This is a genomic window from Rahnella victoriana, from assembly GCF_004330295.1.
GTDB classification, from domain to species: Bacteria; Pseudomonadota; Gammaproteobacteria; order Enterobacterales; family Enterobacteriaceae; genus Rahnella; species Rahnella victoriana.
Genome location: NZ_SJOJ01000009.1, coordinates 115,343 through 173,013 on the forward strand (window position 1 = coordinate 115,343; position 57,671 = coordinate 173,013).

At 50.9% G+C, this 57,671-nt stretch carries 45 protein-coding genes (2 of these 45 running past the window's edge); 31 read left to right on the plus strand and 14 right to left on the minus strand.

Annotated features, from left to right (window positions below):
- Positions 1-464: the end of a GGDEF domain-containing protein gene (locus EYY67_RS09670; protein WP_131693395.1), read on the plus strand. Its footprint begins 631 nt before the window's first position; only the last 464 of its 1,095 coding nucleotides appear in the window; its start codon lies beyond the left edge, outside the window; it ends in the stop codon at positions 462-464.
- 580 nt (positions 465-1,044) lie between these two features.
- Positions 1,045-2,079: an L-rhamnose/proton symporter RhaT gene (gene rhaT, locus EYY67_RS09675; RefSeq protein ID WP_095924557.1), complete on the plus strand. Its 1,035-nt coding sequence runs from the start codon at positions 1,045-1,047 to the stop codon at positions 2,077-2,079.
- A 36-nt stretch (positions 2,080-2,115) separates the two neighbouring features.
- Here rhaT and rhaR read toward each other — a convergent pair whose 3' ends face one another.
- Both rhaR and rhaS read right to left on the minus strand, forming a co-directional pair.
- Positions 2,116-2,997: an HTH-type transcriptional activator RhaR gene (rhaR, locus tag EYY67_RS09680; protein WP_131693396.1), complete on the minus strand. Its 882-nt coding sequence runs from the start codon at positions 2,995-2,997 to the stop codon at positions 2,116-2,118.
- 83 nt (positions 2,998-3,080) lie between these two features.
- Positions 3,081-3,908, minus strand: a complete 828-nt coding sequence (gene rhaS, locus EYY67_RS09685; RefSeq protein WP_095924555.1) for an HTH-type transcriptional activator RhaS — start codon at positions 3,906-3,908, stop codon at positions 3,081-3,083.
- Positions 3,909-4,248: 340 nt separating this feature from the next.
- On the opposite strand from rhaS, the gene rhaB reads away from it, so the two are divergent.
- The 5 genes from rhaB (at position 4,249) to rhaM (ending at position 9,642) form a co-directional block, all read left to right on the plus strand.
- Positions 4,249-5,733 carry a rhamnulokinase gene (gene rhaB / locus EYY67_RS09690; protein WP_131693397.1) on the plus strand — a complete coding sequence of 495 codons (1,485 nt, stop codon included), beginning with the start codon at positions 4,249-4,251 and terminating at the stop codon, positions 5,731-5,733.
- Positions 5,730-6,986 carry an L-rhamnose isomerase gene (locus EYY67_RS09695; protein WP_095924553.1) on the plus strand — a complete coding sequence of 419 codons (1,257 nt, stop codon included), beginning with the start codon at positions 5,730-5,732 and terminating at the stop codon, positions 6,984-6,986. Before rhaB ends, EYY67_RS09695 begins: the two co-directional genes overlap by 4 nt.
- Positions 6,987-7,038: 52 nt before the next feature.
- A complete protein-coding gene (rhaD, locus tag EYY67_RS09700; protein ID WP_095924552.1) occupies positions 7,039-7,863 on the plus strand; it encodes a rhamnulose-1-phosphate aldolase in 825 nt (274 codons plus the stop codon).
- A 136-nt stretch (positions 7,864-7,999) separates the two neighbouring features.
- Positions 8,000-9,148, plus strand: coding sequence for a lactaldehyde reductase (fucO, locus tag EYY67_RS09705; RefSeq protein ID WP_131693398.1), 1,149 nt, complete (start codon positions 8,000-8,002; stop codon positions 9,146-9,148).
- A 179-nt stretch (positions 9,149-9,327) separates the two neighbouring features.
- Positions 9,328-9,642: an L-rhamnose mutarotase gene (gene rhaM / locus EYY67_RS09710; RefSeq protein ID WP_095924550.1), complete on the plus strand. Its 315-nt coding sequence runs from the start codon at positions 9,328-9,330 to the stop codon at positions 9,640-9,642.
- Here rhaM and EYY67_RS09715 read toward each other — a convergent pair.
- A complete protein-coding gene (locus EYY67_RS09715; RefSeq protein WP_095924549.1) occupies positions 9,617-11,797 on the minus strand; it encodes a YgiQ family radical SAM protein in 2,181 nt (726 codons plus the stop codon). The two genes, rhaM and EYY67_RS09715, sit on opposite strands and share 26 nt — an antisense overlap.
- 259 nt (positions 11,798-12,056) lie before the next feature.
- On the opposite strand from EYY67_RS09715, the gene EYY67_RS09720 reads away from it, so the two are divergent.
- Complete coding sequence (locus tag EYY67_RS09720; RefSeq protein ID WP_131693399.1) at positions 12,057-12,788, plus strand: hypothetical protein; 732 nt, start codon at positions 12,057-12,059, stop codon at positions 12,786-12,788.
- A 65-nt stretch (positions 12,789-12,853) separates the two neighbouring features.
- Here the strand turns inward: EYY67_RS09720 and EYY67_RS09725 are convergent, their stop codons facing one another.
- From EYY67_RS09725 to EYY67_RS09735, 3 genes are all read right to left on the minus strand, one after another.
- On the minus strand, positions 12,854-14,506 hold the full coding sequence (locus tag EYY67_RS09725; RefSeq protein WP_131693400.1) for a dihydroxyacetone kinase subunit DhaK: 1,653 nt from the start codon (positions 14,504-14,506) through the stop codon (positions 12,854-12,856).
- A gap of 144 nt (positions 14,507-14,650) precedes the next feature.
- Positions 14,651-16,018 carry an L-serine ammonia-lyase gene (locus EYY67_RS09730; protein WP_095924546.1) on the minus strand — a complete coding sequence of 456 codons (1,368 nt, stop codon included), beginning with the start codon at positions 16,016-16,018 and terminating at the stop codon, positions 14,651-14,653.
- A gap of 103 nt (positions 16,019-16,121) precedes the next feature.
- Positions 16,122-17,405 (minus strand): HAAAP family serine/threonine permease, encoded by a 1,284-nt coding sequence (locus tag EYY67_RS09735; RefSeq protein WP_095924545.1) that lies wholly within the window; start codon positions 17,403-17,405, stop codon positions 16,122-16,124.
- Between the two features lie 582 nt (positions 17,406-17,987).
- Here EYY67_RS09735 and yfiR point away from each other — a divergent pair.
- Genes yfiR through yfiB form a run of 3 tightly spaced genes read left to right on the plus strand, consistent with a single transcriptional unit; the run spans position 17,988 to position 20,368 of the window.
- Positions 17,988-18,572: a regulatory sequestration protein YfiR gene (gene yfiR / locus EYY67_RS09740; protein WP_229920920.1), complete on the plus strand. Its 585-nt coding sequence runs from the start codon at positions 17,988-17,990 to the stop codon at positions 18,570-18,572.
- Positions 18,573-18,574: 2 nt separating this feature from the next.
- Entirely contained in the window at positions 18,575-19,855 is a 1,281-nt protein-coding gene (gene dgcN, locus EYY67_RS09745; protein ID WP_095924544.1) for a diguanylate cyclase DgcN/YfiN, read from the plus strand.
- Between the two features lie 15 nt (positions 19,856-19,870).
- Positions 19,871-20,368: an outer membrane lipoprotein YfiB gene (gene yfiB / locus EYY67_RS09750; protein WP_095925272.1), complete on the plus strand. Its 498-nt coding sequence runs from the start codon at positions 19,871-19,873 to the stop codon at positions 20,366-20,368.
- A gap of 1 nt (position 20,369) precedes the next feature.
- On the opposite strand, the gene EYY67_RS09755 is transcribed toward yfiB, so the two are convergent.
- Positions 20,370-21,242, minus strand: a complete 873-nt coding sequence (locus EYY67_RS09755; RefSeq protein ID WP_095924543.1) for a LysR family transcriptional regulator — start codon at positions 21,240-21,242, stop codon at positions 20,370-20,372.
- Between the two features lie 102 nt (positions 21,243-21,344).
- Between EYY67_RS09755 and budA the strand changes: the two genes are divergently transcribed.
- Positions 21,345-22,127 (plus strand): acetolactate decarboxylase, encoded by a 783-nt coding sequence (gene budA, locus EYY67_RS09760; protein WP_095924542.1) that lies wholly within the window; start codon positions 21,345-21,347, stop codon positions 22,125-22,127.
- A gap of 27 nt (positions 22,128-22,154) precedes the next feature.
- Positions 22,155-23,831, plus strand: coding sequence for an acetolactate synthase AlsS (alsS, locus tag EYY67_RS09765; protein ID WP_131693401.1), 1,677 nt, complete (start codon positions 22,155-22,157; stop codon positions 23,829-23,831).
- Between the two features lie 49 nt (positions 23,832-23,880).
- Here the strand turns inward: alsS and EYY67_RS09770 are convergent, their stop codons facing one another.
- Complete coding sequence (locus EYY67_RS09770; RefSeq protein WP_242675595.1) at positions 23,881-24,633, minus strand: HNH endonuclease; 753 nt, start codon at positions 24,631-24,633, stop codon at positions 23,881-23,883.
- Positions 24,634-25,139: 506 nt separating this feature from the next.
- Between EYY67_RS09770 and EYY67_RS09775 the strand changes: the two genes are divergently transcribed.
- A complete protein-coding gene (locus tag EYY67_RS09775) occupies positions 25,140-25,361 on the plus strand; it encodes a hypothetical protein (RefSeq protein ID WP_095924539.1) in 222 nt (73 codons plus the stop codon).
- A 66-nt stretch (positions 25,362-25,427) separates the two neighbouring features.
- Here EYY67_RS09775 and EYY67_RS09780 read toward each other — a convergent pair whose 3' ends face one another.
- Positions 25,428-26,564 carry a porin gene (locus EYY67_RS09780; RefSeq protein ID WP_095924538.1) on the minus strand — a complete coding sequence of 379 codons (1,137 nt, stop codon included), beginning with the start codon at positions 26,562-26,564 and terminating at the stop codon, positions 25,428-25,430.
- A 630-nt stretch (positions 26,565-27,194) separates the two neighbouring features.
- Here EYY67_RS09780 and EYY67_RS09785 point away from each other — a divergent pair.
- The 17 genes from EYY67_RS09785 (at position 27,195) to EYY67_RS09865 (ending at position 49,294) form a co-directional block, all read left to right on the plus strand.
- Positions 27,195-27,530: a hypothetical protein gene (locus EYY67_RS09785; protein ID WP_095924537.1), complete on the plus strand. Its 336-nt coding sequence runs from the start codon at positions 27,195-27,197 to the stop codon at positions 27,528-27,530.
- A 453-nt stretch (positions 27,531-27,983) separates the two neighbouring features.
- Positions 27,984-28,946 (plus strand): glycosyltransferase, encoded by a 963-nt coding sequence (locus EYY67_RS09790; RefSeq protein ID WP_242675596.1) that lies wholly within the window; start codon positions 27,984-27,986, stop codon positions 28,944-28,946.
- Between the two features lie 448 nt (positions 28,947-29,394).
- A complete protein-coding gene (locus EYY67_RS09795; RefSeq protein WP_131693402.1) occupies positions 29,395-31,902 on the plus strand; it encodes a DUF2345 domain-containing protein in 2,508 nt (835 codons plus the stop codon).
- On the plus strand, positions 31,903-34,101 hold the full coding sequence (locus EYY67_RS09800; RefSeq protein WP_131693403.1) for a T6SS effector phospholipase Tle3 domain-containing protein: 2,199 nt from the start codon (positions 31,903-31,905) through the stop codon (positions 34,099-34,101). It abuts the gene before it with no gap.
- 10 nt (positions 34,102-34,111) lie between these two features.
- Positions 34,112-34,777, plus strand: a complete 666-nt coding sequence (locus EYY67_RS09805) for a T6SS immunity protein Tli3 family protein (RefSeq protein WP_131693404.1) — start codon at positions 34,112-34,114, stop codon at positions 34,775-34,777.
- 325 nt (positions 34,778-35,102) lie between these two features.
- Positions 35,103-35,360, plus strand: coding sequence for a PAAR domain-containing protein (locus EYY67_RS09810; RefSeq protein ID WP_131693405.1), 258 nt, complete (start codon positions 35,103-35,105; stop codon positions 35,358-35,360).
- Positions 35,357-36,769, plus strand: coding sequence for a hypothetical protein (locus tag EYY67_RS09815; protein ID WP_131693406.1), 1,413 nt, complete (start codon positions 35,357-35,359; stop codon positions 36,767-36,769). Before EYY67_RS09810 ends, EYY67_RS09815 begins: the two co-directional genes overlap by 4 nt.
- On the plus strand, positions 36,762-40,130 hold the full coding sequence (locus tag EYY67_RS09820; protein WP_131693407.1) for an ImcF-related family protein: 3,369 nt from the start codon (positions 36,762-36,764) through the stop codon (positions 40,128-40,130). Before EYY67_RS09815 ends, EYY67_RS09820 begins: the two co-directional genes overlap by 8 nt.
- Entirely contained in the window at positions 40,117-40,650 is a 534-nt protein-coding gene (gene tssJ / locus EYY67_RS09825; protein WP_131693408.1) for a type VI secretion system lipoprotein TssJ, read from the plus strand. The genes EYY67_RS09820 and tssJ overlap by 14 nt, the downstream gene beginning before the upstream one ends.
- Positions 40,650-42,425 (plus strand): type VI secretion system baseplate subunit TssF, encoded by a 1,776-nt coding sequence (gene tssF, locus EYY67_RS09830; RefSeq protein ID WP_131693409.1) that lies wholly within the window; start codon positions 40,650-40,652, stop codon positions 42,423-42,425. The genes tssJ and tssF overlap by 1 nt, the downstream gene beginning before the upstream one ends.
- Positions 42,389-43,474, plus strand: coding sequence for a type VI secretion system baseplate subunit TssG (gene tssG, locus EYY67_RS09835; RefSeq protein WP_131693410.1), 1,086 nt, complete (start codon positions 42,389-42,391; stop codon positions 43,472-43,474). The genes tssF and tssG overlap by 37 nt, the downstream gene beginning before the upstream one ends.
- 670 nt (positions 43,475-44,144) lie before the next feature.
- On the plus strand, positions 44,145-44,978 hold the full coding sequence (locus EYY67_RS09840; RefSeq protein WP_131693411.1) for a TerY-P anti-phage system-associated VWA domain-containing protein: 834 nt from the start codon (positions 44,145-44,147) through the stop codon (positions 44,976-44,978).
- Between the two features lie 7 nt (positions 44,979-44,985).
- Positions 44,986-45,705: a TerY-P anti-phage system serine/threonine phosphatase gene (locus tag EYY67_RS09845; RefSeq protein ID WP_131693412.1), complete on the plus strand. Its 720-nt coding sequence runs from the start codon at positions 44,986-44,988 to the stop codon at positions 45,703-45,705.
- Positions 45,706-45,719: 14 nt separating this feature from the next.
- The gene (locus EYY67_RS09850; RefSeq protein WP_131693413.1) at positions 45,720-47,423 is read left to right on the plus strand and encodes a serine/threonine protein kinase; all 1,704 of its coding nucleotides are present in this window, start codon (positions 45,720-45,722) and stop codon (positions 47,421-47,423) included.
- A 66-nt stretch (positions 47,424-47,489) separates the two neighbouring features.
- On the plus strand, positions 47,490-48,032 hold the full coding sequence (locus EYY67_RS09855) for a hypothetical protein (protein ID WP_131693414.1): 543 nt from the start codon (positions 47,490-47,492) through the stop codon (positions 48,030-48,032).
- Positions 48,029-48,301: a hypothetical protein gene (locus tag EYY67_RS09860; protein WP_131693415.1), complete on the plus strand. Its 273-nt coding sequence runs from the start codon at positions 48,029-48,031 to the stop codon at positions 48,299-48,301. Before EYY67_RS09855 ends, EYY67_RS09860 begins: the two co-directional genes overlap by 4 nt.
- 27 nt (positions 48,302-48,328) lie before the next feature.
- A complete protein-coding gene (locus EYY67_RS09865) occupies positions 48,329-49,294 on the plus strand; it encodes a hypothetical protein (RefSeq protein WP_131693416.1) in 966 nt (321 codons plus the stop codon).
- Between the two features lie 209 nt (positions 49,295-49,503).
- Here EYY67_RS09865 and EYY67_RS09870 read toward each other — a convergent pair whose 3' ends face one another.
- From EYY67_RS09870 to EYY67_RS09890, 5 genes are all read right to left on the minus strand, one after another.
- Positions 49,504-50,754 (minus strand): GIY-YIG nuclease family protein, encoded by a 1,251-nt coding sequence (locus tag EYY67_RS09870; RefSeq protein WP_131693417.1) that lies wholly within the window; start codon positions 50,752-50,754, stop codon positions 49,504-49,506.
- Position 50,755: 1 nt separating this feature from the next.
- Positions 50,756-52,765, minus strand: coding sequence for a DEAD/DEAH box helicase (locus EYY67_RS09875; RefSeq protein ID WP_207391086.1), 2,010 nt, complete (start codon positions 52,763-52,765; stop codon positions 50,756-50,758).
- A 66-nt stretch (positions 52,766-52,831) separates the two neighbouring features.
- A complete protein-coding gene (locus EYY67_RS09880) occupies positions 52,832-55,504 on the minus strand; it encodes a DNA methyltransferase (protein WP_131693419.1) in 2,673 nt (890 codons plus the stop codon).
- A 196-nt stretch (positions 55,505-55,700) separates the two neighbouring features.
- Positions 55,701-57,638 (minus strand): ATP-binding protein, encoded by a 1,938-nt coding sequence (locus EYY67_RS09885; protein ID WP_131693420.1) that lies wholly within the window; start codon positions 57,636-57,638, stop codon positions 55,701-55,703.
- Positions 57,631-57,671, minus strand: partial view of a DUF262 domain-containing protein gene (locus EYY67_RS09890; protein ID WP_131693426.1) — the 3' end only. Its footprint extends 1,870 nt past the window's final position; 41 of the gene's 1,911 nt are visible here — the last part of the coding sequence; its start codon lies off the right edge, out of view — the gene reads right to left on this strand; the stop codon is at positions 57,631-57,633. Before EYY67_RS09890 ends, EYY67_RS09885 begins: the two co-directional genes overlap by 8 nt.

Consider the following 57,671-nt stretch of genomic DNA (forward strand, 5'->3'; position numbering starts at 1 on the left):
TGTTCAGTCAGGCATCTGGCCATTATGTCATGCTGCTCGATATCGACCATTTCAAAGCCTATAACGATAACTACGGCCACAGTATGGGCGATCAGGCGCTGGTGCGTGTCTCTGCGGCTATCCGCGATGCGGTACGTTCGCGGGATGTGGTGGTGCGCTACGGCGGGGAGGAGTTTCTGGTGCTGATGTCCAACGTCAAACAGGAACACGCTGTCCGTATGGCTGAACGTATCCAGAATAAAGTGCTGGGGCTGAATATCCCGCATTTATTTAATGCCGAAGTCTCCACACATGTCACAGTCAGCGCGGGGCTTGCCGCACTGGAAGAAGGCGATTTTATTCAGGCGTTAGGCAGTGCCGATGCTTCACTGTATAAAGCAAAGAACAGTGGCAGGAATAAAATATTCTATGCCTGGGAAGAACAGCGGGACAGGCAGGAAATCATCGAAGAAAAATTAGCCTGAGGGGAGTTTACCCGTAACATTAATAACACCACGTTTAATGTTATTCATTTTTCTGCTGGCGATGACTCATTGCAATGATATTCTTAACTGAAGCCCGCCATTCATTATTTCTGCATAACCATTCAACTTTCAGCCAGATTAATCAATCTGGCTGAAAGTAAACAGGCTTGTTTCCTTTATTAAATGTTACGCGAGCATGTTACTTCGCGCGTATTCTTCCTGCGTAAATAATCCATAACCCTGCCAAACCTTGCCGGAAATAATACCGGATAATAAAATTCCTAACCCCCTTCTCTGTCCGCGTCTGCGCCATCCATTTTGTGCGTCTCTCAGACCCTGTCCTCATGGGCTAGCTTCTTGTTTTTACGTGATTATCCCCTGCGTTACTGAATTTGTGAACTGACTCATGTATACCTTCCGGCGAGTGCCAGCACGCTTTTCACAGTGGCACTGACTGGAAGGCTGCCTGACTGGGCACTTCTTACACTACCGGCCACCCGCTGCCCCGATTTCTGAAGGATCAGTTAACCGCAGCGTATTTGCTTATCTCACCACCCTACAAATATAAAAGGCTTAGTGTATGAACAATTCGATAGTGTTAGGGATCATCTGGCATCTGATAGGAGCAGCCAGCGCAGCTTGCTTCTACGCGCCCTTTAAACAAGTCAAACACTGGTCATGGGAAACCATGTGGTCGCTCGGCGGCTTCTTTTCGTGGATCATTTTACCCTGGACCGTCAGCTACATTTTACTGCCTGATTTCTGGGCCTATTACGGCTCATTCAGCCTCGCGACCCTGCTGCCTGTATTTCTGTTTGGCGCCATGTGGGGCATCGGTAACATCAACTATGGCCTGACCATGCGCTATCTCGGCATGTCGATGGGGATTGGCATCGCGATCGGTATCACGCTGATTATCGGCACGCTGATGACACCGGTCCTGCAGGGCAAAATTGGCATGCTATTCGGCACTGCGGGCGGCCAGCTTACGCTGCTGGGGGTATTTGTTGCCGTTATCGGCGTGGCGATTGTCAGCTACGCGGGTTTCCTGAAAGAGAAAGCGCTGGGGATTAAAGCCGAAGAGTTCAACCTGCGCAAAGGGCTGGTTCTGGCCGTGATGTGCGGGATTTTCTCTGCCGGGATGTCGTTCGCCATGAGTGCTGCCGTGCCGATGCACGAAACCGCGCGTGAGCTGGGTATCGACCCGCTTTACGTCGCGTTGCCAAGTTATGTGATCATCATGGGCGGCGGCGCCATCGTTAACCTGGGTTTCTGTATCATCCGTCTGGCAACCCGTAAAACGATCTCGTTCCGCGCCGATATGTCGGTGGCAAAATCACTGCTGCTCACCAATGCGGTCTTTTCCATCATTGGCGGCGTCATGTGGTATCTGCAATTTTTCTTCTACGCCTGGGGACACGCCAGCATTCCGGCAGAATATGATTACATGAGCTGGATGCTGCACATGAGTTTCTACGTACTGTGCGGCGGTATCGTCGGACTGGTGCTCAAGGAATGGATTGGCGTGGGCAGGAAACCGGTGCGCGTTCTGTGTATCGGCGCGCTGGTGATTATTCTGGCGGCCAACATCGTGGGGATGGGCATGGCGCTGTAAGCGCAGCGTTAACCCCTTTTCACCTGACGGCAGAACTTATTCTGCCGTCATCACCGGTGAGTTCAGCGGCGACATCTTTCCTGACTGCCCCACGAAACGCTGGCGGTAGTCACGCGGTGAAACCCCGCAGGCGCGGCTGAACACCACAGAGAAATAATTACTGTCATCAAATCCGCATTCCGCCGCCACATCACTGATCGTCATGTTGCCGTAACGCAGCAAACTCATCGCCCGGCACAACCTCAGCTGACGCAAGTAATGCGTTACGCTCATGCCGGTATGCTGTTTGAACAACGCACGCAACGCACGCGGATTCAGCTGATGTTGCTGACAAAATGTCTCAAGATGGAAATTTTCGGCGACGTTAGCCCGCAATGCCATCAGCAATAAATCCAGCTGATGGGCATCCGGCAACGCGCCGCTGTCCGGCCGGTGACGAAAACGCAGCAACAACAACGCCAGTTGCATCAGCAGGGCTTCACTCAGCTGCACCGACAGCGGCTCAGACTTCATACACTCTTTCGCCAGCTCATCGACTTTATCGCGCAAAACCGACATCCCGAGCGTGCTCAGCCGCCAGTATCGCTGTTCCTGACTGGCATTCTCCTCCGGCAACAGTTGTGACCAGTCAGCCGCCAGCCCGAAACGCTCACGGCAGAACAGCACATTATCCAGCGCCAGCTCATTTACTGACTCATAGCTGTGCCGGTCCCGGGCGTTAATATAAAACAGATCACCGCAGGTGATGGGATAAGGGATATCGTTCCAGATATGCAGACCATTTCCGCGCCAGACGATGACCAGTTCATCGAAATCGTGGTCATGGCTGGGGAAATCCGCCTGGGGATGGCGTTCGGCCACCACGACCGAATTCATGCCGGTCAGGAAGAAGTCATTCTTACTCAGTCTCAATGACATAGCAGCAATCTCATACCCGTTTGACGACAAAATAAACGAGGCGATTTCGGTGTGTTATCCCGAAGACCGCAAGAGGGTGCCGCTTAACGTAGCTGATCACGCATGAGTTTTGGCGACACCGAAAACTCCCGACGGAATTGGGTCGAGAAATGGTTACTGTCACTGAACCCGCAGGCATACGCGATATCGGTAATGCTTTGATCACTATGATGTAAGCGACGGCGCGCTTCTAATAAACGCAGCCGGTTGAGATACCGCTGAGGCGTCATGCCCGTGTAATGCTTCATCTGCCGGTGCAAGGTTCGCAGCGCCAGTGAAAAACGTTCTGCGGCTTCAGTCCAGTTAACATCCTCACTGTAATGGGACTGGAGCCATTGCAAAAGTTGATTGACCTTGTTTTCCGATGTATCTCGCAATTGTGGCTGGAAACAGTCCTGATAAAGCAGGATCAGCAGCTGTAAAAACAGGCTTTCGCGCGTGGCGATATGTTCCATTTCCACGCTGGCAGGCAGCGCCTCCAGCTGCGTGATGCAGTTCAGGACCTGTTGCAACACACAAGGACTGAGTTGCCAGTGGATCTGCGACTGATAGTGGTGTTCCTGCGGCAAAAAATGGCCGACATCCTGAATGAAGCGAAAGGCTTTCGGTGAGCGAAACAACACATTGGTCAGACGAAGATTGTCCACATTCTCAAACAGATGATGATCGCTGGCGCGCACGAAACAGACCGTTCCGGCCGTCAGTGTGTAAGGGTTGTCATTAAAGATGTGCACACCTGATCCGCTTTCCACCAGCATAATCTCGTGGAAATCATGGTAGTGCTCCGGGAAGACATCTTGCGGAAGACGCCGCTCGACCGTCACGGTCAGCTCAGGTGCCGCAAAATAATCATCACCTCTCAGTAACGTCATTGTTTGCCTCCGGTTCAACATCATTATGCTTCGGGAAACAACCCTACCCTGCACGCGACATCCTTACCTTCAAACCACGGCGTTAAAAACGTCATAAGCGGTCATATTTCAAAGATTGCCCCTGTCGTGATGCGGATCTGCGGCAAAGATCACAATCGCCTCTCCGGCGTTACGCTGACGTTGCAACCCCCCGCATGAACCAGCTTTGGAGCGTTATGTGATCTGCCTCGCATCTACCTTTTTAATGCTGCCATCCCGCCAAAACCGGTGGCAATCACCGGAAGGTACCCCCGAAACGCCTCCCCTACACTGGCCGCATATTCAATAAGGAATGGCCGCTATGAGAACTCACCATCTTGCCGCTATTGACCTCGGCGCTTCCAGCGGCCGGGTGATGCTGGCGACGTTTACCCGTCAGGATCCCGATCCGGCAGCGACGCTGACATTGCAGGAAATCCATCGTTTTCCCAACAACCTGATCCGCGTTGACGGTCACGACACCTGGGATCTCGATGCGCTGGAAAAACACATCCTTGAGGGGCTGAATCGCCTCGATGCTTCCGGTGTTCCGCTTGACGGTATCGGCATTGATACCTGGGGTGTGGATTACGTATTGCTTGAGGAACAGGGTCAGCGTGTCGGTTTGCCGGTCGCTTACCGTGACAGCCGTACCGACGGCGTGATGGCACGGATGGCGCAGCAATGTAGCCGCGAGACGCTGTATCAGAAAACCGGCATTCAGTTCATGCCCTTCAACACCCTTTACCAGTTGCGTGCGCTGAGCGAACAGCAGCCCGACATCGTCAGCAAAGCCGCACACATGCTGATGATCCCGGATTATTTCCTCTATCGCCTCACCGGCAAAATGAACTGGGAATACACCAACGCCAGCACCACGCAGATGCTTAATCTCGCCACCGGCGACTGGGATGAGGATTTGCTGAAACTGGCAGGCGTTCCGCGTCACTGGCTGCAAAAACCAACGCTGCCCGGCAATTCGCCCGGACAGTGGAAAAGCCCGCGCGGACGCAGCGTGCCGGTATTCAGCGTCGCGACACACGACACCGCCAGCGCGGTGGTGGCCGCCCCGCTCACCAGCTCCCGCAGCGCCTATCTCAGCTCCGGCACCTGGTCCCTGATGGGCATCGAAAGCCCGAAAGCCTTCAACCATGCGCAGGCACTGCACGACAACATCACTAACGAAGGCGGCATTAACGGCAGCTATCGGGTATTGAGAAATATCATGGGGTTGTGGCTGTTCCAGCGGGTGTGCCGCGAACTGAATATTCAGGATCTGCCGTCACTGATCACGCTGGCGAAAAACGTCACGCCGTTCACCTATCTGATTAACCCGAACGAAGACCGCTTTATTAATCCGCCGTCGATGGTGGATGCCATTCGCGATGCCTGCCGTCAGGCGGGCGATCCGGTGCCGGAGTCTCAGGCTGAACTGGCACGCTGCATTTTCGACAGCCTCGCCATGTTGTATCGCAAAATCGCCTTACAACTGGCTGATTTACAAGGCATGCCGCTGGAAGACATTCACATCGTCGGCGGCGGCAGCCAGAACCAGTTCCTGAACCAGCTTTGTGCCGATGTCTGTCAGGTCAGCGTCAGCGCCGGTCCGGTTGAGGCTTCGACGCTGGGCAATATCGGTTGCCAGCTGATGGCGCTGAACGCCGTCAAAGATACCGCTGAATTTCGTCGCATCGTTGCCACGAATTTCGAGCAACGCCACTACATTCCCCGTAATCACACGGATTTTGCTATTCACTGGCGCCGTTTTCAGGCGCTGTGTCACGCCAATGAGGAGCTCGCAGTATGACTTCATCTATCGATCAAGCATGGACACTTGCCAAAGAACGCTTTGCACAGCTGGGCATTGATGCCGAAGCAGCAATCAAACAACTCGATACCCTGCCCGTATCCATTCATTGCTGGCAGGGGGATGATGTCGCGGGCTTCGAAAACCCTGAAGGCGGCCTGACCGGCGGTATTCAGGCGACCGGTAACTATCCCGGCAAAGCGCGAAATGCACAGCAACTGCGTGCCGATTTAGAACTGGCGATCTCCATGATACCCGGCCCTAACCGTCTGAACCTGCACGCGATTTATCTGGAATCCGATACGCCTGTTGCCCGTAATGAAATTGAACCTAAGCATTTCACCGGCTGGGTAGACTGGGCGAAGAAAAACAAACTGGGTCTGGATTTCAACCCGTCCTGCTTCTCACACCCGATGAGTGCCGACGGCTTCACGCTGTCTCACGCCAACCCGGAAATCCGTCAGTTCTGGATCGAACACTGCCAGGCAAGCCGTCGTGTTTCTGCCTCGTTTGGCCGCGCATTAGGCACACCGTCCGTCATGAATATCTGGGTACCAGATGGCATGAAAGACGTCACCGTGGATCGTCTGGCACCGCGTCAGCGTCTGCTGAGTGCACTGGATGAAGTGATTTCTGAAAAATTTGATCTCTCTGAACATATCGATGCCGTTGAAAGCAAACTGTTCGGTATCGGTTCCGAAAGCTACACCGTCGGCTCTAACGAATTCTATCTCGGCTATGCCGCCAGCCGTGGCACCGCGCTGTGCCTCGACGCCGGTCACTTCCACCCGACCGAAGTTATCTCCGACAAAATCTCCGCCGCGATGTTGTATGTACCGCGCCTGTTGCTTCACGTCAGCCGTCCGGTGCGCTGGGACAGCGATCACGTCGTGCTGCTGGACGACGAAACACAAGCCATCGCCAGCGAAATCGTTCGCCATGATCTGTTCAACCGCGTGCATATCGGTCTGGATTTCTTCGATGCTTCGATCAACCGCATCGCGGCCTGGGTTATCGGTACCCGCAACATGAAAAAAGCCCTGCTGAAAGCCCTGCTGGAACCGACTGATTTACTGAAAAAACTGGAAGCGGAAGGCGATTACACCGCACGTCTGGCGCTGCTGGAAGAACAAAAATCCCTGCCATGGCAGGCCGTGTGGGACATGTATTGCCAGCGCCACGATGTACCGGTGGGGGGGCAGTGGCTGGATACCGTCCGTCATTACGAAACCAGCGTGCTGGCAAAACGTTAATTGCCGCTGAACACCACAGAAACGCATTCACCTTATTCGCAGGAAAGAACCGATGAAAACATTATTTAGCTCGTGGTTTGTACAAGGCATGGTCAAAGCGACCACCGATATGTGGCTGAAAGGCTGGGATGAGCGCAACGGCGGCAACGTCAGCATGCGTTTGTTACCGGAAGACGTTGCCCCTTATAAGAACGATTTTTACGCCCAGCCGCGTCAGGTTGAACTGACACAGCATGCGCCTGATCTGGCCAACGAATACTTCATCGTGACCGGTTCCGGTAAGTTTTTCCGTAACGTGCAACTGGCTCCGTCTGAAGCGCTGACCGTTATCCAGCTCGATGACAAAGGCGCCAGCTATAAAATTCTGTGGGGCCTGACAGCGGGCGGCTTACCGACCTCAGAACTGGCCTCGCATCTGCAATCTCATGCCGTGCGTAAACGTGTTACAAACGGTCAGGATCGCGTGATCATGCACTGCCATGCCACCAACCTGATCGCACTGACGTATGTGCTGGAACTCGACAGCGCCAAAATCACCCGCAAGTTGTGGGAATGCAGCACCGAATGTCTGGTGGTCTTCCCGGACGGCGTGGGCATTGTGCCGTGGATGGTGCCGGGCACCGACGGCATTGGTGCCGCCACGTCCGACCGTATGCAACATCACAGCCTGGTGCTGTGGGCATTCCACGGTATCTTCGGCTGCGGCCCGACACTGGATGACGCCTTTGGCCTGATCGACACCGCTGAAAAATCGGCGGAAATTCTGGTGAAAGTGATCTCGATGGGTGGCATGAAACAAACCATTCAGACTGATGAACTGATTGCTCTCGGCAAACGTTTTGACGTCACGCCTTTCGAGGCCGCGTTGAAAGCCTGATCCGGCATTTAATGCTCCAGACCACATAAATCCTGCACGGGGAACAGGGGATGTTTCCCGTAGCAGGAAATGGCAAAGACCACGGAGCAGCGCACAACAGAACACCTATTTTACTTACTCTGTAGAGGGAATTTTTATGAGTTTCATGTTGGCACTACCTAAAATCAGCCTTCACGGCCAGGGCGCAATCGAAGATATGGTGGCGATGCTGGCGACCAAACGCCACGGCAAAGCCCTTATCGTCACCGACGGCCAGTTAATCGAACTGGGTCTGCTCGACAGTTTATTCTCCGCAATGAAACAAGCCGCACTGCCTTACGCCGTTTACGGTGGCGTCGTGCCGAACCCGACCTCCGCCCATGTGGATGAAGGCTTCCGTCTGTATCAGGAAAACCACTGCGATTATCTGATCGCCTTCGGTGGCGGCAGCCCGATTGATACGGCGAAAGGCATCAAAATTCTGACCGCCAATCCGGGTCCAGCCACACGGTATTCCGGTGTCGGCAAAGTCACTCAGCCGGGTGTCTTCCTGGTGGCGATTAACACCACCGCAGGCACCGCAGCAGAACTCACCAGTAATGCGGTTATCATCGACAGTCAGCGTCAGGTGAAAGAAGTGATCATCGACGCCAATCTGATCCCGGATATCGCCGTTGACGATCCGTCAATTATGCTCAAGATCCCGGCCAGCGTGACTGCGGCGACCGGCATGGATGCGCTGACCCACGCCATCGAAGCCTATGTTTCCGTCGGCGCACATCCGCTGACCGATCCGACGGCGCTCGCGGCGATTTCCACGATCACGCAATGGTTGCCGAAAGCCGTCGATCATGGCGACGATATCGAAGCCCGCGAGAAAATGGCGCAGGGGCAATATCTGGCAGGCATGGCATTTAACAGCGCCGGTTTGGGGCTGGTTCACGCACTGGCGCATCAGCCGGGCGCGACACACAACCTGCCGCACGGCGTCTGTAATGCGATTTTGCTGCCGGTTGTTGAAGAATTTAACCGCTCATCCGCACCTGCTCGTTTCGCCGATATCGCCCGCGCAATGGGCGTGCACACGCAAGGTATCAGTGAAACGCAGGCCAGCATGGCGGCCATCGACGCTATCCGCACCTTATCCACCCGCGTGGGAATTCCTTCCGGTTTCAAAGAACTGGGCATTTCAGAAGCGGATATCGAAGGCTGGCTGGACAAAGCGCTGGCTGACCCGTGTGCGCCTTGCAACCCGCGCACCGCAACCCGCGAAGAAGTGCGTGAGCTGTATCTGAAAGCAATGTAGTTTCTAGTGTCTGCCTCTGTGAAGGGGAAGAAAAAGGTGTAATTTCTTTACTCCTCCCCCTGCGAAGGGGGAGGTTGGGAGGGGGTTTAGCAGGCAACTTCAGATTCAACGCTGCCATTAATACCCCACCCCAGCCCTCCCCTTCGCAGGGGTGGGAGTAAATCTAACCGGAGAAAAACATGATCCGTAAATCCTTCGTGATGCAGGTCAACGCGAATGCACACGACGAATATCAGCGTCGTCATTCGCCAATCTGGCCGGAACTGGCGGAAACCCTGAAAGCCCACGGCGCACATCACTACAGCATTTTTCTGGATGAAAAACGCAATCTGCTGTTTGGCTATGTGGAAATTGAATCAGAAGAAAGATGGAATGCCGTGGCGAAAACGGAAGTCTGCCAGAAATGGTGGAAGCATATGGCAGACGTGATGCCTGCCAATGCCGATAACAGCCCGGTGAGTAACGATCTTAAACCGGTCTTTTACCTCGATTAACCCGCTGACCGGCGGGTTTTCCTTTTCCGCTTCCGGCTGTCGGATTTTGCGCTTTTGAAGCGGTAAAACGCGTGGCTGCCGGTTTCGCTTTGCCCGAACGAGACGGGGCAAACTTCGGATCAAAACCGTCCGGCGGCACCAGACAATCAGGCCGGATGCCAATCAGACGGCGCATGCCCATTGCGGTCAGCGCCTCGCGGATCACCGGCCAGTTGACCGGATCGTGATAGCGCAGCAGCGCCTTATGCAACCGGCGCTGGCGATCCCCTTTCGGCACCACCACGTCTTCGCTTTTGTAATCCACTTTGCCAAGCGGATTCTTGCCGCTGTAATACATCGTGGTGGCGCTGGCGAGCGGTGACGGATAGAAGTTTTGCACCTGATCCAGGCGGAAACGGTTTTTCTTCAGCCACAGCGCCAGATTGATCATATCTTCCGTTCGCGTCCCCGGATGCGCAGAAATGAAGTAAGGGATCAGATACTGCTCTTTTCCGGCCTGTTTGGAATAACTGTCAAACAGCTCTTTGAACCGGTAATAGCTACCCATCCCCGGCTTCATCATTTTCGACAGCGGTCCGGTTTCGGTATGTTCCGGTGCGATCTTCAGATAGCCGCCGACATGATGCTCCGCCAGCTCTTTGATATAACGCGGGTCTTCCACTGCCAGATCGTAACGCACTCCGGAGGCGATGAGGATTTTCTTGATGCCTTTCAGGCTGCGGGTGCGGCGGTACAGGTTGATCGTGGGTTCATGGTTTGTGTCCATGTGCGTGCAGATTTCAGGATACACACAGGACGCGCGGCGACAGCTTTGTTCCGCTTTCGGCGACTGACAGCGCAGCATGTACATGTTGGCGGTCGGGCCACCCAGATCGGAAATCACACCGGTGAATCCCGGCACGCTGTCGCGGATCTCTTCAATTTCGCGGACAATCGATGCTTCAGAGCGGCTCTGAATGATCCGCCCTTCATGTTCCGTGATCGAACAAAATGCACAGCCGCCGTAACAGCCACGCATGATATTGATCGAGAAACGGATCATGTCATACGCCGGGATCGTCGCTTTGCCGTAAGAAGGATGCGGTACGCGCTGGAACGGCAGACCAAACACTTCGTCCATTTCTTCCGTAGATAACGGGATCGCCGGAGGGTTGATCCACACATAGCGGTCGCCGTGTTTTTGCATCAGGGCACGCGCACAGCCGGGGTTGGTTTCATGATGCAGAATGCGCGAGGTATGGGCGTACAGCACTTTATCGCCCTTCACTTTCTCAAATGACGGCAACAGCACGTAGGTTTTCTCCCACGGTTTCGGCTTCGGCGCTCGTACCGTCACCGGCTGCGGCGCATCCGGCGCAGGCAATTCCCCTTCTGAACAGGGCAAATCTTCGCCATATGGGTTCATGATCGGCTCAATCCGCCCCGGTTTATCGAGCCGCGTGGAATCCACACCGCTCCAGCCGATCAGCGCCGTTTTGCGCATCACGGCGGTATTACGCACGTCATGAATATCAGTAATGGATTCACCGGCAGCCAGACGGTGCGCCACTTCCACCAGCGGGCGTTCGCCGTTGCCATAAATCAGCATGTCGGCTTTGGAATCCACCAGCACCGAGCGGCGCACGGTATCTGACCAGTAATCGTAATGGGCGATGCGCCGCAGGCTGGCTTCGATGCCGCCGAGCACCACCGGCACGTCGCTGAAAGCCTCTTTGCAGCGCTGGGTATACACCAGCGTGGCGCGATCCGGACGTTTACCGCCGACATTGCCCGGCGTGTAGGCATCGTCATGACGCAATTTCCGGTCAGCGGTATAGCGGTTGATCATCGAATCCATGTTACCGGCGGTGACGCCGTAAAACAGATTCGGCTTACCGAGGCGCATGAAATCGTCTTTGCTGGTCCAGTCCGGCTGCGCGATGATCCCGACGCGGAATCCCTGCGCTTCCAGCATGCGGCCAATGATCGCCATGCCGAAACTCGGATGATCGACATAAGCATCGCCGGTCACCACGATCACATCACAACTGTCCCAGCCAAGCTGATCCATTTCCTCCCGGGTCATCGGGAAAAACGGCGCAGTGCCGTAGCATTCGGCCCAGTAACGCGGGTAAGAAAACAGGGTGCGATCTGGTTGGATCAGGCTGACTGGCATAGTAGGGTCTTCGTTCGGCGGCAAATAATTGGCCGCAAATTATACGGGGATGGAAACCGCGGCGGGTGAGCAAATCGCTTAAAATTGTTTTAGATCAAATTATGTTTTCTGACTGAGCGCCGTGTTTTAACCGGGCTGCTCCGGCGCGGAAGGTCTCAGCAGATCCCGTATTTCTTAAGAAGTCATTTCCTTTATACCGGCAATAAAGAGTGCTCAAATACTCCACTACTGAAACAGGTTTTAAAGGAAAACTAGCGTTATGGATAATAAACGTTTCCAGAAATTACTCTTGCCCAAGCTTACCGAAGCCATGCTCTTTACGCGTTCACGATTGTCACTGAAATCCGCCAATAAGTTTTATCCGGATAAAAGAATGATTGATGGTCTGATGATGTCGGATCCTAAAAAATACCGGCTGCATTCACTGGGCGGCGACAGGGATCGGGGTGCCATGGTGCGGGGTCTGCGAAAGCTCAATCTTTCCGCCCAGCAGCTTTACCGGAAAGTTGAAGAAGATTATCGCAACGGGAAAGAAAATGCGGGCAACTGCGGCGAAAATGCCCGCGTCGCATTTTGCTACATCAGTGAAAACATTCAAAAATGGGAAAGACTCGCCGGTACGCCCCTGAAAGTGCTCAGTATTTTCATTACCAATCCGGTCGATCATTGCCTGGTGTTAGTCGGCACCCAGCCTGTACGTAACAACGGAAGGATCCTCGAGAACGCACTGATTTGCGATCCGTGGGCAAAGATCGTCTGCCCGCTGGCGCATTATTCTCTTGAGTGGAAGATGAAAATGAACAAATGGTCTAACCGTGGCCTGAAGGGGAAATATCCCGGCGGTGTTTACGACCATTTTGCTAACAGGGATTCCCGTGAAGCGATCCGTATCGGCAAGTTCGTTATTTATGAACAAACCCAGTACCGGATTTCGCAGCGGATCCATGATAAAAAGCTTTATTCGCTGATTGATCCCAATGCGATTACCTGACGTTTTTGTTGTCATAAAAATGGCCTGCCGGTTTCCCGCAGGCCATTTTTTTAGTGAAACTCAGATTATTTTTTCGCCAGCGCCTCAAACACTTTTTCAACGGCCACAGCGCCCGGATCTTTCACCCCTTTCAGGCTGTTGCTGCTGAGATAAGACGATCGCCCGGCATTGGCTTTCTTCATGCTGGCCGTGTCTTTTGCCCCTTTGGCGGCGGCTTTGGCGGCCCCCTTCAGTGCATCTTTTTTGCCTAAGGCTTCCAGCGCCGGTTGCAGCGCGTCGATCATGGTGCGATCACCAAGATCGGCACCGCCGTAATGTTTCATACGTTCAAGGCCCGACAGCAAGGCTTGCGGCAACTTCTCGCCTTCAGCGACCTTTTTACCGGCGGCGGTGAAGAAGATCGACATCAGCACACCGCTGGATCCGCCCATCACGGTTGCCAGACGATCGCCGACGACGCCCAGCAGATCCGCCACATTGTTCAGCGGCAGTTTTTTGCCTTTGTTCTGTTTCTGGATATCGCGTGCGCCAGTGGCAAATGTCGAACCGGTATCGCCGTCACCGACTTTGGCATCCAGCTTGTTCAGCTCATCTTCCAGATCAGAAAGGGTCTGGGTAATGGTTTCCACGATTTTGCCGACTTCCGCATTGGATGAGGCTTTTACGGTTTTCTTATCGCTGATTTTCTTGCCTTTTTTGGTCGCCAGTTTTTCCAACCTGACCAGCGGATGCCAGCCGGACGCTTCCACATCCGCCAGCAGGGCTTCTTCAATGCCGCCTTTGAGGGCAATCACAGAGAGCGAGAAGCCTTTCATGTCCAGCGCGCTGACCAGCGAGGCCGGGCCGATCAGATAACGGATCGAATTCCCAAGCGCTGAATGCACCACTTCTTTGGTGATCTGATTCATCTCCAGCGGCGATACGCCGCCGAGATTGTTAATCAGCACCGCCAGCTTGTCGCTTTTTTTCACATGCGCCGCAAGCTTGCTGACCAGCGTATCCACCACTTTTTGGCTGTTCTGGGTTTTCATGGTCGACACACCCGGCTCGCCGTGGATCCCTAAACCCAGCTCAACGTGGCCCGATTCGATACGCTGTTCTTCTTCATCTTCTCCGCCACCCGGCAGGCTGCAACCGGCTGCCGCCACACCGATACTGGCCGTGGCATCAATGGCCTGCTGGGCAATTTTGGTGACGTCTTTCAGGGATTTCCCCTGCTCTGCTGCGTAACCGGCAATTTTATGCACCAGCGCCGTTCCGGCGATGCCGCGCGGCTGTTTGTTATCCGGCAGGGAAATGTCGTCAGAGACCATCACCAGCTCGACGTCATAGCCCATGCCTTTGGCTTTCTCAGCCGCCAGACCGAAGTTCAGCCGGTCGCCGGTGTAGTTTTTGACAATCAGCAGACAGCCCGCTTTACCGGTAACCGCCATAATCGCGCTCAGCACCGCATCGACGCTCGGTGACGCAAACACTTCACCGCACACGGCGGCGGTCAGCATGCCTTTGCCGACAAACCCGACATGCGCGGGTTCATGGCCGGAGCCACCGCCGGAAATCAGGGCGACTTTTTTCTTATCCCAGTCACGGCGAACGACGACGCGGATTGCCGGATCGATGTCCAGTTTGGCCAGGTTTTTGTAGGGAGAGGTCAGGATCACCCCTTCGATAACATCGTTAATCAGAGTCTTGCGGTCATTCATAAAGAATTTAGACATGCCGGATCTTTCCTTTTAACTGTTTTCCAGGTGAAAAAAACGCTTCTACGCAGTATAGATAACCAAAAACATAACACAGGGAAAAGAACCGAAGGGGGCGAGAAAGGCGGTTTCCCGCCTTTTAGGAAATGATGTAGAAAGAAATCAATTGCATGCCAGGACTTTAATCGCGAGTCCGCCGGTTGAGGTTTCACGGTATTTTGAGTTCATGTCTTTGCCGGTTTCGTACATGGTTTCGATAACTTTATCGAGACAGACGCGCGGTTCGCTGGTGCGGCGCAGCGCCATGCGCGAGGCATTCACTGCTTTCACCGCTGAAATCGCGTTACGCTCGATGCACGGGACCTGTACCTGTCCGGCAAGCGGATCACAGGTCAGGCCGAGGTGATGTTCCATGGCAATTTCTGCGGCCATAAATACCTGCGCGGTGCTGCCGCCCAGCAGTTCCGTCAGACCGGCGGCGGCCATGGAACAGGCCACGCCGACTTCGCCCTGACAACCGACTTCTGCGCCGGAAATCGAGGCGTTCATTTTGAACAGAATGCCGACGGCGCCGGACGCCAGGAAGAAACGGCTGTAGGAATCAGGGCTGATCGGACGGATAAACTGATCGTAGTACGTCAGCACGGCCGGAATGATGCCGCACGCGCCATTGGTCGGCGCAGTGACCACACGGCCACCCGCCGCGTTTTCTTCGTTCACCGCCATCGCATACATGTTGATCCAGTCGACGACGCCCATCGGATCGACATTATTTTTATCCTGCGTTACCAGAATGCGACGCAATGCGGCGGCGCGGCGGTTGATTTTCATCGGCCCCGGCAGCAGACCTTCGGTGTGAATGCCGCGCGTGATCCCTTCACTCATCACGTTCCAGATGGCCGCAAAGTGGTCGCTGATTTCTGCCCGCGTATGGCCCGCCAGTTCGTTTTGCAGCATCAGGGCGGAAAGCGACAGACCGGTATCGGTGCAATGTTTTTGCAAATCACTGGCCGAACGGAACGGGTACGGGCGCACGACAGGATTTTCATCCTGCATGCCAAACTTGCTGGCTTCGACAATAAAGCCGCCGCCAATGGAATAGTAGGTTTGCGTGTACAGCAGTTCGTCGCCGTTGAACGCGCTGATTGTCATGCCGTTTTCGTGCAGAGGCAGATTAGTAAAATGGAAATTCATGCCGGACCCGGCCGGGAAATCCACTTCTCTGGCGCCCTTGCCTAACATCAGACGTCCGGTATTTTCCACATTGCGGATAAACGCCGGGATCGCATCGATATCCACGTCGTCCGGCATATTGCCCGCCAGCCCCATGATGATCGCCAGATCGGTATGGTGGCCTTTACCGGTCAGCGACAGTGATCCGTAAACATCGACCGCCACGCGGGTCGTTTGGGTAATATGGCCGGAAGAGATAAGTTCATCAGTGAATATTTTCCCGGCTTTCATCGGGCCGACAGTATGCGAACTGGATGGACCAATACCGATTTTGAAAATATCGAAGACGCTGATCATGGTGGGCACTCCATGTGAAGTAAATGACGGGCAGAATAAAGAACAAAACGGAGGAAAGCAGAGCGGGAATGACCCCGCTCATTTTATTAAATAATATTAATTATTAACCAATCAGACTAAATACAATCGCTGACATGGCAATCAGACCCATAATCACCACGAACACATTGCTGATATGGCCGCTGTATTTTTTCATCGCCGGCACTTTATGGATGGCATACATTGGCATCAGGAATAACAGCATCGCAATAATCGGGCCGCCCAGCGTTTCAATCATCCCCAGAATACTTGGATTCAGGGTTGCCACTAACCAGGTGGTTAATAACATAAAGATGCCGGTATAACGGTTCAGCGTGGGCAGGGCAATTTTCTTACCTTTGCTGCGCAGGGATTTAATCACCATACCGTTGAAACCTTCACGCGCACCGAGATAATGGCCGAGGAAAGATTTGGTAATGGCAATAAAGGCAATAAACGGCGCGATATATTCAATCACCGGATTGGAGAAGTGGTTCGCCAAATAAGACAGGATAGACACGTTCTGCGCTTTGGCTTCCATCAGGTCGGCCGGAGACAGGCTCAGGACACAGCTGAAAACAAAGAACATTACGGTGATCACCATCATGATGTGGCTGAATGCCAGAATGCGCGAACATTTTTTCTCTGCCTCATCGCCGTATTCTTTGCGTTTTGCCACCGCAAAAGAAGAGATGATTGGCGAGTGGTTAAACGAGAACACCATCACCGGGATCACCAGCCACAGCGTCATCAGCATACCGTGACCCACGCCGTTACCGGACAGGGAGACGTTTTCAAACACCGACGCATTCCAGTTAGGAATAAGGTACAGCGCCAGCGCCATCAGCACGGCCACAAACGGGAACACCAGAATACTCATCGCTTTAACGATCATATCCTGACCAAAATGCACCAGCGTCATTAAACCGAGGATCAGGATCAATGACAGCAAGGCACGCGGTGGCGCATTCATATGCATCTGGTGAGTAATAAAGCTTTCGACGGTATTGGTGATCGCCACGCTGTACACCAGCAGGATCGGATAAATCGCGAAGAAATAAAGCAGGGTAATTAATTTACCGGCTGAAATACCGAAATGCTCTTCCACCACTTCGGTAATATCTTCACCGGCATTTTTACCCGATAAAACAAAACGGGTTAATCCGCGGTGCGCGAAGAATGTCATCGGGAAGGCGAGAATGGCCATAATAATTAACGGTATTAACCCCCCGATACCGGCATTAATAGGAAGGAAGAGAACACCTGCACCAATTGCCGTTCCATATAAGCCTAACATCCACATGGTGTCAGTTTTGCGCCAGGAACTTACCGATTTTCCAGACAGCGTCCCGATTGTTGTATTATCCATGATTCCTCAGTACCTGATTATTAAAATAAGTCCGTTTCCCCAGAATGGTTGATGTTTTTTTACTGCACCCGTCATCGAAAAAACCATCCTGACGGCTAAAACATACCATTAATGCGGGCATGATACCTATCGGCAGCATAAAAATCTGGCTAACAGCGTGGCTTTGAGATCATGGTCACGAATATCCCTAAAATGTGGTCTGATATTCCTTTAAATTCCAATCCATTAACATTTCCTGCAATTTAAATTCATCAAATAGTGATTACGGTAACATTTATTTTTTGTCATATTTTGTTATCGCCGTGACTATTATTTTAATAACGGTTGAAATACCAGCAATGTGTATTATTTATCGTCGGCATGCTTAAAACAGTGCTGTTTAAAAAGCATTCAATTGTCATCCTGAATCCATTAGCGATCCTTCAGGATGCGCAGTTTTCCTGACTTGTGTAAAAAAATCGGCACAGCGCGGCAGAAGTAGCGGGGCAAAAAACTTTTTATTGACGCTTTCAGAAGTATTGCCGATAAAGTTATTCTTATTCCGGAGAAACACTTTCAACGGAAGAAACACAGAGCGACTCAATGGGAAAAGCCCGATCACCTTTTTGCCCGTCAGTAAAAAACCTTATCCGCCGTTTAGTGAAGGCAGCGTACGGTTTTGCGCTGCTGATGTTGCTGCTGGTCGCCCCGCTGACGCAGGGCATCGCGGAAACCGGTGATGCCCCGACCAACGCCGCTGTCGCGCAGACCGTTAACGGCATCCTCAGCTATTCACGCTGGCCGGGCGGTACCGCGTCCCAGGCGCTGACACTTTGTATTATCCCGCCGGTGAAATACGCCGCGCAGCTCACACCCGATGGCAGTGCCTTCACCGGCCGGCCGCTTAAAGTCCTGACGCTTCCTTTCGACAGCCCGCTGCTGACGCAGTGTGATGCCCTTTATTCCGGCAGCACGACGGCGGAACAGCAGAACGATTTGCATCAGCGTCTGGAAGGCCACGCCATTTTAACCATCGGTGAGCAGGATGATGCCTGTGCATTACTGAACGCTTTTTGTCTGGTGATCACACCCGTTCATACCGGATTCAAACTGAATCTGGACACGCTGTCACGCAGCGGGGTGCGGGTGAATCCTGCCGTATTACAACTTGCCAGGGAAAAGGAGTGACCATGGAAAATAAAATTCCTGTTCCTGACACAGAGCCGCCGCGCCAGCGCCCGACGCTGAGTGCCGCGCTGAACAGAATCCATGTGATTGTGATTTTGACCGCCATTGGTCTGGCCGGGTTTTTACTGACCCTGCTGGCGCTGATCGCCCTTCGCTCTCACGCGGAAAGTAATCTGCAACTGACGGCGCGCGCCATCAGTTACACCACCGAAGCCGCGCTGGTGTTTAACGACCCCGCCGCCGCCCATGATTCGCTGGAGTTCATCGCCAGAAGAGGGGATTTCACTCAGGCCAAAATTCTGACGCCTGCCGGTGCGACCTTTACGGAATGGTCGCGCCCGGTGAACAGCAACTGGGATAAGCTCGGCCAGTTCGTCGGACACCTTGCCTTCCCGGAGCCAATCACCCTGCCGGTGAACCATTCCGGATCGCTTATTGGCACCGTGTGGCTGGCGGGTAATGGCGGCAGCCTGATCGGCTTCCTGCTGGAAACCGTGCTCAGTCTGCTCGGCTGTCTGGTGCTGACCGCGCTGGTCGCGCTGTATTTTTCCCGCCGGATGCAAAAAGGCATTGTCGATGCCCTCGGCCACATTACCCGCGTCACGCACGACGTCAGCGCCAACCGTTCGTTTAATTTGCGCGTACCTTCCGCGCCGATTGTCGAACTGCACACGCTGAGTCAGGACTTCAACAGCCTGCTGACCGAGCTGGAAGCCTGGGAAAACCACATGCGTAATGAGAACGTCTCGCTGACTCAAAAAGCATTGCATGATGGATTGACCGGACTGCATAATCGCGCGTTTTTCATTGATACGCTCAATCAATGCTTCAACCCGATGCGCCCGGCACTTTCACTGGCGCTGCTGTTTATTGATGTCGATAACTTCAAAGAGATCAACGACTCGCTGGGTCATGCTGCCGGTGACCGCGTGCTGATGGTGATTGGCGAACGGCTGGCGAAAACGCTGCGCAAAGGCGATGTGCTGGCCCGTCTGGGTGGCGATGAGTTTGCGATCCTGCTTGAGCCGATGATTTCCACCGCCGAAGCGGTCGCCTTTGCCGAACGCATTGTTGAGATCATGAAAACACCCGTCATCCTGCTCAATAACAAGACGCTGGATGTGTCTCTCAGTATCGGTATCGCGCTCTCGCCTTCTCAGGCCAGCAACGCGAAAGAGTTACTGGATAAGGCCGATGAGGCCATGTACCGCTCGAAAAAAATTTCCGGCAGTTGCTGGCACGTCTCTTCAGGCATGCCGCTTCCTGTCGTGATGAAAGACTAAAAGGAATTAATGACCATGAATACCTGCAACACGTTCAAGACCTGGTGTCAGTTCGCCGCTATGGGGCTGTGCATTCTGCTGCTGGCCGCCTGTCAGACCAAACCGGCGGGATTAACCCCGGAGCAGATCGCGGTGCTGCAAAAAAACGGCTTCTCACAGACTGACGCAGGCTGGGAACTGGGGCTGGATGCCAAAGTGTTGTTTGGCAACAATCAGGCGACGTTGTCGGCAGAGAGTCAGCAGTCGGTGGAAAAACTGGCCGGTGAACTGCTGCATGTCGGCCTGAATAAAGTCAACCTCGACGGCCATACCGACAACTACGGCGACGCCGGTTACAACCGGGATCTGTCGCTGCGCCGCGCCGATACGGTCGCCGCCGCGTTTGCTGAGGCCGGCATGCCGCGCGCCAATATCCATACCCGTGGATTAGGTCAGAGCCAGCCGGTGGCCAGCAATAAAACCCAGGCCGGACGCGCCCAGAACCGCCGGGTGTCTGTGATTATTGTGGTGTAAGTTACAACAATCCCACCAGATGCAGCGCCGCCTTGCAGTTATCCGTTCTGCGCCAGGCCAGCGCGATTTGCGTCGTTAACGTCTGCCCCGCCAGGGGCAGACAACGCACATGGGTTTCATCGATTTTACTCAGCGACGCAGGCACCAGCGCGTAACCAAATCCTGTCGCCACCATACTCAGCGCCGAGGTAATTTGCGGGCATTGCTGCCCGTAGCGCGGGGAGAATCCGGCCTCCGCACAGGCTTGTGTCACGGCATCATAAAGCCCCGGCGATAAATCGCGGGGAAAGGTGATCAGCGTATCGTGGCGCAACGCCGCCAGCCGGACGTCTTTCCCCTGACTGAGCGGATGTTTCTTCGGCAACGCCACCATCATTTCTTCGATATCCAGCACCTTGTAACTGAACTCTTTACTGCGCTCACAAGGCAGACGGATAAACGCCGCGTCGAGCGCGCCCTCGCTCATTGCCGTCATCAGCCCCGCCATGTCCTTTTCCTGTGGCTCCAGCACCATGCCCGGATACTTGTCGCGAAAGCGGTGCAGCAACGCAAACACCTGCGGATTAAACGCCGTCGAGGTCGCAAAGCCGATACGCAGCGTGCCGTTCATGCCGCGGGCCACGGCACGCGTTCTTTCCAGGGCGGTATCGGTCAGTTTGATGATGGTTCGTGCGTCGTCGTACAGCACTTTTCCGGCTTCGGTCAGCTCAACGCCGCGCGTCAGACGTTTGAGTAAAGGGGTGCCGACTTCGTGTTCGAGCCGCTGGATTTGCTGACTCAGGGGAGGCTGGGAGATCCCCAGTTGTTCGGCAGCACGGGTGAAGTGGCCCGTCTCTGCTACCGCGACAAAATAGCGCAGATGACGAAGTTCCATATCAAAAACGTCTCAAAGTGAACACCTCCTCATATTGGAACTCCGGGCAGAATGGCGTCAACCTTTAGTTAGCAAAGTTAACTATTCGAACGGAGTTCCTGCATGAAAAGCCATTCTGAGTCCTGCTCCTGCGTCGCCGATATTGCCCGCACGGCGACCGCGTTTAAACATCAGCACCCTGACCGCGTGCTTTACCAGTCGTCACTGATGAGCGCCCTGCTGAGCGGCGTCTACGAAGGCGATACCACGATGGCGGACCTGCTGGAACACGGCGATTTTGGTCTCGGCACCTTTAACCATCTCGACGGCGAACTGATCGCCTTCAACAGCAATATCTTTCAGCTGCGCGGCGACGGCAGCGCCCGCCGTGCAACACCGGAACAAAAAACGCCGTTCGCCGTCATGACATTCTTTAACCCGACGAATGAATACGTGATTGACCGGCCGCACAGCCGCGGGCAAATCCACGAGGTGATCGACGCCGCCGTCGCCAGCCAGAACACCTTCTGCGCGCTGCGCATTGATGGCGAGTTCAGCCGCGTCGAGACCCGTACCGTGCCGGAACAGCACCGTCCGTATAAACCGATGCAGGAGGCCATTGAGGCGCAGCCGACCTTTCATATCGAACACAGCCACGGCGTGCTGATTGGTTTCCTGACCCCCGCGTATATGCAGGGCATCAATGTGGCGGGTTATCACGAACACTTTATCAATCAGCAACGCAGCAGCGGCGGCCATGTGCTGGATTATCAGGTTGAGCGCGGCGTGCTGACCTTCGGCACGGTCGAAAAGCTGTTGATCGACTTCCCGCAGGACAGTGATTTCCTGCACGCCAATTTAAGTCCTGATGATTTAAATGATGCGATTCAGTCAGTTGAAAGTTAACAGACCGCAGACAGAAGGATGAAAACCATGAAAAATTCAGACAGCCAACGTGAATGGACATGCGGTGCGGATCTGGTCGTCGCGCAGCTTGAAGCCCAGGGCGTCAGACATGTATTCGGCATTCCCGGCGCCAAAATAGACCGCGTGTTTGATTCGCTGGTCGATTCCCACATCAAAACGATTCCGGTGCGCCACGAAGCCAACGCCGCCTTTATGGCCGGTGCCGTGGGCCGCCTGACCGGCAAAGCAGGCGTCGCGTTGGTCACGTCCGGCCCCGGCTGTTCGAACCTGATCACCGGCGTCGCCACCGCGACATCCGAAGGCGATCCGCTGGTCGCGCTCGGCGGTGCAGTAAAACGCGCCGACCACGTAAAACAGGTGCACCAGACCATGGACACCGTCGCGATGTTCCGCCCGGTCACCAAGTATTCCGCCGAAGTCACCTCGCCTTCTGCGCTGGCCGAAGTGCTGGCGAACGGCTTTCGCGCCGCCGAGTTTGGCCGTCCCGGCGCGGCCTTTATCAGCCTGCCGATGGATATCGTCAACGAACCGGCCAGCGGCAAATTACTCACCTCGCCACCGCCGGTACTGGGCAGCGCGCCGCACGAGGCGATATTGCAGGTCGCCCAGTTACTGAAACAGGCCAAAAATCCGGTGCTGCTGCTCGGCCTGATGGCCAGCCAGCCGCGCAACGCCGAAGCCATCCGCCGCCTGCTGCATAAAAGCGATCTGCCGGTCACCAGCACCTATCAGGCGGCAGGCGTTATCGATCAGGCGTCTTTCCACCGCTTTGCCGGTCGCGTCGGTCTGTTCAATAATCAGGCCGGTGACCGCCTGCTGCGCAACGCGGATCTGGTGATCACCATCGGTTACAGCCCGGTCGAGTATGAACCGGCGCAATGGAGTAACGGCAGCGCCGAACTGGTGCACATCGACGTGATGCCCGCCGAGACCGACAGCGACTACCTGCCGGACGTCGAGCTGGTGGGCGACATTGCCGACACCCTGGATTTGCTGACGGAGCAGATCCCGCAGCGCATCGACCTGAGCGCCTCTGCCATCGCGATCCTCGAAGATCGCCGCCAGCAACGTGAACTGCTGGATCAGAAAGGCCGCAGCCTGCATCAGTTTGCGATCCACCCGCTGCGTCTGGTGCGCGCGATGCAGGACATCGTCAACAGCGACGTGACGCTGTGTGTCGATATGGGCAGTTTTCACATCTGGATCGCCCGTTACCTTTACAGCTTCCGCGCCCGTCAGGTACTGATTTCCAACGGTCAGCAAACCATGGGCGTCGCACTGCCGTGGGCGATCGGTGCCGCGCTGGTCGATCCCGGCCGCAAAGTGGTTTCGGTATCCGGCGACGGCGGTTTTATGCAATCAAGCATGGAACTGGAAACCGCCGTACGTCTGGGCGTCAACCTGCTGCACATCATCTGGGTCGATGAGGCCTACAATATGGTGGCAATCCAGGAACAGAAAAAATACCAGCGCACCTCCGGCATCCAGTTCGGCCCGATTGATTTCAAAGCCTACGCCGACGCCTTCGGTGCCAAAGGTTTTGCCGTCACCTCCGCCGAAACACTCGAAAGCACCCTCCGCGCCGCCATGGACGTACAAGGCCCCGCCGTCGTCGCCGTCCCGGTGGATTACAGCGATAACGCGTTATTGATGGGACAGCTGGAGATGGGGCGGATTTTTTAGGGGTGAATAATTTTACTGAGGCGCAGAAATGCGCCTCTTTATATTCACTCTATTGATTTTTAAGATGTGTTTTGAGTTCTTCAATCGACAAGGCTGGTTCTCGTCTATGCAACATGGCGTGGCAATTGGGACACACAGGCCGTAAATCTTTCACGGGGTCGACCTCATAAGCTTTTCTAATTTCACCCAATGGTTTGAGATGATGCACATGGATGAAATTTTTACCTAAAGCTCCGTAAACCTTCTCAAATTCAAATCCGCAAACTACACATACATATCCGTAATAGTCGATGCATTTCTGTCGAGCTTGAGGGTCACGTTCATAGGCATTGATCGTGATAGTTTTGACCGAACCTTCTATGAACTTCTCTGGCTCAGACACCTCTTCTGGTAGAGATGCTGGAACTTGTGCATTTGAAAATGACCACAACACTTCAACAGGTTGCGTCTCTTTAATGATCTTCGGTGTTCCTAACCCCACGAAAGTAAAAGGTTCTCTGTCATGCGAGCGATAGAACACAAAAACCTCGCTGCCAGTTGCAAGCAAGTTAATAATGGATTTTTGACCAAGGTGAGATTTTGATTTTCCATGCCACAATAAATCTTCATCGATAAAATGATTACCATGATCATCACCGGTTCGCCCCGCCCCCCCTACAGTACAAAAAATAAAATACCGTCCTTCATATACGCGATATCCGGTGAGCCATTCTCCTTTTTGCTTTTCTAAAGGCACTTCACAAATCCGATAAACATCAGCCCTTGTGTATTTCTCTCCTACTACGAAATCGTAACTCGGCATGCTCAATCCTTAGCGTCGGCTCGCTAGTAATAAAATATTTCCCCATAGGTTCTAGGAATTATTTTATCGATTGATCATTCTAATGAATATTAGAAAGATGAATTATATGATTCCATCCCATTTCATCCCTTTCCCAAGACACCTCGCAAAACTGAAAACTGCTTAAAAATTCCGCTTACTGTACAAATCCTCAAGTATTAGACTCTCTTAGCTGCGGCAAAATCCGCAGCCGGAATTGGCGTTCCGACATCCCAATGGTGCTTGAGCTCGCGTAAATAGCGTCTCTCATTTGGCACAGCGTCTGCTCACCTTTATTATGGTGACTCGGGCGAGGCAACCGTAAGGTTGGCCGGTAACATTGGGATCGGTACGCCAACTTCGCCCGAGCTACCACCAGGGTTTGGCGTCTCTGTTGGTGGCGTGAATTGCACCCAATGGAGTAACTAAAATGGAAAATGTCTTCGCAATTACATGCTGTTCAATCACCTCCGCACCGGAGGCCTACAATGCCTAACCTTTACGACAATACCCCGCTGGAACTGGAAGAGATCGTCGATCACTGCCGTGCGTTGTCTTATGCCATTGTGTCGCTGGATAATCCGCAGGCGAAAGATCTGCTGAGCTATATTCTGTGCGAACGGCTGGACGTGCTGTATCAGTCGCTGGAAATGCCATTCAGCGATGATGATGTCGTGGATATAGAAGTGGCGGAACCTCTGACGCACTAAGCGGATTTGCAGACATAAAAAAGCCAGCGCAGATGCGCTGGCCTGAGGATCCACGAGGCGTGTGAATTAGAAATCGTAGAAGACGGTCACCCAGGTGGCGTCTGCTTCGTCGTCGGTGGTATGCGCTAAGGTGCGTTCCACGTAAACGGACAGGCCGTAACCGATGGTGGTACCCGCGCCCAGATAAACGTGGTTCGCGTGGTATTCTTCGCCGCCTTTCAGTTGCAGGGAATCGGCTGCAACGTATGGCTGGATAGATTTCAGGAACGGTTTGTCGATATTAAAGGTATAACCGACGAACCCTTCCACACCGTAACCGCTGCCTGCGAAGTAGTGTTCGACAGGATTTTCACGGGTGCTTGGCACGAAATCTTTGTAATAGCTGCCGGTACCGACGATGTACCAGTTATTTGGCTGCCAGGTTAATGCTGTACCGGACAACTGCTGATGATAATCTTTTTCATTATATTGATTATCTTTAACAGTGGCGTCGGTCAGGCTGTAAGCCGCACTCCAGACTAAATCTTTGGTGAGTTTATAATCGAAGCCCAAACCACCACCGTTATTACGGCGATAATGCTGCCCTTCACCCGCCTGAATTTCATCTTCCGGCAACAGGTAGTTGGCGTATAACGTCACAGGACCAAAGTCATTGGTATATTTCAGGCTGCTTTTCGGCTTATTCGCGCCATCATAGCTGCCGTTAATACCAATACCGGTACCGCCCGCATGACCATCGTTATCCCAGACGTCACTTTTAATCCCGACGACGGAATAATAAATACCGTACTGGTGACCGTAGGTTAATGTCCCGTAGCGGTCGTCTTTAAAGCCCGCATATAACTGACGCTGCGTATCGCGCTGACCCCCTTCCGGATAATGATCATTCATACCCAGCAGGTTCGCCATGTCCACACCCAGCTCGTAGTAAGCGATGATGGAGGTGTCTTGCGTCAGTTTATAATCACCACGGAAGCGGAAACGGGTGCCGCCATCGTGACCATTTTTATAATAGCCAGGCTCCGGGCCGTTATTGAAAATCCACTCAGGACGAATACTCCCGCCTACCTGCAAACTCAGCGGTGCCAGCAAAGAATTACTCTGAGGATTTTTATCTAAAACAGTAATCTCGGCTTGCGCACTGGCTGATAACGCCGACAGCACGACGCCGCCAATTAACATTGACGCTTTTAAATTGCTCATTATTACCCTGTCTTTATTATTTATGTGATGTGTGTGCGGTCTTGCGCCGCGTATAAATAATTAACATAGGTATGTCGGGGGACAAAGTGAAAAATCAGAAAGTTCCCTATAAGAGAAAAATATATTTAGGATGATTATTAGACAAAGAGATTTTTAAATGTAACTCACGGAAACGAATTGTGTATTATTGCGCAAATAATTATCAACCTGACGGGTAATTAATCTATTGTCAATCATCGGGGCGTTCACATTGAAATATTTAATAACAATTGTCTCTGCAAAATAGCATCAATAAGTAAATCGTGCCAGCGTGATAATTACATAACGTGACAACCACTGCGTTTCATTAGTTATAATTTGAGTTAATTTTAATTCGTCAGAATAATATCTGGCAAACACTGTTATTAATTAACCAAATTCATTTTTTATCTCATGAATACCGTTCTGGTGGGTAATATCGCCGATCGTCAGTGAGAAATTTGCGAGACATCTTCCAGATCTGACAACAAACCACTGTAAATAAACACAGGCTATTTCTTTGATTCACGAACAGGCATAGAGTTTTCTCCGCAGCGGCAATCACCCCGCCAGTACCGGGGGCCTCGACTCACTGACAATGGAATGACTTGTATGACTGATTCAGATAACAACACCGCGTTTACCACCAACTCCATCACCGTCTTTCGCTCGCTTATGGCCGGGCTGGATTTCAGTCAATTAGAGGAGGCGCAGTTATACGATCTGAATGCGCTGGCTTCAGAGTCGGCCGATGGCTTGTGTCAGGGGTTGTTGTGCTTAAGCGAAGGGCTGGAGAACAGCGAGATAGTGCCCCCGGAAGGCATTGCGCAGGTGAGTGCTTACCTGAAAGCCTCCGCTCATCTGCTGCCTGTACTTTTTGAATTAAGCGAGCAGGCAAACTGCGGGCTAGCCAAAACCAAAAAGTTTACGGTGTATCCGATGAACTGACCAAAGTATCAGCCATCGCCGGAGATATCGCTGACATCGTATTCGCGATATCTCCGGCGCAACCCTTAATGACATTCTGGTCGCGGGATGAAGAAAGTCCCTCAGTTCGTCGATCGGTAATAACGATCAGTTCTTAGTTATTGATCTATCAAAACGATTATCTTTTACCCGCGTACTCTGGTTATCCTTGGCTTTCCTTGACGCGGGATAAGGTGCTTATATTACGTACGGCTGTTGATGCAGTCGGGGCTTATTTCGTCCTGAAAACAACATTTGCATAATGCCGTTCCTGAGAGATGACATATGAAAAGGTGTACCCGATGTAATAAGAAAAGACATTTCATCGAACGGCTATTTTCTCAGGATAAAGAACTTTGTGATGATTGCTTATATGACATTCAGATCGAAATACGAGAAAAAAGAGAAATCCCCGTCAAAAGGCATAACAATTAAATGACGCTCGTTCAGGAAAAACAATCTCAGATGATCGATGTCAGCATCATCATCCCTGTCTATAATGCGGCTGATACCCTCGCCGGATTAATCGCTAAGATCCTCAGTGAAACCCGTATCAATATTGAACTTATTATCGTCAATGACGGCTCCGTTGATGGAACCGGCAGCATTGTCCGGGATATCCGCGACAGCAGAATTATCCTTATTGAGCAGAACAATCAGGGGGTCTACGCGGCACGGAATACTGCATTAGATATTCATCGCGGCGAATGGGTAATATTTCTCGACGCTGACGACGATGTCGAAGACGGATTCATTTTTGAACGCTGGCAGGCCGCCGTAAAAACCCAGGCTGACGTGGCGATTTTCAATGCCTGGCGTACGGACTCAGGGTCATTCAGGGCACCGGTACATACCCGACAACCTTACGGACAAACCTCATCCGGCCATGACTGGATACGCCACTGCGTGACGCACCGCGAATGGCCGCATTACCTGTGGCTGCAGATCATCAGATCGTCCTATATCCGGCAGCACTCCTTATCCTTTCAGGCTGGCAAAAGCCACAAAGATATTCCTTGGACGATTCACCTTGCAGCGGCCAATGGTCGTTTCTGTTTATCCGACAGCAAAGATTACACTTATAAGGTGAATGCGGATTCCATTACGCATCGCAGCGATTATTTTGACGTCCGGGCACAAAGCTATATAGAAGTGATTGCGGAAATCATCCGGCTGGCCCGGCTGGAGGAAAACAAAGACATCAGCCTGTTTTTGTTTCGGCATGCTTTGGTCGAAGCGCGGCATTTTTTGGGACTTTACCGGAAAAGGGTTCAGAATACCTCTGGCATGAAAGCTAATTTCATATCTCAGATATCGCTGCACTGTTTATTCAAAGGAATAAGTAACATTAGTGATGCATTGTTCTTTATCAAGTTGATGAGAAAAATCTGGCTTTAGTGAAGGCGCGATCATTCAATTAATTAGCAAGCATCTAATCACTCAGACTTTTCGCCAAAGAAAAATCCGAGTGATTTGCGAGAATAGTCCTAATAAATCTCCACACCCTCCCTCATTAATAATTTCGTTACATTTTTCCGTGACCTAGTTTGCTTTAGTGCATCACTGACTTATGCTACTTTCTCATTTCGGGAACGGAAGATTTAAGACAATGGTGTGCTGTAAGTATTCTGTTAATGCAGAAAACTTAAACTCATTGATATATTCACACCATCAATGCTTTATTATTGGATTATGACCATCAATTATCATCGCCTTCCACTGCTGTACTATGGATTGATAAGCAGGAAGAGCTTTAGGTAGTCATTGCTGTTTACATAACGTGATTGCCCGTTATTTGGTTTCAGTTTTGGCATTCACGCCCATGAGCGTTAAAAGGACTTAAACGATGAGCATTCAGGATTACATTCTTGCAGGCAGTAAATTACCGATCCACAACCATTACCAATTAAGACTTAAACGGCTTGAATCTCAGCGGCCAGGCGTTGATATTTCTGTGCTCAAGTTCAGCGGCAGCGAGGCCATCAGCGATATTCTGCGCTATGAGATTGAGTTTACCAGCGCGGTGAAAGACATTCCCGCCCAGCACATCATCAACTATACCGCCCTGTTTCTGATGTACCCCGACGGCAAACCGTGGGAATCGGTTAAGCCACGCATTATCCCCGGTGTCATCACGCAGTTCCGTCAGTGCAGCACTTCTGCCGATGAGACCCGTTACGTCGCCACGCTGGAACACCGCGTCACAAGATTAAATCAGGGCAGCAATAACGCGATTTACCAGAATGACAGCGTCATCAGCATGACCGAGAACACCTTCCTGCGTTACAACATGGACCGGCTGGATTTTAGGTTTGCGCTCAATGATCAGTATCCGCTGAAAAAATTCATGATGCAGTTCGGCGAAAGCGAGTACGCGCACGTTGCACGACGTCTTGCCGACAGCGGTATCTCGTATTTCTTTGAATATGATGAAGAAAACAACTGCGACGTTATGGTGCTGGCCGACCATTCTTACGCCTGGCCGGAACCGGTCGCCATCCCGTTCCGTAACCCGGCGGGCATGTTCGACGGCGGCCTGGAATCAGTCTGGGAGATGTCGGTCAGCCGCAAGGCCATTCCGAAGTCAGTCACGGTTAACGACGACTATTATCCCGCTGCGCAAAGCGATATGACCGGCACAGCGGAGACTAATCCGGATTATCCGGCGCTGGTTGCCGAAGATTACCGATGGGGTGAGTATTATCCTGAGCCGGGCAAGGAATTCAGCAGCGAGCCCGGACAGGGCATGTGGTACGCCAAACGCCGTCAGGAACGTTACATCAGTGAGCAGATCGTTTTTGAGGGTAAGTCCAACTGCATGACGCTGCGTCCGGGGATGGTCATCACCACGCCCGGCAAAGACTGGCCGGAAGCGCCGGACGGTCTGCTGATAGTTTCCACCAACTCTACGAACGTCGCCCGCGATACGGCGTACTTCGTCACCTTCACCGCGGTTCCGCGTAATACTCAGCATCCGTACCGCCCTGCGTTGCTGCCGTGGCCGACCGTCACCGGCACGCTGCCTGCCCGCATCTCCAGCGCACATCCGGACGAACCTTACGCCCACATCAACGCCGACGGTTTATACCGCGCCCAGTTTGGTTTCGACCGTACCGAATGGCAGAAAGGCTTTGAGAGCTGCTGGCTACGTCTGGCTAAACCGTATTCCGGTGATACCTACGGCTTCCACATGCCGCTACTGGATTCCACCGGCGTGGCGATTGCGTTCGAGAACGGTGACGTTGACCGGCCTTATATTGCCTATGCACTGCATGATTCAACGCACCCGGATCATGTGGCGTTACCGAATTACAAGCGGAACGTCATCCGCACTCCTTCTGGAAATAAGATTCGACTTGAGGACCAGCGGGGCAAAGAACATATAAAAATCAGCACGGTACATTCAGGTAAGAGCCAGCTCAGTCTGGGACACCTGGTGGACAGTGCCAGAAAACAACGAGGTGAAGGCGCAGAATTGCGAACTGATGCCTATGTTGCCGTTCGCGGCGGTAAAGGCGTGCTGCTTTCTACCGAGCCGAAGAATAGTGCTCAGGGACAGCAACTGGATATGGATGCCGCCATTGCCCAGCTTGAAAAAGCCCTGGCTCTGGCCAAAACCCTGAAGAGTACCGCCGATATCGCTCAGGCGTCTCCGGCAGAAACCACCGATCAGGAGCTGCTCAAGACAGACCTCACCAAACTCGCTCAGCCAGGTGTCGTCGTCTATGGCGATGCCGGTATTGCGCACACCACGCCGAAAACGATCCAACAAACTGCAGGTAAGAATCTGGTGGCCACCGCCGGCCAGGATGTCAGTTTCAGCGTATTCCGTCGTTTCTCAGTTGCCGCCGGTGAACTGTTCTCCGTATTTGCGAACAAGTTAGGCATCAAGCTCATCGCTGCTGCAGGAAAGGTGCAGCTACAGGCGCAAAAAGACCAGATGGAGCTGACCTCCTTCGAGGACATGCAGATCACCAGTACCAACGGCCGCATCGTGCTGAACGCGAAGAAAGAGCTGTTACTGATGTGTGGAGGGGCTGGGATCCGTATCAAAGACGGGGTGATCGAAGAGCTTGCTCCTACCCGTATTCTACAAAAATCACCTGAGTTGATTTACCAGGATGGAGACAGCGTCAGCCAAGCAATGCCATCGTTCAAACAGGGCGACTTTGGGTTGAAGTACAAACTTCATAGTAAAGGCAACCCTGACTGGGTTTTAGCCGAGCAAAAATTCAGGATTCGGAAATCTGATGGCTCCGTAGTAGAAGGGGTTACCGACAGTAACGGTGAATCCCCCTTATTGAAAATGAATGAACTGGAAAAACTAGTCATTGAACTGATCAAGGATGAGTAAATGAGCAACGATAATAATGATGCTATACGTTCGTGCGGGATTATTTCAGAAGATGACACCGGCAGGCCTAGTGATTCAGGCGCTATGTTGATTCAGACTTGCGAGGTACATCCTGCATTGCCATGTATTGTGATATTGGTCCACGGCGTTAATGATGTTGGAGAAGCCTACCAAAACCAGGACATTGGTCTTTGCATAGGGCTAAATAATCGTCTCAATCGCACAGATTTACATCCACATAGCTGGATAGAAAAACAATTTCAGATAGCAGATATTGAAGGAAATATCACAACTAAAACCTGTGATGTGAAGCACCAAACCTGTATTGATGGCCTGAACCGTTCACCCGTGATCCCTTTCTATTGGGGGTATAAACCCGTAGATAAAGCGAGCTGGGAGGCTGATCAGAAAGCTTACCAACAGGATTTAAAGAGCCTGCATAATGAGGCCAATATTCCCTATAACGCCTACAGGGAAGAAGATCCCAAGCGTATCGCTCAGTTTAATGACCAAAACATTGATAATTTTGGAAACTGGCTAGACCGCACCGCTGCGAAAGGTGGTGGGACTTTTGCCAATGCGACAACTAATATTCCCGATATGTTTGGCCCGGGTGCCAGCGGCGCAGCACTGAAGTTAATCGGAGAGTTGTCCCGTTCAGAACTTAACGACGGTGACTGGAGTCACCCAATTTACGATAACCCTCATCGTATTTACCAGGCCTACGCGGCACGACGTCTAGCGAATTTGATATTGGAAATTCGAAATAACGATGCGACTAAAAATGATGCTATTAATATCGTTGCACATAGCCAGGGTACCATTATTACTATGCTGGCAAATATGTGGGTTAAAGAAGCAGGAAAACCTCCGGCTGATTGTGTCATTCTAAACCACTCCCCCTATTCGCTGGAGAATCGCTGGCTCGAAAATACTTCCCCAGGGAACCAGCAAACAGATAACGCCAGACAGAAAACCTTAGCTCACTTTTGCCAACTTATGGGCACTAATCCTTTGTACAATGGAGGAAAACCCCACGATGGCGCCTATCAGAAAGAACTCACAAAAAAAATGTGTTTGCCCCCGGTTTCACAATGGGGAAATCCTTTGTTCTCACGGAACAACTTCGGTCTGGTATACAACTATTTTTGCCCCAATGACGGTGTAGTTTCCATGTTCCCTATACAGGGCTTCGGCTGGAGTGGTGTGCGGGATGCCATTCGCAATTCGTTGGGCGATAATTTCCGTCAACGGGCATTCTGTAAAGGCTTCAAAATTGGTGACCGCACAGACCTGCACTTTTTATTCCCCAAGGGGGATAAAGACGCTCCAGAAGTAGGGAAAACTAACGCCAGTTATCACTTCTATGACGTGACTATCAACGCACCTTTGTTACCTGAACCTTTCGAGTTTTCTCTAATGGGGCAGGATAATCCAGAACGTCACCAAACTAACCCAGATGTTCCTGCTGAAAGGTATCGTGCCGTTTTGGATGGCAACGATCCAGACCTTGCCGGATCGGCTATGGCAGCTCAGGAGTTTCTTGCAATGCCAATCCCGCAGCCTAAAACACCGGCATTTTACAGCCTGCATCCTGGAGATGCGCTTAACCAAGAACAATTGGATGAAATAAGCAAAATCTATAACATCCGGGCAATGTCAGGTGAAAAAATTGACTGGCAAGGTCAGTCGCAAGAAATGATGGCAACCTCCGGTCAGGATCTGCTGATTAAACGCCAGATGACGAAGGGAGAAGTACAGGAAAGGCTTAAGAGCAGCAAAAACGTTATTACTTATAGTCAACATTCTTCGATTGTAGCGAACAAAGACGTACCCAGCAAAGCGATGGCTTTCGATTTAGCGATCGGTCGCTGTAATGCCTTTGAGATAAAGAAAGGTGAGTTTTGGCGAGATTTATTGCTGCTGGCAGATTGGCGACAGGAGCGAAATCCTGACTCTAAAGTTAAAGATTATTATCAGAATGGGAAGTTACCAATTGATTTTAAAGGGTTCATGAATAAGCCAGAGCGAGAAAAAGGAATGCCAACTGGAGACTCTGGTGTAGTGAACGAATTTGGTGGGCTTAAAGAAAAAGTTGTTCCACGTAGCCGTGCAGAAATTGAAATGGGCATCGTTCCTAAACCGATCCCCAAAAGCGATCCCGTACTGCAGTGGGATATGCCTGAGCCAAAAATTTAAGGAGAAAGGGATGTCTGTTTCCAAATTGATGCTGCTGTACGGAACAATAATTTTATCGGGTTGTGATCAAAGTTCAACATCAAATAATACGCCACCTACACAAGTTGTGTATCGTTTTGACGATCATAGATACCTAGAACTTACCGGTTTTGGTTGCATTGGAGCCTTGTGGTACACCGATGTGAAAATGAAAATTCATACCGAGGTTACCTCTCAATTTTATCAGCTATTTACCTCAACCTACATCCATCCTTCGGAGAGATATATCGCCATCGGTTACTACGATAACTCTGGCTTTTTAATTTCAAAAGATTATGGCCGAACTTGGGAGCGAGCAAGTTATTCACCTGGAGGCGGAGCCATTCCGGGGGGAAGTTCAAACCCTAGCTCCGGTGAAATTGAGTCATTCACGGTCATCAATGACCAAGCTTTTATTTTGACTAAAAAGGGGGAACTCTATCTCAGTTCAAAACCTTTTGGCGAACGTTGGGGTAAAGACTATGCATCTCTCAGAGCGATTGAAGACCAGCGGTATGGCTACAAAATGACATTCTCGGAAGCAAAAAATTTTCAGGATCTACCGCATCAAGTACCTGAAGTCAAAAACTATATCGGTTGGGATCATATGCGCTGTGACCCGAACTTAGGGTCATCCTCTATTGAGGATAAGAAGTAATAATGGCAACTACAAAAAATTCAACCATAAGTTTGAATAACATCAAAACGTGGGATAATTGGGCATACATTATTTCTCTTTATCCATGGTTCTCGATATTGCTTTCTTACATCTTAATTAGTCTGCCTGGCTACAGATGGACGATGCCAATTTGTGCGCTCGTTTTTTATTTCGGATTTTTTGTAGTTTCCGGTGTTAATTTTGTCATGTCGATTATTTATATGCTCCTTCCTAACTCGACGCGCTTGCAACGAACGTTCCATTTTTGTGGAATTAATTCGATTTCCATTTTCTGGCTATATTTTATATTTCATTAAGGGAACCAATGAAAGGAGTCATCCGCTTAGGTGATCCACATAATCACGGGGGCGCCGTCATTACAGCATCCGGTGCAATTTTTGCGGGCAAACCTGTCATGCTGGCAGGCGATAAAGTCAGCTGTTCCCAGCACGGTACAGTGCCTGTTAATCAGGGGCACCCGACCTGGAAAATGAGGGGGCAGGCTGTCATTGTCGATGGCTGCACAGCGCAATGTGGTTGCGTGTTAAGGACAACACTTCCCAATGCCGGAGCTCAAGGATGAACTGGCTTTTACCCTCAATGCCTCGCAAAGAATTACCAAAGCCGCCTATGTGGTGGTGTTGGCCACTACTGCTGCTCATTTTAATTTCTATTGCCGCGCTTATTTTATTTTTCACCTGGCCAGTACAGCGTGGCTTTGCCAACAGTCGTTTCTGGTTATATCTCCTGATAATTCCTTTCTTACTGGCATTCGCAATTGGTGCTTTCGTATTGAGTGCGTGCCTGCAGGCTCGCAGGGCAGTGATATTCCGTAATCAGTTTATCGATAGCAAACAGGCTCAGTGGCAGAACTGGGCTCGACGAGCATTAAAGTTAACCAGCTGGAGTTTGTTGACGCCAGAGCCTGATCTGGCTGTACGGATTTTAGGGTTTGAAGGTGTGATGCCACAGGCGCCGTCTAAACCTGCCTCGTTAGTTGAAAATCAAAATGACAATCTTAGCGCGTCGCCATTAGCTGATATCATCACTCAAACATTGGCGCCTCTGTCGGAGCAATTGAGCAAGCTTCAGGGGGTACAGGTCTGGTTCTTCACCGGCGAGGTTGAAAATACCTCCTGCATCGCGGTCATACAGGCCTGGAAGGCTGCGCTGAACAAACAACTCCCCTTGGATCAAATTCACTACCTCGAGCAATATCCGGATGGCCAGTTGTTGACAGATTGGATCAATAACCCCCTGTTAAAACCGCATTTACTCATATGCTGTCAGTTTTTAAAGGCAGAGTCTCAGGTAAGCGAATTTAGCGCTGCCCTGCTCTTTCAACCCCATTCCGACGCGCATCTGAACAGCATAAAACTTAAGCCAGTGTACGTATTCCGCCCACAACGAAATCCCTTGATTGAGTTTGAACATAACGCAGCTCATTTTTTGGGGGCAGACCAAACAGAGGGAACCCGATTGCGTCATTTGTGGGATAACGGATTAGAACGTCGGGAACATAGCAAACTGATCTCGATACTCGATGAAAGCGCTATCGCGATATCTCCAAATAATGTGCATGTTTTACCTCAGTTACTGGGGCCTTCGGCTTCCTCTAGTTTTTGGTTAACGTTATGCCTGGCAGCCGAAAGCTGCGATTTAGGCCAGCGCGGCCAGCTGGTCGCCGCACAGTCTGAGGAGTCCATCAGCCTGGTTCAGCTCAGCACCCAGCCTGCTGCGCCCGTGGACATGCCTGCCGATACGATTTCACGCTATCCGCTGGCCTATCTGGCGGGAATTGTGGCCGTGATGCTGGCCTTGATATTACTCCCCGCCGACCGTGAGACGCAGATGGGCATGCTGCCCTGGCTGGGCGGCGGACTGGTGGTGGTCGCCGCCTTACTGAGTTTCTCTGTCCCTCTGGCACTGCGCTTATGGCGTAAGCGGCTCGATGTGGAATGGCACCTGCTGGAACAACAACGTCATGACTAAAAGCCTTCACCTGATGCTGGTGGTGATGCTCGCCCTGGCCCTGAGCCTTCTGTGGCTGAACGCGGACGGAGAAACCCTCACCCACGGCGTGGCCTGGTGGGCAACCGGCGTCATCCTGCTGAGCTATTTTCTGCTGGCCCGCTACGCCTTCGCCCTGGAATTGCTCGATTTTAACCGCCCGCCCGAGGCACAGGACGACGCGCGCATCACGGCGTTTGACACCCTGCGTTTCACCCTGCGTCACCGCTATGGCTGGCACTGGAAGCACAAACAGCCGTGGCTTTTGGTCACCGGTGAGGCGGCGGTGGTGGAAAAAGTCGCCCCCGGCCTGACGCAGGCGCGCTGGCAGGAAAGCCAGAATGCCGTCCTTATCTGGTGTGGCGAGGCTGACGCGCTGGATTTAGCCGCCGTCACGCAGCTGCGCGACATGCGCGGGCGCCGCGCCTTTAACGCCGTGCTGTGGGTCACTGATGTGACGGCTGCGCCGCAATACCTGTGGACTACGCAGCCGGTGCCTAATCAGACCCTGCCGGCGGGCAACAGCGACGCAGTCTATCGTCAGTTTATCGCGCTCGGGCGCACCCTCAGCTGGCGTCCGCCGGTGTTTGGTGTGTGCCTGAGTGAGCCGCAGTGGGAACAGGACGACCGCCCGGTACAGACTATCGGCTGTCACTGGCCGGCGGGCACGCCGGTCTCCCTTGATGACCAGCTCAGTCAGCTGGCCGCCACGCTCATTCCACAGGGCATTGCGCAGCTGAACGAGAACAAACACTGGGCCTGGCTGCTGCAGCTGTCAGGGGATCTGAAACACCACACCGGCGCGTTGCTCAGGCAGCGTTTTCAGCCGTGGCTCGGTGAGCATCAGCGCGTGCTGGCCGGCGGCATCTTCTTTATGCCTGCGGCCCCTGAACCGGCTTCTGTTCAGCAACGCTCCCACGCCTGCTATTTGTCCCCCGCCTGGAACGGCGTGATCGCACAAAGCCGGACGCAGCAGGGTCGCCGTGACCATTTGTCCAACGGTGACAAGCTGGCCATCGGCACGCTGACGCTGGCGGGGCTGTGGGTGCTCGGCATGGGAATATCTGCCTACACTAACCGCACGCTTATCGCCGACAGCCAGGCGCTGCTGCAGGCGACCCGCACGCCGGCCCCGATGTCCGACACGCTGACCCGCAGCGTCGCCCTGCAGGACAACATTGACCGCCTGCTGTGGTGGCAACAAAACGGTTCGCCGTGGCTGCACCGCTTCGGCCTCGATCAGCGCGATGCGGTGATCAACGCACTGTGGCCCGCCTATACCCGTCAAAGTCAGGCTCTGCTGATAACGCCGGTGGTGGACGCGCTGAAAGACCGGCTGCAGGCGTTTGTGTCCCTGCCGCCGGGCTCTGCCGAACGACGTCTGGCCGGGAAACTGGCCTATCAGCAGCTGAAAGCTTACCTGATGCTGATGCATCCTGAGCACGCCGATCCGGCCTTTATGCAGCCGGTGCTGTCTCCCCTGTGGACGGTGCCGGACGGCGTGGCTCCCGGAGAATGGCTGGCCCGTTCAGACAAACTGCTCGGCTTTTATCTGCAGCAACTGCCGCGCCATCTGCAGTGGAAGCTGCCCACCGATGACCAGTTGGTTGCCAACGTGCGTACCATCCTGCGCAGCCAGAAAGGTATCAGTAACAGCGAAAACGCGCTGTATCAGCAGGTGTTACTGAGCGTGTCGCCGCACTATGCCGACGTCACGCTCGACAGCCTGCTCGGGGAAACCGCCGGCGGTCAGCTGTTCTCCACCGATGACAACCTGCCGGGCATGTTCACCCGTGAAGCCTGGGAGGGGGAAGTCAGCGACGCGATTGATAAAGCGGCGGCGGCACGCCACGTCACCTCCGACTGGGTGCTGGATGATAAAGGCGAACAACAGCTGCTGACCAAAGACCAGCTGCAGTACCGCCTGACCGAACGCTACTTTGCCGATTACACCAGCGCCTGGCTCAATTTCCTCAACAGCATCCGCTGGAACACCAGCGACTCGCTGAGCACCTCCCTCGATCAGCTGACCCAGCTGGCCGATGCCCGTCAGTCGCCGCTGCTGACCCTGAGCCGCACCCTGCGTTATCAGGGCGCGGCCGGTCAGCACCGCGAAGCGATGGGGGACTCCCTGCTGAAATCGGCACAAAAGCTGGTGTCGAAAACCACGCCGGGCGCCGGATTCGTCGGCGGGCGCAATGACCCGACCCGCGTGCTGAGCGAGACCTTCGCCCCGCTGCTGGCCGTGTTACCGCCGGAAACCCCGGCTGCAGGTGAAACGCCTGCGGCACAGAATACCGCCAGCGTCTCCGTCAGCAACTACCTGCTGCAGGTGTCACAAACGCGATTACAGCTGATGCAGGTGGCCAATGCTTCCGACCCGCAGGCGATGGCACAAAGCCTGGTCAAATCCGCCTTCAGCAACAGCGACACCACGCTGTCGCAGGGCCGTCACTACGCACAACTTCTGGCGGCCAGCCTTGGCGGAGAGTGGAGCAGCTTTGCCGACGCCGCGTTTGTCCAGCCGCTGGAACAGGCGTGGAACGGCGTGATGGCTCCGGCGCAGCAGGGGATCAACAACGCCTGGCAGGTACAGGTGCAGAACCCGTGGCAGTCTGAATTTACCGGACGCTACCCGTTCAATAACACCAAAAACGACGCAGATTTCACCCAGCTGGCTCACTATCTGACGCCGGATACCGGCCTGATTGACCAGTTTATTACCCAGCAGCTTGCCGGCGTGCTGGAAAAACAGGGTGACAGCTGGGTACCGAATCCGCTCAACACTCAGGGAATGAGCATCAACCCGGACTTCCTCAGCGCGGTTAACCAGCTGAGCCAGCTCGGCCGCCGCGTCTTCCCGCAGGGGAAACCCGGCGTGACCTTTGAGCTGCAGATCCGCCCGACCCCTAACGTGGTGGAAACTGACCTGCAGATAGACGACGCCACCCTGAAGTACTTTAACCAGATGCCGGGCTGGCAGACGTTCCGCTGGCCAGACGCCGCCAGCGATCATCCACAGGTGTCCCTGACGTACTCACCGGTCGCGGCATCAGGGAAAAGCGCCGACGCCTTCCAGAGCTATTTTCAGGCGGACGGCGGCTGGGCCTGGCTGCGTTTACTCGATAAGGCGCAGGTTGAACAGCTCGACAGCAGCCGCTATCGCCTGAGCTGGCAAACCGCCACCAGAGAGACGCTGAACGTGGTGTTACGCACCCAAAGCGGCGGTGGCCCGCTGGAACTGCTGACCCTGCGACGCTTTAAGTTGCCAGCCCAAATATTTACCTCTCCGGGCCTGGCCACGGACAATGCGGAGGACACAACGCGCCATGACGCCCAATAATTTGCAGCGACTAAGACGCGGCACCGCGCTGTTATTACTGCCCTTACTGATAAGCAGCTGCGGCCTGACGCAGCGCGTGGGCAACGGCGCCTCTTCGGTCGCAGAGGCCGTGTTCTACCGTAAAATAGACACCTTGCATCTGAAGCTGACCTCCCGCGCCGCGCTCAACAGCAACGAAGGCGGCGAGGCGCTGCCGACGGTGGTGCGCGTTTATCAGCTCAAAGACCGTAAAACCTTTGATACGGCCAGCTACGCCGCCCTGCTCAGGCAGGACAACACCGTGCTGGCCGCTGACCTGCTCGACCGGCAGGTTGTCCAGGTGATGCCGGACGCAGAGGCGACGGTGGCCGTGCCGCTGCATGCCGACGCAAAGTTTGTCGCCGTGGTGGCCCTCTTTATGGCACCGGATGCCACAAACAACACCTGGCGGCTGGTTCTCGAACGTGATGACCTCGATGACAGTAAAGACCGGATCGTTGAGCTCAATGACAACCGGCTGCAGCTTAGGAAAAATCAGTAATGGAAGACGATTTCTTAAAATATTTTGACGGCGAAATGCGCTATCTGAAGGAAGCCGGGCTGGAGTTTGCCAAAGAGTTCCCGGAGCTGGGACGCGCACTGGGATTAGATGGCAGTCCGGTACCGCGCGATGACTCCGTCGAACGGCTGTTTCAGGGCTTTTCGCTGATGATGGCGAAACTGCGGCAGAAGATTGACGATGATATTCCCGAGCTGACCGAGCCGTTGCTCTCGCACCTGCTGCCGGTGATTAACCGCACGTTGCCTTCCACCGCCATTGTCGAACTGACCCCGGCGGCGCCGGAGCTGCACGTGCGCGAAGAGGTGTTACCTGCTGAGAGCGATCTGTTAACCCGGCCGTCGGATAACGCCCGTCAGCGTTGTATCTACCGCACGACCCGCGACCTGAAGGTGCATCCGTTTGCCCTCGATAGCGTCTCCTTATTCACCCTGCAGGAAGGCCAGCAGGCGCTGAAACTGCGCTTCACCCTGCCCGCCCTCACTGAAATCCGCCGCGCCGACTGGCAAAACATCAGCCTGTACCTCAACGGCGACCGCGTGCTGCAGTCGGCGCTGTATCTGGCCCTCAGCCGTCAGGTAAAGCGGGTCAACGTGCGGTTCTGGCAGGAATCGACCGAGCTGACGCCGGTGGACGTGCAATTTTTGCCGCGCTGGCAGGCAGAAAATGACGCTTCAATCTGGCCGGAGAGCGACAGCCCGGCCCTGTGCGGCGAGGTGCGCCCGTGGCTGGAGTATTTCACTTCCCCCGAACGCTATTTCTTTATGCAGCTGCGCGGGCTGGAGGCCCTGACCTTCCCGTCTGACACCACCTCCTTTGATATCGAGCTGACGCTCAGCGAACGCTGGCCATATGATTTAGCCGTACCGCCGGATGCCATCCGCATGCACTGCGTGCCGGTGATTAACCTGTTCCGCCTGCTGGCCCAGCCGCTGTCCGTGACCGCCGCGGTCAGCGATTACCGCCTGCGACCGCACCGGCTCAGCGACGGACACACTGAAATCTATGCCGTTAATGACGTCGCGGAAGTGACCGAGGACAACACAGAGTTCAGCTACGTGCCCTACAGCCAGTTTCGCCAGAAAGGCGGCATGCTCCAGTATAAGAAAAACTGGCCCGACCGTTATTACCACACCCGCATGTACCGCGGGACCTCCGGGCTGAACGAGACCATTTTAATGCTCGGCGGCCGCACTCACGAGGAGCAGAATGGCCTGAAAATGCGCCTGAACATGACCTGCACCAACGGCGCGTATCCGCGCATGGCGTTACAGGAGAGCGTATTCGACGGCGAGACCGCCCTGGGTAATCTTGAGCTGAAGTGTGCCACCCGCACGCGTCCCTCCATGCCGCATTACCCGCCGGCCGCTGAACTTTATCAGTGGCAGGTGCTGTCGCTGCTGCATCCACAGGCCATCGCCGGTCTGATGGAAATCGACACGCTACGTCACGCGCTCAGCCTGCTGGACTGGACGCATGACCCGGACAACGCGCGCCGCATTGCGGGTATTACGCATATTGAATACGCACCGTCGCACTACCCCGCTGAAGGCTGGCACGGTGTGGCCATCCGCGTGACGCTGGATGAACATCAGTTCTGTGGTCTGGGTGACGCCCTGCTGTTTTGCGAGATTCTGGAGCAGTTCTACACCCAGTACGCCGATATCCGCCGGTTTATACAGCTGACGGTGACGCTCAGCCAGTCCGGGACACAATGGACATGGCCGGAACGCCGCCTGACGCGGGTGCTGTTCTGATGATTCCAGATGATCTTGATGACCATGCTAAAAAGAAAGAGAACGTCCTGAAGGCATTCTGGCGGGACAAGGACGGTAACGACCGGGCGCACGCCTTTAACTTCTACCGGTTCTGTCAGCTGCTGGAAAAACAGCTGACCGGGAGTAAACCTCTCGGCAGCACCTTCTCGCCGAAAAACGACGCGGTCCGTTTTCGTCCGCATCCGGGGATGGGATTCCCGGTCAGCGAACTTAAAGCCGTCGAAACGAGCGAAGAACGCCCTGACGCGCCGCCGACGGTGCGTACCACCTTTATGGGACTGTACGGCGTGGACTCGCCGCTGCCGACCGGTTACATCGATGACATCACCCAGCGACGCGAAGGTCACGAGGCGCTGGAAGCCTTTTTAGATATCTTCAACCACCGGATGATGACGCAGTTTTACCGCATCTGGCGAAAGTACAATTATCCCGCCACCTTTGAGGATGGCGGTACCGACAAAACCTCGCGCAGCCTGATGGCTCTGACCGGTATCACCGACAGCGGTGACGTACCCGCCTCGCGTTTACTGGCTTTATTGCAGCCGCTGGTCAGAACTACCCGCACGGCGGAAGGTATCACCAGCGTGATCCGTACTCAGGCACCGAATACGCAGGTCACCGTGAAACCGCATAAGGTCACGCGGATGCCCGCAGGAAAACGGGCGAGATTCTCGTTTTCAGAGCAACAAAAGTTAGGCGATCATCTGGTTCTTGGCAGTCATACGGAGGACGCCAACTACTGCATCGGCGTAGAAATGTTTACCGAAGACGCGGCTGAGGCTAAAGGCTGGTTGCCAGGCGGTCAGTTACGGGAAGACGTGTTTACCCTGCTGCGCGTCTATCTGGGGTGTGATTACGATGCCAGCCTGACGCTGACGATTCCGATGAAGCTCGCACCGCTGCCACGCCTGGGTGACCCTATGCTGATGGCAGGCTATAACGTGGTGATGGGGTTGCGGGAAGATAATCTGGATGACATGCCGGCGGAAGTGAAGATGAAACTGGGGCGGATCCGGGATAAGAAATAAGAGTCGAGTTGAAATCCATTTAGATACGATGCGAAATACTAAGGGGGTTACAATGAAAAAAATAAAACCTCGGCGCAACAATTAACACTACCAACTGACAGGTCGGCGGCAATTTCAGCTTTGCCGAAGCAACTATACCGCACGCGAAATCGGCATAATAGCTGACGGAACTACTGGCAGTACTTTGTTGCTTAAGAGGCTGAAGACCACGGTGACTACGATATAAACGTATCCTTAAGACCTTTACGTTTGTTATCTGCGCACAAGCACGCGGGGGTTTCATCCAGAAAATGAGGCGCATCACCTTGGAGTGAACATACCGAAGAAGCGCTAATTGAGAATGGCGGCGGCACCGCCCGTTTGTTCTTCAAATTCTAAATGATCAGAATGTTATTCAGAGGTTACGACTTCTAGTGACTAATGCTAAGCTCCAAAGAATACGATATATGTCATTAATTTTGCCAATGGATGCATGCACTGGATAAATAGATAGCACTTCCCTATTAAAACCATAATAGTCATAACACTATGTTAATAGTGTTCTCAAAAAGTTTGTTTATTGTGATTTTAGTCAAGACCCGACTAAAAATTTCAACTGTTCTTCGGGCATTTCTCGCAATTGTCTAACAAATTGATACGATGGGAATAATCTCAAAGAGGAAAAAGACATATGGCTTACGAAGCTCAGATCAGTCGTAATAACCCTGCAGCATTTCTTTTCGTCGTCGATCAGTCTGGCTCGATGTCAGACAAAATGTCCTCCGGTCGAAGCAAGGCTGAGTTTGTCGCCGATGCGCTTAATCGAACTTTAATGAACCTAATCACTCGCTGTACAAAGTCGGAAGGGGTGCGTGACTATTTCGAAATTGGTGTTTTGGGTTATGGCGGTCAAGGGGTTTCTAATGGCTTCTCTGGTCCGCTGGGAGGACAAGTTCTCAATCCAATTTCTGCTCTCGAACAGAATCCAGCCAGAGTAGAAGATCGCAAACGGAAGATGGATGATGGAGCAGGCGGAATCATCGAGACAGCAATTAAGTTCCCAGTATGGTTCGATCCTATTGCTAGTGGCGGTACGCCTATGCGTGAAGCCCTAACCAGAGCCGCCGAAGAGTTGGTGACTTGGTGTGACTCCCATCCAGATTGCTATCCCCCGACTATCCTGCATGTCACTGACGGCGAATCAAACGACGGTGACCCGGAGGAGATTGCCAATCATCTACGACAAATTCGCACCAATGACGGTGAAGTTCTGATTCTTAATATCCATGTCAGTTCTCTCGGAAATGATCCAATCAGATTCCCCTCCTCAGACACTGGCTTACCGGATGCCTACGCTAAGCTGCTTTTCCGTATGTCCAGCCCTCTTCCGGAACATCTTGTGCGTTTCGCGCAGGAAAAAGGTCATACGGTCAGTATCGAATCTCGTGGATTCATGTTCAATGCTGAGGCTGCCGAACTCGTCGATTTCTTCGACATCGGAACCCGCGCTTCTCAGCTGCGTTGAGTCAGCAATGAAGCTGGAATTCTCAGGAACAGTTCCAAAAGATCCAGGAGACCCTGAGGCGAATGAAGATAAATTTGCCTTCTCCGAAGACGGGAGAAGGCTCGCTCTATGTGATGGCGCGAGCGAGTCCTTTAACTCAAAGTTATGGGCTGCACTTCTTTCTCGTAAATTTATTGCAGATCCGAAAGTAAATCCTGAATGGGTAGCATCTGCTTTTGCGGAATATTCTGCCACGCATGATTTCCCGTCTATGTCCTGGTCCAAGCAAGCGGCATTCGAAAGAGGCAGTTTTGCGACACTAATAGGTGTAGAGGAATTTGAAGAGCATCAGGCGGTAGAGATTCTTGCGGTGGGAGATAGCATCACGATGCTGGTTGATTGCGGGAAACTCATTCGCGCATGGCCTTTTGATCATCCAGAAAAATTTAAAGAGCGGCCAACACTGCTTGCTACGCTCCCCGCTCATAACGATTTCGTCGGCGGAAGCAGTTTCTGGACACTGCATGGGAAAATTTTTTACCTCGAAAAACTCACCCAACCCAAACTCCTCTGTATGACAGATGCGCTCGGCGAATGGGCACTGAAACAAGCGCTGGCAGAGGATTCTGGTTTTATCGAGTTACTTTCGCTGCAAACTGAGGAACAGCTTGCAGAGTTAGTCCTGAGGGAGCGCGCAGCAAAACGTATGCATATCGACGACTCAACGCTGCTTGTACTATCGTTTTAACGCGGAAAGCAAAGATGCCTTACCCATCTCTTGAACAATACAACCAAGCGTTTCAGCTGCATAATAAGCTGCTAATCGATCCTGAATTGAAATCTGGCTCTGTCGCCACAACAGGGTTGGGTCTACCGCTAGCCATCAGTGGTGGTTTTGCGCTGACCTATACGATCAAATCAGGCGTTAAGAAATACGCCGTTCGTTGCTTTCATAGAGAGTCAAAGGCTTTAGAACGCCGTTATGAGGCTATTTCGAGGAAAATTTCCAGCCTACGCTCACCCTACTTTCTCGATTTCCAGTTTCAGCCCCAAGGGATCAAAGTCGAAGGAATATCATACCCTATCGTCAAAATGGCATGGGCTAAGGGGGAGACGCTAGGAGAGTTCCTCGAGGTCAACAGGCGTTCTGCACAAGCAATAGCGAAACTATCTACATCGATTGAATCACTTGCCGCCTACCTTGAAAAAGAAAAAATAGCACATGGTGATTTCCAGACAGGAAACCTGATGGTTTCCGACGGTGGTGCAACCGTCCAGTTAATCGACTATGACGGAATGTTCGTTGATGAGATTAAGACATTAGGAAGCTCGGAGCTGGGGCATGTCAATTTTCAGCATCCTCGCCGTAAAGTAACAAATCCGTTCAATCACACTCTGGACCGTTTCTCTCTCATTACGCTCTGGCTAGCTCTTAAAACCTTGCAAATCGATCCGTCCATTTGGGATAAATCAAATTCTGAACTGGATGCAATCATTTTTCGAGCTAATGACTTTGTAGATCCTAATTCATCTTCCATCTTAGGGATACTTTCGGGCATTCAACAGCTTTCCCCCCATGTAAAGAATTTTGCCGCAGTCTGCGCTTCAGCAATGGAAAAAACGCCTTCCCTTGATGACTTCATTGCTGGCAGAAACATTCCTGTATCCCTGGCAACTATTAGTATAAATGGGGATATACCAAGCAGCAGACTGAAACCTGGTTACATTGGTGCCTACACCGTCCTGTCAGCCATGGATTACAGTGCTTGCCTTCAGCGAGTTGGTGATAAAGTTGAAGTTATCGGCAAGATTATTGACGTCAAACTCAATAAGACCCGAAATGGCAAACCATACATCTTTGTTAATTTCGGAGATTGGCGCGGTAATATCTTTAAAGTATCAATATGGAGCGAAGGCATTAGCGCTTTACCTTCAAAACCCGATGCCTCATGGATCGGGAAATGGATTAGTGTAATCGGTCTTATGGAACCGCCTTACGTTAGCGGGAAATACAAATATTCACATATCTCAATTACAGTAACGACTATCGGTCAAATGACCGTTCTTTCAGAAACAGATGCCCGTTGGCGTCTTGCTGGGCCAAAAGATAGTCGACAAACATTAACTTCTACTAGCAGCAATCAGGAAGCCCTGGAGCGGATTAAGGGTAAGAGCACCACTTCAACTCCTAAGCCTATGAGCACTAACCCCACAACTGCAAACCAGGCAATCCTCAGCAAGTTACGGGCTTCTACACAAACTGCATCGCAAGCAAGAACGCAAACTCAGCATATTGTGCCTAATAAATCATCAACGCATTATGTGGCACCGACGAGAACATCAGCTTCACAGCCGGTATCACCAGCTCAAAACATTCCCAGTAAGACTGTTACTTCAAATCAACAGACTTCTAAGACAAATATAATCATAAAGACTTTCAAATGGCTTTCGAGATTGTTGCATTAGTCAGCAAGGCGGGCGATCTACTTATCACGATGCTTGTTTCCTAACTATCGAAAAATAAGGTAAAAAATGGATGCAGAGAAAATTCAGTCAGATATAGATGCTCTTTTAACATATGTGAACGATGACATGGAGAACCTCGGCGAGACGATCAAAACGGTTTCATTTGGATTTTATATGGACCAGAACGATCGCATTGCTATTGACGAGCAGCTTCACTGGTCGGAAGAGTATTTGTTCAAAATCATCAACATCTGCCATTCCCGTTCTCTTCTACATAAGGACTATGGAGATTTTGAACATGTATCCCTGACAGAAGAAGGCCAGAGCCGGGCTATATCAGTCAAACATGGGAAAAACCGTTCTTACGAATTAGGAGCCAGCATGCAAATCGCGACGCTAAATGTTCATGGGCCAGCACAGGTTGGTAATGGTAATACACAAAACATTCACAATGTATTTAACCAATTACTTCAGCAGATCGAGGAATCTTCAGCTTCTGACGAAGAAAAGCAGGAAGCCAAAAGCCGCCTGGCTAAATTTTTGGAACACCCTCTGGTTGGCTCTATTGTCGGAGGTCTCGCTGGTTCTCTACCAGGTCTAATGGGATGATTGAAGATCTCAAAAAAACGATCCGACTGCGCTGTGCATTCTGTCGTTCGGAGCAGTTTGCCTTACCTTGCGAGGGTTACTCGCCTCCGAGTCATAGCTTTGTTGTTTGTGCCAATTGCGGAAGAGAAAACGACGTCACATCTCTGCTCATCGTTACGAAATCGAAAGGGAGAGAAATAGCAGAAGCGTATACTGATGAACTAGTTAAACAGATGAAGAAAGATCTGGTTAAAACTTTTAAAAACAGCAATTTCATAAAGATAAAGTGATTGCACCAAAAACATCATGGGGGAGGTATGTCAAAGACCAAAGTACTTTTTGCTTATTGCCATGAGTTAGAAAGATGTGTATCCATTGATGAAGCAAGAACAGAATTCTTTTCAAGAAAGCCGAACGACAGACAACGATTCACCTTCTCCTGCAGCGATCAAAACTGCAGCGTCACCATTAGTGGCGTTAACTATCATGTCAAAGCAGAAGACGGGAATAAATTCAAAGCTGCACATTTCCGTTCACCACATCCCCATCATCTGGGATGTGAATGGATGCAGTTTACGGAGGAAGCTGATCAGGTCCTTCGGCCTGATGAAACAGAGGCTGATTACAACGAAAGAAAAGCTTGGCAAAAGCTAAATGATTTTATCAATTGCTTCGATCCTTGTACTAATGATGAAGATCCTGAGCAAAAAAAATCAGGACAGCTTACAGCACGTTCACAGGTAAACAATCCCGTCAAAGGCGATGATTTGTCTAGCGATCGATCTCTCAAATGGAGCAGTTATACACGAACTAACCAGCTACAGCGGCTGGTAGACACCTGGCAAGAAGCCAAGGAAACTCTTATATACGACGAGTTCAGAGCATTAAGGCTTAGAGTCAAAAACTATGGGAAGGTTTATTTCTATGAATATATAACGCATATTCAGAAAGGGCTAAAAAACCAATACGCAGGCGTCATTTTCGGCGGTGGCTCTTTAGCTAAACGCTATGGTCGTGGTTTTCTCATTCACTTCTTTGATAAACATGAAGATAAACCCATTCGTCTATATATCGATAAGAACCTTATGGATAAAGGGCGGTTCGGCCATTATATTGAAGAAATTTTGGCAACAGAAAATGTGAGATATTTTCGTGTCTTTTTGTTAAACCCGGATGTCTCTGAAAGAAAAGATCACGTAGGCAAATCCGTTATCAACCTTGAAATATCAAGCCTGAGACAACTGGCGATTTACTACGAGATTAACCATTCAAAAGAGGGTTAACCTCAAATAACTTATGCAGAGGAACAATTTTATTATTTCAGGCTTGAGATGTTTAGATTTATCTGCAGGAGAATACGTTCAGACCTTCATAAAAAGCAGCGCAGTGATACTCTGCAATTTATGAAGATCTGTTCAGGATAATCACATACATCTAAAATTGCTGCAATGACTATTTTGATATAAATATTAATTACAACCAATCATAATTATCAACGTTTCGCTACAATCTTGCCTGTTGTGTTATCCAAGCGATATTGCGAAATAGTACCATCCACAATATATTGGATAACAGCCTGAACTGTAGTCAGAGGGACGTTAAACCATTCTTTCGGTGTATAAACCTGCCCAGTACAACTTTTGAGTGTAATATTAAGGCGACGCGTTGCTAGAAAGCCATGCACTAAGGCTTCAAGTTTTTGTGCATTTAAATTGAAACATTGGCTGGTGGCTACAATTCTGACAGGGGCCTCAAGAAAAGTACGGTCTTTTTCAGCATTTTTGATTCGCTGTTCTACAGTCGTTTCAGTAAAGCCAATTTTGTATAAATTTTGTTTATAAGGTATGAGCGCTGGATCTTTACTCTTAGTTGCAAGTATATAAACTAAACCAGATGGAACAGAAACATCTGAAGGTATCAGTTTCTGACCATTGAGTTGCACTTTGCGCCCTTCTTTGTCCCTCACTAAGCCATGAGTTAAGGACTGATAGAGCATATTCATTTCAGTGCCGTTTTCAAATATCAGGTGTAAACGCGCATTATAAGTACTGTATTCACGCAGGCGCTCACCAGCACTATGCACGTAGCCAACCACGCCGTTAAGAACAAAAAAGTCGCCTTCGCTAATTTTCAACTTGTGCGTAAAACGTTCCAGGGAAAAAATGCCATTTTTTAAACCACCCCGTAGTTGAAGAAAAAGAGGCTCAAACCGCTGGAAATCGGGGCAAGGCTGCCGCTGAGCGATTTCATCGGGTTGCTCTTTTCTATCAACCGAAACATGCGCAATACTGAAAATATCAGGCTCATCGAAATTTAATAGTTCGTCATCGTCATCTGCAAATATGTCTTCCAATGAGGTAACAAGTTCTGATTTATTGATATAAGCGGGTGATTCAGACTCTGCGGCCAAGTTGGTATGTATATAGTCCGAACTATTTGATTCAAGTAAGTTATAGAAATCTATGGATCTTAGTTGTAAACACAGGTCCGGGTTCTCTTTAATACTCTTTAAGCGCCTTGCAAGGCGCTTTTCATCAAGAGATACCGTATTTCCTTCAGTTGGAAGCCGACCATGCTGTTCGTAATACGCTACGATTTCTGAAAATTGATTAGCATACAGATTAACTAAGCCAGATTTGGGTTTTAGCGGTTGCACGTCAAGCAGGTCGAATTCATCGTCCTCTGAAATGATGCTATTCAATGTCGATTTACCAGACAGGTGATTAGTCGATAAACGGATCATATTACTGTCCCTTTTTTGCCATCTGTTGCTGTTTCATCTTACGTATAAACGCTAAAGCTTCCGCATACCGTACTTCAATCGGGTCACTTGAGTTCAACGATGGTTCTTGTCCGTGCTCTTTTTTGAATTGTTTAATCTTCGGCCAAAGGATTACAGCTTCCTCTTCAGAAACTTGAGATTTACTGGCACTGACAGCCTCCTGAATGGTTTTCAGCATAGGAGCCGTAACCGATTTAGAGAGGATCTCATAAGCGCCATGAAATGGATTAATAGAATCAATCAGATCTATATCAAGATTGTCTATGCAAAGGAACTTCTCGCCCATTTTAAGAAACTGTTTTCCAACAACGCTTGAACTGGATTCCATCCCAGAATTATCTCCCATGTCTATTACGGCATCAGGTGGCAGGTCTTCACCCTCGAACAATCCACCTTGCTGAGTAATTAGCATACTTTGTAGGATACCCTGCCTTATTTGTTCTTGTTCTTCTTCAGTCAAGTCAGGGTAAAGAGTTTGAATCACTGCAGGCAATGCCACCTGAGTGATAGTCTCAGAAGGTGTGGTTTCACTGATTGCTTCTTTTACCGTTTGTTCGTTAGCCATTAACGTGGCCATAATCTCATTCTTGTCGCCATTAAGAATGTCGAGCACTTTTTGAGATACAGGTGTGCTTGATGAATCGTCAACTAATAAGGTATTCGGCGGTAGTGGTTTTCCGTCCCATTGCGAACGAGGTTTGAACTGGATACTGGGGGCAAGAATCTGTTCCATTAATAACGAGGTCGTAATCGCTTTTAGCATGTTGTTGACCGATGATTTCACATCATCATCCTGCGCATCTGGCTGGGCAATTAAGTTGGTGAACTGCGCATGTTTTTTGCCAATACAATCGCGTGTGGCACGGCCAATAATCTGTACAATTTCTGTTAACGAACTACGGTAACCGATGGTCAAAACATGTTCACAGAATGGCCAATCAAAACCTTCTTTGGCCATACCCAACGCGATGATGATGTCTATGTCATCGGCAGTTTTGATATTACGCAGATAGGCTTGGATTTTTGGCCTTTCAATGGGGTTATCATCGACCAGATTAGCTAATTTAAGCAAACGTCCATCTTTAGCCTCAATATGGTATACACCTGTGGCCGAGTCACGTTTTAACACATTTCCCAAAACATCCAGAATAGCATCTACTTCTCCATGCTTATCCTTAGTGGATTCACCAGAGTTAACATTTGGAATATGAATTATAGTTTTCTTACTGGCATCAAGAACTGAGGGTAAAGCTTCGATGTAAGGACCTTGGTAAAAGTGATAGCCAATACCCAAGGATTTCAAGTATTGGTAACCGTTTAGCTGCTCATAGTAGGTATAAGTAACCTTTGTGAACAATGCTTCATCTTCGGCCAACAAGATAGGCACCGTATCGCCCCGAAAGTAAGAGCCAGTCATAGCGATAATGTGCGCACTTGATTTTTTCATCAAATCATCTATGAGGCTACCCAAGCGGTTATCACCGTCGGCTGAAACATGGTGGAACTCATCAATAGCTACAAGACAATTATCAAAATCAGTCACTGCTAATTTTTCAAAAGCAAAACGCAAGGTTGCGTGAGTACACACAAGAATCTTGTCATAACTGGTCATAAACCGCTGGAAAGCTTTGACCTTACCCGACTCACCTCCATCTACGCATAGGTTATTTTCCGGTTTAACAATCCAGTCAGCGAAAAAACCATATTCACTGAGCTTAGTATCTTGAAATGAACCCCCGATAGATTTTTCCGGGACCGCGACTATCACCTTGCGCAAATTCTGATGTTCCAGCTTATCCAAGCCAAGAAACATAAGTGCACGCGATTTTCCACACGCCGGTGGGGCTTTGATCAAAAGATACTGGCTACCACGCTCAGCAAAAGCACGGGCTTGCATTTCACGCATACCCATTGAGTTAAGGCTAGAACTTTGACCTGTTTGACCATACTCGACATGTAAAAGATTATTCATCATAAGTCCTTAAATTTACTGAATACTTTTAGCTATTGTGAATTCATAACATCCGCAAACTTAGTATCACTTTTGAGCTAATTTTTCATAGCGGGCTAACAGATAGCTTAACCGGTCGGCAGCATCTTTAAATGGGCGCTCCCGATAAAGCCTATCGACTGCTTTATCAAGTGCCTGATGTGCAGTTAGTAACTCAGATGGCATCTTGTCAGGATCATATAGCTCAGCCAAGGTCTGGCCAGGGAATTCCTCACGAGTCAGAATGACTTCCTCAGCTAATATTTCAATCTCTTTGCGTTGAGCATTGGTAACATCTGGCCAAGGAAAAGTGTTATACACTACTTTATTGCCATAGCTGTATCGGCTCTCTAGCCGCATTGAAACTAACCGCATCCAATCGTTATGAATGATTGAAGTCAGAATTCCAAACTCGTAAAGTGATCCTTCAGGAAGGATAAAATTCTTGTTAGTACTAATTACATCCCCGCAAAAAAAACCAATTGGTATATACGTCCTACGCTCAGATGATACACCCGGAACAAGAATGTAACTCTTTGGGTTGTTTATATCTCTGAACTGATGAGGTCTACATGCTAATTTTTGAACGCTTTTGTCAGAGTTACGTTTTCTTACCTCTGCTACTTTATTGACTCGTTCAAGGACTAATGGCATAGACTTTAAATCATCAGGGGTTGCATCAACAAGCCACAGACACCAGCGCTCTTTTGAATTTAAAAACTCCTCTGCACCCATGACTTTTTTTATCCATTTAGATGCTTGGGGCTCATGCTTTAAAATTTCATCATATTCTTGTCTATTTAAAAGCAGATGCCCTCCTTCGTACGGCATATTTCCTCGAACCATAGGAAGCACTTCTTTAGAAATAGGCTTACTTTGCGGCGCTACAACGAGAGTATTTCCTTCTATTAAGTATGGGCTGATATTGTTCACTAACCTACTATGCCACTCCCCTTCGACGAATTGATAGAGGCGATGCATTTTGGATTGGCTGGATAGCCCTACAATGATTACATGCACGGCAGCTTTGTCACGTGCATTATTCGCCCAAGTAAATGTTGGATAAGCGAGATGGATGTTTAGCCCAAGTTTAAAAAGTGATGGCCACAATATTGCTACTTGCTCTCCCTGGCAGATGGAATTTGTTGCCACTAATGCTAATTCAGCTTTACTATTACAAATATATTGGGCTCCTTTCCAAAACCATGAAGCAACATAATCAAGAGTTCCTAAAGGTCCAAAGTTACTGAACACAAGTTGCATGTCCATTTTTTGCTCCTCAGACCGCCCCTGAGTGCCTAAAAATGGCGGATTGCCGATGACATACACTTCATCGTCAGTTTCTTTAGGGCAGATATTACTCCAGTTAAGTCGCAAGCTATTGCCACTTTTGATATTTCCACTCTCACGCAAAGGCAATGCAGGTGGAGCAAAACCAAACGCTTGTTCCCACTGGCTGTTTAATTGATGTTCGGCCAGCCAGAGGGATAACCGTGCTATTTCGCAAGCGAAGTCGTCAATTTCGATACCATAAAATTGTGAAAGATGTAGCCCACTCATCGAAAAACCTTGTGGTTCCAGTTCTTTAAGGGCATCAATGATTTTCATCTCTAACTTGCGTAGTTCTTTGTAAGATACGATTAGGAAATTACCTGAACCACATGCAGGATCAAATATCTTTATTTCGGACAAACGAACTAGTAGAGCCTTTAAACCCTTCGCGCTACGACATTGTTTATTAAGTTCATTTTCCAAAGGATCTAGAAATAAAGGTTTTATTACCTTCATGATATTGCTATATGACGTGTAATGCTGCCCCAAACGACTACGTTGCTCGACGTCAATCACCGCCTGGAACATACTTCCGAAAATATCAGGGTTTATTTCACTCCAGTCCATCGTGCCACATTCAAGCAGCATCTTACGGCCTTTTTTTCCTAGTTCTGGAATAGGCTCGTCAGTGGAAAAAAGCCCACCATTTACATAGGGAAAAGCCGCTAAGTGAGTAGGTATCTTTTGTCGTGGCAGGCTATTTGGAGCTGCCTTAAGAACGGTGAATAATTGATACAGGAATGTATCTAGATCACTACCATCCTCCTCGGTGTAACTCTTGATGGCAGAGGTGAACTGAGCTGGTTCAAAAATACCTGTATCTTCGGCGAAAAGACAGAATAACAAACGTGTCAGGAAGACGTTAAGCGCATGAATATCTTCTGGTTTACTGAGATCATTGTGAACACGAATGAGATCAAACAGCTTGCCCATCTTCTCTGCAGCTTTAACATCTGCTGGGTTCTCACTACTTATAATTGCCTTTTCTAAACCAGCTAAAGGTAAGAAAAAGCCATAGTTGCTATAAAGTTCATCTAGCTCAATATCGAGTCTCTCTTTACTACATGTATCCCACGCTAAAAATCGAACATAATCAGTAACTAATACAAAACGTATCTTGTTTTTCGCTATGACTGGATCAGTGATACGTCGCTCAAAAGCCTCATCAAGGTCTTCTTTGTCATTGAGGCTTTGAAAATAGAGTTTATTTTTCAAACCAACATGACCGGCTTCCTTTGCGATATTACGGCTACTACCTTGTCGAACCTGTGTGATCGTTGCTTTAGGAAAGTCAAAGGCTGCCATAAAACCATAAATGAACTCATCACGGTCCAATTCACGGGTAAGTTGCTCGAGTTGTTCAAATATTTTTGCCTGATTAACGGCCATCAGTAATCCTTTAGGGTATGTCAGCTTTTTAATAACAGTTGTAATGGGTTAAAAAAATGCAGAAGGTCTAAACCTTAAAGGTGCTCAACCTTGTAAGGCAGCATATTAACCTCAGCGACGCCAACCCTCAGCGATGAACAAGCTCCATAGTGCAGATATAATTTGTCCGCTGAGGTGAAGTAAATTCTTTTCATGCTTATTTGAATTTCAAGCCTGACTGAACGGGTTGACATAACACTCGATTGATAAGGTCATCTGTAGATGTGCTTTCGTACCTGTCTGCCAAAACATGGCGTAGTTTCATCAATCGTGCATTAGCTGTTCCAACCAAAGAACCGAAAGTCGTAGCGCGAACTCTCCCATACGGATTGCGTTCTCCATCACCAACAACTTTCTCACGGGCAACACCAGCCGCAACCTTTTGCCCAACGACCCAAGCGTTAATAAATGGTGTTCCTGTTATCAAACCTGATGCTGCAATGTCCTGTACATAGCCATCAGCTTGATTCACCTCTTTTCTTGTGAGCTCAAATCCGCCTTTCTTCAGTTCAATTACCAAAACCTGTTGCATTTGAACAAGAGACACATCTACTGGATCAAATGACTCGATGCCAGTCATTTGCCACGTTGTTTTTTCAGGCAAAACTACAATATCAGGACGATTGCGCTCGTTTATAAATTGAGCACCAGGGCTTTTGAATAGTTCGCGGGCTACAGATTGTAATGTCATATTCGAGCAATATTCCTGCGATTCGAATTCAGGACCAAACAACCAACGAGAACGTAAAATCAATGGATGTAGAGTGTGTAACTCATCCGTATCAGGATCATCAGCCAAACGCTGAATTGTTTCTACCACGCTGAGTCGACTGTCAATTTCATCAAGGACCCGCAACGCGTCCTTGACTGTCCATTCAGCCAGTAACCGATCTAAACCCTCTATATCGTCGTGCTGCAAAGTAGCAAGCTTTTCCAGTAATGCGGCTCCGCTCTTGGTCTTTTCAAGATGAATAAGCGCCTTAACTGCTGTGGCAAGAAATTCTGGGGAGACAGTCGGATGCTCTTGAGCTACCGCTGTAGTGAATTCAGCCACTCCCAAGCGGGCCCCCTGACCCAAGGTTGCTAACTCTGAGCGGTTTTGCATCAGAGCATCCTCTGATGTAATTTCAGTAAATTCCACAGCAAGCCTTTGTGCAACATCACGAATGTGCTCAGCGGTAGCCTGATATAATTCATTTACAGAATCAGTGGGACAAAAAGCGGTCCAGTCTTGTTCAACATCAGATTCGAAACCTTCTGTATCAACGATAACCTTGTAACGCCGGGCAAAGCGTGTACGTCCGTCGAAATTGGCTATCTGTCCAACCGCCCATGACGGGGTTCCAACTAATCTATGTTGTACCCAAAATGCGATTCCTTGGTGCAAAGAAGAATGATTCAGACGAGTTGAGTCGATGACAATCACTTTGGCATGACGTCCTGCACTGAGGCACAAGGTCTCTTCACTTATTCGCCCATCAATCTCAGTAAAGGGTCGTAACTTGCCATTAACACGCACCTCGAATTCAGGATCGTGGATGAAGCGGGCGGATAATACAGTGAGTATTTCATCGGCATCTGGCAGTTTGCGTGTTACCTGTACCTGCAATCGTGTACCGGAGCCTATGTGTTTCTCCTCAGTCTCACTACGACACACGAAAGGACTAGAACCAGCTCCGGTGCCAACAACGAAGGTTGCCAAAATACCATCGCGCCAGGTTTTCACTTCGTATTCGTCAGCAAAACAAAGCAAGCCATGGCGACCAATGCCATTGCGACCGTAAGCCTTTCGCGGGCGGGCAGTTCGTCCGGTAGGGAACTCTACATTGAAACCTTGATACTTCTCGCGGGTGTAGCGCAAAGTCATCCAGCGCTTTTTAAATTGCTCCGGGGTCATACCATGACCATCGTCTGTCACAGTCAATATTCCACCTATTTCGGTAGGTAAAACCAAGTCTACTCGTGACGCTCCGGCATCCCAGGCGTTAGCAACTAACTCTGTTAAAGCGACCTGTGGAACATGTGCTACCTGCCCAAGTTCCCGTAGCAGGTAATCGTCCTCAAAAAGCGAGTTCTGTAGTGGTTGCTCAGACATGGGCGGCCTCACATAAACGATTCGGTGACCAAA

What these genes read in the sequence shown, in the direction of transcription:
- rhaT (WP_095924557.1), top strand. Translation starts at nt 1,045, where the DNA reads ATGAACAATTCGATAGTGTTAGGGATCATCTGGCATCTGATAGGAGCA.
- rhaR (WP_131693396.1), bottom strand. Translation starts at nt 2,997, where the DNA reads ATGTCATTGAGACTGAGTAAGAATGACTTCTTCCTGACCGGCATGAAT.
- rhaS (WP_095924555.1), bottom strand. Translation starts at nt 3,908, where the DNA reads ATGACGTTACTGAGAGGTGATGATTATTTTGCGGCACCTGAGCTGACC.
- rhaB (WP_131693397.1), top strand. Translation starts at nt 4,249, where the DNA reads ATGAGAACTCACCATCTTGCCGCTATTGACCTCGGCGCTTCCAGCGGC.
- EYY67_RS09695 (WP_095924553.1), top strand. Translation starts at nt 5,730, where the DNA reads ATGACTTCATCTATCGATCAAGCATGGACACTTGCCAAAGAACGCTTT.
- rhaD (WP_095924552.1), top strand. Translation starts at nt 7,039, where the DNA reads ATGAAAACATTATTTAGCTCGTGGTTTGTACAAGGCATGGTCAAAGCG.
- fucO (WP_131693398.1), top strand. Translation starts at nt 8,000, where the DNA reads ATGAGTTTCATGTTGGCACTACCTAAAATCAGCCTTCACGGCCAGGGC.
- rhaM (WP_095924550.1), top strand. Translation starts at nt 9,328, where the DNA reads ATGATCCGTAAATCCTTCGTGATGCAGGTCAACGCGAATGCACACGAC.
- EYY67_RS09715 (WP_095924549.1), bottom strand. Translation starts at nt 11,797, where the DNA reads ATGCCAGTCAGCCTGATCCAACCAGATCGCACCCTGTTTTCTTACCCG.
- EYY67_RS09720 (WP_131693399.1), top strand. Translation starts at nt 12,057, where the DNA reads ATGGATAATAAACGTTTCCAGAAATTACTCTTGCCCAAGCTTACCGAA.
- EYY67_RS09725 (WP_131693400.1), bottom strand. Translation starts at nt 14,506, where the DNA reads ATGTCTAAATTCTTTATGAATGACCGCAAGACTCTGATTAACGATGTT.
- EYY67_RS09730 (WP_095924546.1), bottom strand. Translation starts at nt 16,018, where the DNA reads ATGATCAGCGTCTTCGATATTTTCAAAATCGGTATTGGTCCATCCAGT.
- EYY67_RS09735 (WP_095924545.1), bottom strand. Translation starts at nt 17,405, where the DNA reads ATGGATAATACAACAATCGGGACGCTGTCTGGAAAATCGGTAAGTTCC.
- yfiR (WP_229920920.1), top strand. Translation starts at nt 17,988, where the DNA reads ATGGGAAAAGCCCGATCACCTTTTTGCCCGTCAGTAAAAAACCTTATC.
- dgcN (WP_095924544.1), top strand. Translation starts at nt 18,575, where the DNA reads ATGGAAAATAAAATTCCTGTTCCTGACACAGAGCCGCCGCGCCAGCGC.
- yfiB (WP_095925272.1), top strand. Translation starts at nt 19,871, where the DNA reads ATGAATACCTGCAACACGTTCAAGACCTGGTGTCAGTTCGCCGCTATG.
- EYY67_RS09755 (WP_095924543.1), bottom strand. Translation starts at nt 21,242, where the DNA reads ATGGAACTTCGTCATCTGCGCTATTTTGTCGCGGTAGCAGAGACGGGC.
- budA (WP_095924542.1), top strand. Translation starts at nt 21,345, where the DNA reads ATGAAAAGCCATTCTGAGTCCTGCTCCTGCGTCGCCGATATTGCCCGC.
- alsS (WP_131693401.1), top strand. Translation starts at nt 22,155, where the DNA reads ATGAAAAATTCAGACAGCCAACGTGAATGGACATGCGGTGCGGATCTG.
- EYY67_RS09770 (WP_242675595.1), bottom strand. Translation starts at nt 24,633, where the DNA reads ATGCCGAGTTACGATTTCGTAGTAGGAGAGAAATACACAAGGGCTGAT.
- EYY67_RS09775 (WP_095924539.1), top strand. Translation starts at nt 25,140, where the DNA reads ATGCCTAACCTTTACGACAATACCCCGCTGGAACTGGAAGAGATCGTC.
- EYY67_RS09780 (WP_095924538.1), bottom strand. Translation starts at nt 26,564, where the DNA reads ATGAGCAATTTAAAAGCGTCAATGTTAATTGGCGGCGTCGTGCTGTCG.
- EYY67_RS09785 (WP_095924537.1), top strand. Translation starts at nt 27,195, where the DNA reads ATGACTGATTCAGATAACAACACCGCGTTTACCACCAACTCCATCACC.
- EYY67_RS09790 (WP_242675596.1), top strand. Translation starts at nt 27,984, where the DNA reads ATGACGCTCGTTCAGGAAAAACAATCTCAGATGATCGATGTCAGCATC.
- EYY67_RS09795 (WP_131693402.1), top strand. Translation starts at nt 29,395, where the DNA reads ATGAGCATTCAGGATTACATTCTTGCAGGCAGTAAATTACCGATCCAC.
- EYY67_RS09800 (WP_131693403.1), top strand. Translation starts at nt 31,903, where the DNA reads ATGAGCAACGATAATAATGATGCTATACGTTCGTGCGGGATTATTTCA.
- EYY67_RS09805 (WP_131693404.1), top strand. Translation starts at nt 34,112, where the DNA reads ATGTCTGTTTCCAAATTGATGCTGCTGTACGGAACAATAATTTTATCG.
- EYY67_RS09810 (WP_131693405.1), top strand. Translation starts at nt 35,103, where the DNA reads ATGAAAGGAGTCATCCGCTTAGGTGATCCACATAATCACGGGGGCGCC.
- EYY67_RS09815 (WP_131693406.1), top strand. Translation starts at nt 35,357, where the DNA reads ATGAACTGGCTTTTACCCTCAATGCCTCGCAAAGAATTACCAAAGCCG.
- EYY67_RS09820 (WP_131693407.1), top strand. Translation starts at nt 36,762, where the DNA reads ATGACTAAAAGCCTTCACCTGATGCTGGTGGTGATGCTCGCCCTGGCC.
- tssJ (WP_131693408.1), top strand. Translation starts at nt 40,117, where the DNA reads ATGACGCCCAATAATTTGCAGCGACTAAGACGCGGCACCGCGCTGTTA.
- tssF (WP_131693409.1), top strand. Translation starts at nt 40,650, where the DNA reads ATGGAAGACGATTTCTTAAAATATTTTGACGGCGAAATGCGCTATCTG.
- tssG (WP_131693410.1), top strand. Translation starts at nt 42,389, where the DNA reads ATGGCCGGAACGCCGCCTGACGCGGGTGCTGTTCTGATGATTCCAGAT.
- EYY67_RS09840 (WP_131693411.1), top strand. Translation starts at nt 44,145, where the DNA reads ATGGCTTACGAAGCTCAGATCAGTCGTAATAACCCTGCAGCATTTCTT.
- EYY67_RS09845 (WP_131693412.1), top strand. Translation starts at nt 44,986, where the DNA reads ATGAAGCTGGAATTCTCAGGAACAGTTCCAAAAGATCCAGGAGACCCT.
- EYY67_RS09850 (WP_131693413.1), top strand. Translation starts at nt 45,720, where the DNA reads ATGCCTTACCCATCTCTTGAACAATACAACCAAGCGTTTCAGCTGCAT.
- EYY67_RS09855 (WP_131693414.1), top strand. Translation starts at nt 47,490, where the DNA reads ATGGATGCAGAGAAAATTCAGTCAGATATAGATGCTCTTTTAACATAT.
- EYY67_RS09860 (WP_131693415.1), top strand. Translation starts at nt 48,029, where the DNA reads ATGATTGAAGATCTCAAAAAAACGATCCGACTGCGCTGTGCATTCTGT.
- EYY67_RS09865 (WP_131693416.1), top strand. Translation starts at nt 48,329, where the DNA reads ATGTCAAAGACCAAAGTACTTTTTGCTTATTGCCATGAGTTAGAAAGA.
- EYY67_RS09870 (WP_131693417.1), bottom strand. Translation starts at nt 50,754, where the DNA reads ATGATCCGTTTATCGACTAATCACCTGTCTGGTAAATCGACATTGAAT.
- EYY67_RS09875 (WP_207391086.1), bottom strand. Translation starts at nt 52,765, where the DNA reads ATGAATAATCTTTTACATGTCGAGTATGGTCAAACAGGTCAAAGTTCT.
- EYY67_RS09880 (WP_131693419.1), bottom strand. Translation starts at nt 55,504, where the DNA reads ATGGCCGTTAATCAGGCAAAAATATTTGAACAACTCGAGCAACTTACC.
- EYY67_RS09885 (WP_131693420.1), bottom strand. Translation starts at nt 57,638, where the DNA reads ATGTCTGAGCAACCACTACAGAACTCGCTTTTTGAGGACGATTACCTG.